Source organism: Neotamlana nanhaiensis (assembly GCF_000943555.1).
Taxonomy (GTDB): Bacteria; Bacteroidota; Bacteroidia; order Flavobacteriales; family Flavobacteriaceae; genus Neotamlana; species Neotamlana nanhaiensis.
The window spans coordinates 346029-403699 of the sequence record NZ_JTDV01000002.1 but is presented as its reverse complement, the minus strand read 5'-3'; the positions used below and the strand labels follow the sequence as shown (position 1 = coordinate 403699).

Sequence of the window (57671 nt, the reverse complement as noted above, 5' to 3'; positions counted from 1 at the left end):
ATCGGTGTTTTTTAACAAATAACTATAAGCTCCGTTTTTAGCGCAACTTGCTATATAATTACCTTCGTCGTGCATTGAAATAACAATAGGCTTAACCTGAGAATTTCTATTTTTTAAAGTATTTAAAACCTCAAAACCATCCATATTTGGCATGGTAATATCGAGCAAAACCATAGCAACATCAGTATGTTTTTCAAGCTCTTGAAATAACACATTACCATCTTCAACAAGGGCAACAACCTGCACATCGTCGTACTTTTTTAAAAGTTCGTTTAAACCATTTCTAAACAGTTCGTGGTCGTCGGCTATTATAAGTTTAATTGGAGTCATGATCGATGGGTAATTCAATTTCAAAAGTGGTACTTCCTGCTTGCGAATTTATGTTAACTTCGCCGTTACAAATATCAACACGTTCCTTAATATTTGAAATTCCAGAACCTAAAGTTACGTGGTTTAAGTTAAAACCTATACCATCATCAAAATAAAAAAGCGAGATAAAATCGTCAAATTCCGATAAGGTAATTCTAATGGTTTTAGCTGTAGCGTGTTTTAAGGTATTGTTTATTAATTCTTGAGTAATTCTAAAAATATTAATCTGCTGATTTTTAGTTATTTTACTATCCTTTTGTTTAGTTAAATCTTCGAAAACAATTTTGGTTTCGGTAGAATTTTTTATGCTTTCAATGAAGTTTAAAATGGCTGTACCAACACCAAAATCATCAATACTCGAAGGCATTAAAGCGTTAGACATCACCCGGATTTCTGCTATGGTTTCATCTAAAATGGTTTTCATATCAACACGCTGCGCTTCACTTTCAATTTTATTATCGATATAAAATTTTAATGAAGTTAATAACGGACCTAAACCATCGTGAAGTTCGCGCGCTAAACGGCGGCGTTGGTTTTCTAAACCATCAACCAACTGGCGTTTGGTGTTTAATCTGTTTTTGTTTTCGTTATTACGGAATTCAATAAGTTTATCGCGCATTTTTACCAAACTTTTACCCAAAACATCGTTGGTACTTTTTGGTGTGTATTGTGCATTTAAATTCATTTTTCCTATGTCTTCCGAAAAACTTACAGCACCTTGCAACGACTTTTTCAATTGCCCAAGTGCATCAAACATTTCACTTATTTCGGTGGAATTTTTATGAAACTGCTCAGTCCCTGAATAATCGCCATTCGCCATAATTTTTAAGCTACTTTTCATGTTCTCGACAGGCTTCGTGATAATCCGCGTTAAAAACAGCGACAGAATTATAGCCAAAACCGTAACCAAAACAATTAAACCAAAAAGCCGTAAGCGCAAATCTTTTAATGGCGCATTCACTTCGCTTTCGTCAATCTCGGATACTATGGCGAGTTTTAAATTTTCAACCTCTATAACATCGTAAACGCCATACACGTCAATACCGCGATAATCGGGATAAATGCCTCTACCCGACTTTCCTAAAAACGCTTGTGTTACGCCAACTGTTTTTGCTAAAATAGATGCAGGTATTTTTTGGGTTAAAAAGCGCGATTGCGAACGTAAATGAAAGTCTTGACCAACCAAATATGACTCGCCAGATTCACCCATTCCGGTGCGTTCTAAAAGGATGTTTTTAATCTTATTATAATCAATAACTTTCATTTTTGTTTGATTGCTATCGCGCAAAACCAAAGCTATTGATGTTTTTTTACCTGAATGAAATTTGGTTAAATCGTAAACTCCCGAGGATGAAAAGATCTGTTTTGAATTTACAATTTTTAAGCTGTCGCTGAAGGGTGCCGTTTCCGGATTGTTTTTAAAATTTTCCCATTCGGAAGCTATTAAACGCTCAATTTGTATTTGTTTAAGCGTTTTAATCGAGTTAAGCTGAAGCAGAATTCTATCGTCTAAAACCTTTGAAAACTGATTGTAAAACGTAATAGACAGCAATACAATTACCAAAAACACAAGGCTATTTATAATAATTAGTATTAGCGATCGTAAGCTCATTTTGGTAGTTGGTTTGCTTTGTAAATATCGTGAATTTTTAATTCTTGGTAAGAACTAATTCTTGTTTTTAAATGATTCTCGATATAATTCTTCGTGCCTTAGAATCACTCGAATTGACAGTAGATTTTAAAAACAACTAGTAGCAATTCTGAAAAACGGTTCGTTACTTCGCGTGGATTTGCGAAGCGCAACGGAGCAAATTTGTATCGAGAACTAATTAAAACTTACATTTTAAACGGATGCCGTTCTTCCCAATCTTGCTTAGGATTCATCAACTTGAAAATAGGATTCAACAAGGCATTAATCAAAACATTGGTATGTTTCATGTACACCAACATAGGTTTTGCCTTTGCACCAACCGAACTCTTTATAGCCATAGCGGTACGGGCATAAACCACGGTTTTAAACTGATGTTCGATACCAAATTTTAGCATGTCGTAAAGCATGTTTAAATACAACTTATTTATGTATTGATGTTCCACGTGGTAGCCTAAAAAATAGGTTTCTAAACTATCATTATTTAAAATTAACGTGTAAAAACCAACCAATTCGTCCTTTAAAAAATAGCCAAAAACCTTAAAGTTTTCTTGTAAGGCTTCTTTTAAATTATAAAAATGATTTTCAGGTAAAATAAAGGTGTTAAACTTCGCATTGTTCGATACATTTAAGTAATAACTATGTAAGGTGTTTTGATGCTCTTGAATAGCTTCAAGCGTTAATTCTCTAGTTTGAATGCCGTTTAACTTCTTACGAGCACGCTTATACCTATCGCGATATTTCTTGGTAAGATCTGCAATGTAATCATCGAATTGATGCCAATGCTTTGGTACCGAAAGCAACATATTGGGCTGTACTTTTACTTGATATAAATTCGCTTTTTTAAAAACAGCAGTCTCTTTATGAATTGGGTTAGTTTCAAAAAAATCTTTGAGCATAACCGCTCTTATTTTCTTGTGGTCTGTTTTTTTAATGGACACTTTAATAGCATCAACCGCCTTTAAAAGTGTTTTTAAAAAGGCCGAATAAGTTAATTCCCTTTCATCAAAATACATGGCATGCTGACCTGTTTGCATTAAATTACCAACTACTAAAATATTTCCTCTTAATATTTTAGCAATCCAATCTTGAAACAGTGTTTTTAAGCAGCGGTCTTTTTCATCACGAAAAATATCTTTTAAATACAACTCCACACGCTGCGTTACAGCCACTCCAACCAAAGTCTCATTTTTAAATACCCCTACAAAAAACCAACTAATATTTTCTGGCGAAGCCTTTTTAATAGCTTTAAAATAAGCGCTTTGTAAAAACGCATCATGAGCTACAAAACTATCCCATAATTTGGGAAGTTCGTTTGGGGAAGTATAGATTTTAAAGTGTATCAATTACGCTGAAATAAAAAAGACTGAAAAATACAATTCTCAGTCTCTATTTATGTTAAATCCTTACAAAAATTCTTAATTCCAACCGCAAATAATAGCACCCATAACACCGAGTGTTACAATCCAATATCCTGCATTTATAAAAATGTATTTAGCACTTTTTCGTTCAAATAAGGCATTAGTTCCTATAATTGGTAATGCAATAAAAATACCTGAAAGCACACCGTGAAAAGCGCCATGTTTAAAGGTTCTAAAGGCACTTCCGTAGTCGCTCATAATGGCTTCGTACGATGGTAACGCATTTGCAGGATCGCCTCCAACCAAGCTAAAAACGCCCATTTGGTGTACCACAATACCTGGTAAAGCACTTGCTAAAAGAAAAGCAAATAACAACGCTAAACCAAAAATTTTGGCCATGTTACCTCCTTTAATTTTTTCGTCGGTCATGTCGGCAGCTTTCATCCAAGCGGTACCAAAAACCTTAGGGTTATACCAAATAAATCCGATAACCAAAGCCGAAACTGCTGCAACTACAATTGCAAAAGGGTTTATAAAATCCATAATGTTAATTAGTTAATGTTAGTATTTAAAGATAACTAAAAAATGAATATTACATAAAAAAAAGTTCCTGCTCGAACTATTCTCGATACAATTCCTCGTGCCTCGGAATCACTCGAATTGACGGTGGATTTTAAAAAACAACTAATAGCTATTCCGAATAACGTTTTGTCACTTCGAGTAGATTTGCGAAGCGCAACGGAGCAAATCTGTATCGAGAAGGTTTTGAAACTTTACGCTAAAAAATTCTCGATACAATGCTTCGTAATCTCAGAATTACTCGAATTGACAAAAAAAATTAAGCTATCTCTTTTGCTTCAGCTACTAGCAATTCGCTTTTATCATCCAGAGCCTTTTCAATAAAACTATTAATAGCTTCGTTACGCTCTTGACCTTCACTTAATTTGACTTGCAACACCAACATAGCTGCTATACGTGTTCCTACTTTTTTAACTGCGGTGTTAAAAAGAGGTTCTAACTCGTCGTAGCTAACATCTTTGGCAAGTTCTAATATTTCAGCTTTAACTTTTTCTTGCTTTTCTGGCGGATAATTGGTGTATTTTTTACCCAATTGTTGCACCACATTTATAGCCTTGCGTTGTTGCTGTGGCTTGTTTTGTTGCGGTTGTGGCGCGTTATTTTGCTTCGGCGCTTGTTTTGCCCAACTATCGCGTAAACCAACAGTTTTATTAAAAACTAACGCTTCTGGTTTAGAATCGTCATCTACATTAAAATAACCTAAACGTTGAAACTGAAACTGCTCGCCTATTTTAGCTTCAGCTAAACTTGGCTCTACAAAAGCTTCAATAACTTTTAAAGAATTTGGATTTAAAAACGCCATAAAATCTTTTCCGTCGTGGCTATCTGGTGCTTCATCCATAAACAAACGATCGTATTCTCTAACTTCGGCTTTTACAGCATGTTTAATAGATACCCAATGCAAGGTACCTTTCACTTTTTTAGAGGTATCGGTATCGTAAGTACAATGCACTTCAGTTATGTTTCCGTTGGCATCTTTAATCACGTTTTCAGCTTTTATAATATAGGCATTTTTCAACCTCACTTCTCCACCTAATTTTAGTCTGAAGAATTTACTACTTGCCTCCTCTTTAAAATCGGTTTGCTCGATGTAAATTTCTTTTGAAAACGGTACTTTTCTTGATCCTGCACTTTCATCCTCTGGATTATTTTCCGCGTCAAGCCACTCCTCTTTTCCGTCAGGATAATTGGTTATAACAACTTTTAACGGATTTAAAACCGCCATAACGCGCGGAGCTGTTTTGTTTAAATCTTCACGAACGCAGAATTCTAAAAGCGCTACATCAATCACATTTTCGCGTTTAGCCACACCAACGGTATCAACAAATTTTCGCAACGATGCTGGTGTGTAACCACGACGACGCAACCCAGAAATGGTTGGCATACGCGGGTCGTCCCATCCAGAAACCACCTTATCTTCAACCAATTTTAGTAGCTTTCGCTTACTCATTATAGTATAACTTAGGTTTAAACGAGCAAACTCACGTTGCTTTGGTAACATGGGGTATTCGGCTTTCGAGTAATCGTAAACCTGCTCTTTAAACCAATCGTAAAGCTCGCGGTGTGGTTTAAATTCTAATGAACATAAACTGTGTGAAATTTGCTCTATGTAATCACTCTCACCATGCGTCCAATCGTACATTGGGTATATACACCAATCGTTTCCTGTACGGTGATGATGCTTTTTAATAACCCGATACATAATAGGGTCGCGCATAAGCATGTTGGTATGTTGCATGTCTATTTTGGCACGCAAAATATGTTCACCTTCTTCAAACTCACCATTTTTCATGCGTGTAAAAAGGTCTAAGTTTTCTTCAACCGTTCTGTTTCTGTAAGGACCATCTACACCGGGTTGTGTTGGTGTGCCTTTTTGTTCTGCCATAGCTTCACTCGATTGCGAATCTACATAGGCTTTACCATCTTTTATTAACTGAACCGCCCAATCGTACAATTGCTGGAAATAATCTGAAGAGTATAATTCGTTTTCCCATTGGTAACCTAACCAAGCGATATCCTTTTTAATAGCATCGACATATTCCTGTTCTTCTTTTGCAGGATTAGTGTCGTCGAACCTTAAATTTACAGGCGCGTTGTACTTTAATCCTAAGCCAAAACTAATACCAATAGCCTTGGTGTGCCCAATGTGTAAATAGCCGTTTGGCTCTGGCGGAAAACGAAAACGTAGTTTATCTTTAGCTAATCCGTTAGCTAAATCTTCTTCAATAATATGCTCGATAAAGTTGAGCGATTTTGTTTCTTCAGACATATATAAACTGTACTTAAAATAGGGTATAAAATTAATGAAATTCGTAACAAAACGCAGAAAGATTGTACTAATAGTGTGTAAATATTAATTTAAACCTTTTTTGAAATGAATTACAGCTGTCCGAAATGCGGAAATACCACTTACGAACTTGATGAAATGCGTGCTACTGGCGGAAGGTTCTCGAAAATTTTTGACGTACAAAACAAAAAATTCTCTTCGGTTACTTGTAAACGCTGTACGTATACCGAGTTTTACAAATCGAAAACCAGTGCTTTGGGTAATATTTTCGACTTTTTTACAAACTAACTTCTTGATACAAATTTCTTGTAGAAATCCACTCGAAGTGACAAATCCTGTATTATTTTTGTAGTATGGGAATTATAAAAGTTGAAAATATTCGTGTGTTTGCCTACCACGGATGTTTAAAAGAAGAAACTAAAATTGGTAGCGATTACCGCGTAGATTTAGAAGTTGAAGCGAATTTACAACCATCGGCAAAAACCGATAATTTAGCCGATACCGTAGATTATGTTTTTTTAAATAGAATTATAAAAGAAGAAATGGCAAAAGCGTCGCATCTGCTTGAAACCGTAGCACGCCGCATTTTAGACCGCATTTTTAAAGAAGATAAATTAGTTACAAAAGCAACGGTTTGGGTAAGCAAATTAAACCCTCCAATTGGTGGTGATGTAGCTAAAGTGACCATAAAAATGACTGATAAGCGTAAAAAATAAAACTAAGATGTAATAAACTCTTATTTTTTTTTACATTTGCAGTCCGATTACGGCGTCTTGACCGAGTGGCTAGGTAGAGGTCTGCAAAACCTTGTACAGCGGTTCGAATCCGCTAGACGCCTCAAAACAAAAAGCTTCCAGAGTTTCTGGGAGCTTTTTTTATAGTGTAAATTTTATTTTTTGATGCTATTGCTATCCACCAATTGGGTTAATTTGCTCGAACTTTTCTTTAATAAGTTCCTTTTCTTTTGGGAAAAACCCTTGAACCAACAATAAAATACCAAACCCTAAAATAACCAATGCTATTATTTTTTTAGTTTTAAAAATAGCTCGCGGGGTAAGCTTATTTTTTAGCTTTTTAGCAATTACTATTTTTATTAAATCGACTAATAAATACACGATTAAAATGGTTGAAAGAAACACAACCACGCCGTTTTTAGAACTTGTTAAACTGTTTGCTAATACAATAAAAGCCACCCAACCTAACAACACACCAATATTTATAAAATTAAGCAGAAAACCTTTTAAAAATAGCTTACCATAGCCCTTTTTAATTTCTACTTTATGATACTCTCTAACAATTTCTCTAAACGATTTTGAAGTTTTTATAAACGTAATAATACCATAGGCTGTAAGTAAAACACCTCCAAATACTAAAAAATTAGGATCGTCTTTTATTTTATCTAAAAGTTTATTGGTACTAAAAAAAGCTACAAAAATAAAGATGATATCGGCAAGAATAACCCCAGAATCGAAAATTAAAGCACTCTTAATACCCTTTGTGGCGCTGGTTTCGAGTAGAACAAAAAATACAGGTCCAATAGTAAACGATAAAATTATACCAAAAGGAATTGCCGCTAAAATATCATCAAACATAAATGCTGTGGTGGTTTCTCTACAAAATAACGCTTTTTTTTAATTTTTAAGAAGGTATTTAGCTTTCATTTTGTAAAACAAAGCGAGGTTGCCATAAAATAACAACCTCGCATAACAACCACAAACAAACTTAACTAAATAAATTTTATGCTATTAAAAAATGGCTTAGGGTTTATTTGTAAACCTTTATATAATCTATAATATACTGCTGCGGAAACACTGTGTCATCTACCTCTGGACCTCCAAAATTGCCACCAATAGCTAAATTTACTAGGATGTAAAACGGTTGGTTAAAAGGCCAAATCGTTTCATCGTTTAACGCTTCTGGGGCGAACGTGTACAGTAATTTATCATCTATAAAAAATTCAATTTTTGTCTCTGTCCAATGCGCTTTATACACATGAAAACCGTCTTCTATACCTTCAATTTTTGTCTTTTTAGTATTGATAGTTTCTCCGTGACTGTCTTGCGTGTGTAGTGAAGTAAACACCATACTTGGTTCTTTACCAACATATTCTAAAATATCTATTTCGCCACATTTAGGCCATCCAACGGTATCAATATTGCTACCTAACATCCAAAAAGCAGGCCACAAACCTTGACCAACGGGTAATTTCGCTCGGGCTTCTATAGTGCCATATTTAAACTGAAATTTATTCTTGGTCGTAATTCGAGTTGATGTATACACCGAATCTTTCAAGTTCGCCGTAATGGTTAGCATACCATTTTCTAACTTATGATTGGTTTTTGTATATATTTGGCGTTCGTTATTACCCCAACCACAAAGGTTAGGGCAACCATTACCGAGCTCGAAATTCCAGTGGGCTTCATTGAGTGCGTTACCATCAAAATTTTCTTCCCAAATGAGTTTTTTGCCTTCTTCTTTACAAGAAAAAAACAACAACACAAGCCATAAAAAAACAGTCGGTTTCATAAACTATAATTTAAATTTTTTTTCTAAAACAGTATTCGAACTTCCGCCAACAAAAACCATGAAATCACCTGGTTCTACAACAAACTCACCAGTATTATTGTAAAATCCTAATTCATCTTCCGTTAAGGTTATGGTAATTTGTTTGGTCTCTCCAGATTCTAACGCCACTAACTCAAAACCTTTTAGTTCTTTCACAGGACGTGTGACACTCGCAAACAAATCGCGGATATAAAGCTGTGCAACCTCTTTTCCTTTTGCGCTTCCTGTATTTTTTAAGCTGAAAGAGACCTCAACGGTATTCGTATTTACAACATTTACATGTAAATTAGAATATTGGAAAGTTGTGTAACTTAACCCATGACCAAACGGATACAGCGGTGTATTACTTTCGTCGGTATAATGCGACCAAAACACACTATTCGGTTCGTTGGCTGATGGTCTTCCTGTATTTTTAAAATTGTAATAAATAGGAAGTTGTCCTACGCTTCTTGGAAACGTCATAGGTAATTTTCCACTTGGGTTATAATCACCATACAACACTTGCGCAATGGCATTACCGCTTTGTGTGCCTAAATGCCACGCTTCAACAATAGCAGGAATATGTGCATCTGCCCACGGAATAGTTAACGGACGACCATTATTCAATACCAAAACAATGTTTTTATTTACGGCGTAAACGGCTTCTAACAATTCTTGCTGAACACCTGGTAAACCTAATAGCGCTCTACTTCTAGCCTCACCACTTTGAAATGCGTGTTCCCCTAGAACCATAACTACAACATCGGCATTTTTTGCAGTGTTTATGGCTTTAGAAAATTCCGATTTATCGTTTGTATTGATATTTAATTCAAACGGAAAAGACGCACCACCAGTAATCACATTCGCGCCTTTTGCAAAGGTTAATTGATTGTTCTTGTATTGTTGCATGCCTTCTAAAACCGAAATGGCTGTACCATCTTCCGCACCAATACGCCAGCTTCCTAACGGACTCGTTTTATCGTCTGCCAATGCGCCTATTAAAGCTATTTTTTGTCCTTCTTTTTTAAGCGGAAGTGTATTGTTTTCATTTTTTAAAAGCACAATAGATTTTTTTGCCATTTCTAAAACGGCATCATGAATTTCTTGACTTCCTGTAACTTCTTTTTCGCGAGAAGCATCGCAGTATTTATAGGGATCGTCGAATAATCCTAACTCAAATTTTACGCGTAAAATACGCTTAACGGCATCGTTAATGTGTGCTTCGGAAACTTTGCCTTCGTTTACTAAATTTGCTAATTCTGCAACATAAGCATAGGATTCCATATCCATATCCGATCCAGCATTTGCCGATAATTCTGCGGCATGCTTTTTATTTTCGGCGTAACCATGAGCAATCATTTCTGACATTGAACCCCAATCAGACACCACAAAACCATCAAATTCCCAACTCCCTTTTAAAACATAGCGTTGTAAATAAGCATTTCCTGTAGCAGGAATACCATTGAGTTCGTTAAACGAATTCATAAACGTGCGCACGCCAGCATCAACCGTTGCTTTAAACGGCGGAAAAATGATGTTATTTAAAGTTGATGTACCCACATCTACGGTGTTGTAATCTTTACCAGATTCGGCAAAACCATAACCAGCCCAATGTTTAGCGCAAGCCGCTATAGTGTTGTGTGTGCTTAAATCGTCGCCTTGAAAACCTTCAACTCTTGCCACAGCGATTTTAGAACCTAAGAACGTATCTTCGCCAGCACCTTCCATTACACGTCCCCAACGGGCATCACGAGAAATATCCACCATCGGTGCAAACGTCCAATTTATACCTGCCGCTGAGGCTTCTAAGGCAGCAACTTCAGCAGATTTTTTAATAGCTTGTAAATCCCAACTTGCTGCTTCTGCCAGTGGTATTGGACTCAACGTTTTATAGCCATGAATAACATCGAAACCGATAATTAACGGAATACCTAAACGCGTTTCTTCAACGGCAATTTTTTGTACTGTGCGTACATTTTCTACACCTGTAACATTAAGCATGGAACCCACATAGCCTTTGCGTAAATGTTCATATTTCTTGGCTGCATCCCCATTTTCTGGGGTTGGTCCAGTAACGTCCCAAAACCCGTTATACTGGTTCATTTGCCCAATTTTTTCTTCAAGCGTCATTATAGAAAGTAAGGAATCAACCTTATTTTCTATGCTTATATCCTCTGAAATATTTGTAGGGTTTGCTTGGTCTTGCTGCTTGCAACCCAAGGTAACAAGCAGCAAAACTAGCCCTATTAGTTTTGCTGTTTTCATGTTTTACTGATAAACTCTTACATATTCAATTTCCATAGTATCTTGAATAAATGCAGGATCGATTGTTCCTCCTAATGTTCCGCCCATAGCGACATTTAAAATTATAAAGAAATCGGCATTAAAGGCTGTATCTGGCGTGTTCGCCCAACTTAAAAATACCGTATCGTCAACCAAAATTTTAATAGCGGTTGACGTCCACTCTACTGAATAATTATGAAATTCGGAAGTCGAGGTCGCATTTGGTGTTTCATTAAAAATGGCATCACCACCAGAATTACCAGGCATATGTAAAGCTGCCGATGTTATAGATTTATCCCAACCTGTTTGCTCCATAATATCTATTTCTCCACAAGCTGGCCAGTCTACAACATCAAAATTGGCACCAAGCATCCAAATTGCAGGCCATGTACCTTGTGCAGATGGTAACTTAGCTCGCACCTCAACACGACCGTAAGTGAACTCTTGTAAATCTTGAGATTTTAATCGCGCCGATGTATAACCTCCAGAACCATCTGCCACAGCTGTAATTTTTAACATGCCATCTTCAACAATAACATTTTCGGCATTATTGGTATAGGTTTGTACTTCGTTATTTCCCCAGCCGCCTGCACCTAAATCATAGGTCCATTTTGCAGCGTCTGGAGCTCCTGGAGTATCAAACTCATCAGACCATACTAAGGTGTTAAATACACTTTGGAAAGTATCTTCGGCCGGACTTGTTTGGAATTTTAAATACCATGCTAATCCTGGATCGTTTCCATCTAAGGTACGTACATGTAATTCGGTATCGGTGATGGAAATAATTTCGTAAGTTGATGAACCAATGTAATAGCTCATAAAAGCATCGTTTGAAAAATTCATAACTGTACCACGTACCTCAAAATCTGGATCTGGTAATAAAGACCAATCGGTTGATGTTGGTGCTAATGACACAATACTTGTTCCTGAAGTATCGAAAGCAAAACAAGCATCTTCTCCGGCATTTTCACCAATTACAGATTGATGTCCGGCATTGAAAAAAGTGAATCCGTTGTTGTTTAACTCGTAAGTTAATTGACCATTTGCATCTAAATTAAACGTAAGCTCATCATCACAAAAACAAGCACTAATTTCTACACCACATTTCTCAAAAGGTTGTGCCGCATACCATTTTGGATACCAATAGCCTTCTGCATCGATACTTGCATTTCCTGGACCAACACCTAAATGCTCACTATCGGCAGCCGCTAAATACCATGTTCTGCTAGAACCACCGCTTAATAATTGTTTTGCTTCAGGATCATCAAAATCACTTCTAACGGTTACTTCAATAGCCGTACTAGACGATAAACCACCTGTACCAACAGCGTTTACCACCACGGTATAAGTGTTTACACCAACTTTTGTAAAACGATGCATTACCTCGCCCGAAGGAGCTACTTCGCTTAAACCATCACCAAAATCGAATTTATAACTTACCGCATTATTTGCGGTAGCAATTAAGTTTACAAATCCGCTACCATCACCATCTGGATTATCAGTATCTGCACCAACAATTTCAGCCGAAATTTCAACCGTATTTGGCGCTATAATTTCTCCAATTGTAGCATCATCTTCTTGACAACTTAAAACTAGTAATACCAATGAAAGGATGATTGCTATATTATATTTTAAATATTTCATTTTTCTTAGATTTTTAAATTCTTACTAGTTTGTATTGCCAGAACACGCCATCGCCAGCTTCTACATAAACCGACATCGTATTATTATCTATAAACATGACGTTATAAGTAATTGCAGCAGGTGTATCAGCTGGATTACTTAGTTCGCTGCCATTAACCGCTTTCGCTAAGCCAATAAATGAACCTGTACCATTTACAGTTAGGGTGCCTGCAGCAGCATCGTACGTATACGTTGCAGGATTAGAACCATCATGTGGTGCTATTGGTGTACCACAAGAATCTCCACCACCTTGCCAACCTTCTGTCCAAGTTTCGCTACCTAAATTATTTGCAAATGAACCATCGGTACCAAAAACGTAAGTATCGTCGTAATAACATGCTCTTAAACCAACACAATCGGCATCACAATTCCACCAACTTGTGTCTCCAACGGCAGGACCAACACCTAAAGCTCCAGCTTCTTCGGCAAGTTTCCAAGTACCAGCTACTGGAGAAACTACAGCGCCATCTCTAACCAGTTTGTACTGCCAGAATACGCCATCGCCAGCTTCTACATAAACCGAAATGGTATTAGGATCTATAAAATTGATATTATAAGTTACCGAAGCAGGTGTATCGGCAGGATTACTTAATTCGCTACCATTAACGGCTTTTGAAAGACCTATATATGCACCTGTACCGTTTAAGGTTACTGTACCAGCAGCTTCATCGTACACATAAGTTGCCGCGTTAGAACCATCGTGCGGTGCTATTGGCGTACCACAAGAATCGCCGCCACCTTGCCAACCTTCTGTCCAAGTTTCACCACCTAAATTGTTTGTGAATGAACCATCGGTACCAAACACATAGGTATCATCGTAATAACATGCTCTTAAATCGACACAATCGGCATCGCAATTCCACCAACTAATATCTCCAACGGCAGGACCAACACCTAAAGCTCCAACTTCTTGTGCCAGTTTCCAAGTACCAGCTAATCCTGTTGAAGGATTTGAAGGCGCTTTATAGAAATAAATATTATCTATAAACACTGTACCTGAAGCCCAAGGATCGCCTACGAATTTTAATTGGAAAATTTCGGTAACGGTAAGTCCTTGATCGGTATAATCTGAAATTGGGATTTCAATGCTTGTCCACTCGCCTGCTGTTAATGCTGAAACTACAGGAGCTTCGGTAACTGTACCACCGGCATTGTTAATAAGTGAGGTTTCGATAGTGTTTATACCTTCGGCCATCCAAACATCAAGATGAAGATATTCCATACCTGAAACATCAACTGAAGTACCATCTGCTAATGCAATACCTTGGTAACTTAAATTAATGTATTGTAACATGGTATCGCCATTTAAATCGAATTCTGCCCATCCGCTACCTTGTCCTGCTTGTCCCCAATCTGGGAAATAGTTAGTACCTTCAACATTCGTGTATGCACCGCTGTAAATTGAAATAACATCTTCAGGATTACGCGACATTGGCGTTGGTGCTGCATTTAAAGGCTGAAGAATTGCGGTAACCTCAAATTCCTCAGAATACTCTGTAGTTGCAATAGCAGCACTCATTGATACCACACGAATGGTATACGTTCCTGCTTCTTGATAGGTGTAAGATACTGTATCTCCATTGTTTCCAGCAACTGGCTCATCGTTACCTGGTTCGCCAAAATACACTTCGTAAGACAATGCATAATCGGCACTTGCTTTTACGTTAACTTGTTTAGAAACCGCAGCATCATTTTCAATAGTAACTAATAAATTTTCAGGCGCTTTAAACGACACTAAAATAGGTTGTGTTGCCGTTGTTTTAAGTCCGTTTAAACCTGTTGCTGTAATGGTAGCATCATAACTACCTTCGCTGTACGTATGTTGCGTGCTTTGTCCTGGTTTTATAGCTTCTGATTCTCCAGAACCATCGCCATAATTAATTGTAAAAGTAACCGCACCTTCACCAAGAGGTGTAATAGTTACAAGTCCCGTATTATCTTGTGTAACACTAACAGCTGCCGAAATGTTTGATGGTGCAGCGATACTATCTACAAAATCGGTATTATCGTCTTCCTGTACACAACTCACTACGAATAATGCAATCAGACAAAATTTTAATATATGTTTTAATGAATTCATAGTCTTATTTTTTAGTAGTTTGGATTTTGTTCCCAGTTGCCATTTGAAAACTGAATTTCTTCAAAAGGAATAGGGAATACTTCATTTTTACCAGCGGTAAACCCATCAATTTCTTGTGCAGCTTTACCCGTTCTAACTAAATCGAAAAAACGATGCCCCTCGCCTACTAATTCTACACGACGTTCGTTAGCAATAGCATCGGTTAAGGCTACTCCCGTTGAAGTAACATTGTGATTTGTATCACCAAAAGCTCTGGCACGAACACGATTTAAAAATTGTTGTGCTTTAGTATCGTCAATATTGCCGCGGTTATAAGCTTCGGCTGCCATTAACAATACATCGGCAAAACGAATTGACCTATAATTATTTGGATTTGTAAGGTTTTGATCTCCAGTATTTAAATCGCCTTTACGCGCAATATATTTTCTGTTGTAATACCCTGTGTGTTCATAACCTGTACCAAAAGTAGCACCATTTAAAGCAGCCCAATTTTCAATATCTAAAATGGCTACATCTTTACGTAAATCATCAGCTTCAAAAGCATCAACGACTTCTTGAGTAGGAACATTAAAGCTGAATCCAGAATCGAATAATGGTCCATTATAGTTACGAATACCGTTAAAACCGACTGCCACATTACCTTCGCTACATTGTAAACATTCAAAACCAGCACCTTCAGCATCAGAATATTGTACTTCAAATACAGATTCTATGTTGTTTTCATTGTCATTTTCAAAAATAGTATCGTAATCGCTTACCAAATCGTAAGGGCCGTTTACAATTAAATTGTTTAAAACCGTAGCTGCTTCAGAAAATTTATCTTGGTATAAATAGGCTTTTCCTAAAAGCGCTTGTGCGGCACCTTTGGTAACACGCCCAACTTCTGGTGCCGTATAATTTAAATTATCGACTGCATATTTTAAATCGGCTTCAATTAAAGCATACACATCGCTTACCGAAGCACGTGGTAAACTGGTTTCATCACCTAACTGAAAACGCGTTTCCTTTAATGGAATTGGTCCAAACCATTTTACTAACTCGAAATAATAATACGCTCTTAAAAAACGGGCTTCACCAATAATAATTTCTCTACCTTCAAAATCGGTTTTATCTTGAAATTCAAGAATAAAATTAGCACGATTTACACCGGCGTACATCCAATCCCAAAGTTTTCTAAGTTCACTATTTACGGGTGTATGAATCATATCATCAACTTGTTGCCAGCCAACTACATCGGTTGCACTTTCGCCACCGCATAAGGTATTATCGGAAGCTATTTCACCTAAAATAACATTAACATAGGTTGCTTGTAACAAATCGTAAGCCCCAATAAGCGCTTGGTAATAATCGTCTTCGGAATTAAAATAATTTTCGGAATCTATACTGTACCGATCAACATCTTCTAAATAAGAATCGCCGCAAGAATTAGCACCAAAAAGCACTAAAACAACAAGTATACTTTTAACTGTTTTATTTATATATTTTTTCATGATGCTTGTATTAAATTGATAAGTTTAAACCTAAAATAAACTGTCTGGAAATAGGATAAAACCCATAATCGATACTACCACCAATTGCATTGCCATTGGTTGCAGCAGGATCGTAACCATTGTATTTTGTAAATGTGAATGCGTTGTTTACTGAAGCGTAAAAACGACATTTGCTCATACCTAATTTTTCGATTACAGCATTAGGTAACGAATAGCCTAATTGAATGTTTTGAATTCTTAAGAATGAAGAATCTTCAACATAAAAATCGGAAAATAACTTATTTGAAGTACCTGCAGTTGTAGCACGAGGTACAGTATTGCTTGTGCCCTCGCCTGTCCATCTATTTAAATACAGATTTAAACGATTTACATTAGGCTGATCGCGCTCGTAGTTACGCACGGTTTCTTTACCTAATTCGGCATACATATAAGCACCAAAATCGAGGTTTTTATAATTGAAACTTAAGTTAAGTCCCATAATGTAATCAGCTATGGGTTTACCTAAATAGGTTCTATCGTCGATAGTAATTTCGCCATCGCCATTAACGTCAACAAAACGAATATCGCCAGGAGCAGCATCGGCACCTAAACCAGATTGAGAAGGATGTGCATCCACTTCAGCTTGATTTTGAAAAATACCATAGGTTTTTAAACCGTAGAAATAGCCTATCGGTTGGCCAATTTCCATTCTAGCAATAGCAGGTTGCCCAACACTAAACGAGCCACCTTCTGGAATATTACCACCATTTATTGCAGTAACTTCACTCTCTATTTTTGTTACATTATAACTGATGTTAAACGAAACATCGTCTGCAATAAATTGTTTATAATTTAAAAATAACTCGATACCTTTATTTCTGGTTGTACCAGCATTAACCGTAGGTAACCCAGCACCAGGAGCACCGGCACCTATAATTCCTGAGATTGGAAAACCACTAATTAATAAGTCGTTTCTATCTTCAACAAAATAATCGGCTACAATTTCAAATTTATTATCAAATAAGTTTAAATCTAAACCAATATCTAACTTTTCTGCTGTTTCCCATTTAGCATCGGGATTAGGAATTCTACCATTTGCTGTTCCAGTAACCAAAGCACCATTTAAAACATAAGTAGCTTCACCACTTAATAAGGCACGGTATAAATCTTGACCTACATTATTTCCTAAAGTACCGTAGCTAGCTCTAAGTTTTAAAAAGTTTATAACGTTTGAATCTTTTAAAAAGTTTTCATCGGAAATTTTCCAACCTGCAGTAGCTGAATAGAAATAATCGATTCGGTTTTCAGGCGCAAAGTCAGACGAACCATCGCGACGAATCATTGCAGAAAGTAAATATTTGCTATTGTAGTCGTACTGTAGCCTTCCAAAGTATGACGATAAACGCGTATCGTAAATATATGAACTTGTAGATTTTGCTTCGCTTAAACCATTGGCCAAAGAAATATCGGCAAATTCCCAAGAATTATTAGGCACATCAAAACCAGTAGCTTGTAAATTATCGCCCCAAGCACGTTGCGCACTCGTACCCAATGTAAATGAGGTATTGTGATTTTCGTCAAATACTTTATTGTATGTAGCAAAAGTATCCCAAGTATAGGAATTGTTCGTGTTTTTAGTTTGTGTTACACTACTTCTATCGGTATTAAACACTTTACCCGAACCGTAATTTACAATAGGTGCAAAAGTTTTACCAGTATCGTTATAGGCTTTTAAACCAATACGTGATGTAATGGTTAGTCCTTCAATAGGTTTGTAATCGGCTTGAAAAGTACCTTCAATTGAGCTTCCTTTATAATCGTTAAAGGTATTCGCTATTTGCGATAATGGATTTACCACTTCGTTACCTAAAAAACCACTAGTATCTTCTTGATTTAAACTATAAGTTGGTGCATAATTTAAAGCGTTGAATAATGGTGTTCCTAAGGCATTTTCGCCTATAGTTCCACGATTGTTAACAAAATAGTTGGCCGAAGTTGTAAATTTTAATTTCTCAGAAACATCAAAACTTAATTTAATCTTGGCATTAGCACGTTGAAAGTTTGATTTTTCACTCGCAATAATACCATCTTGTTCTAAAATAGAACCACCAAAATAATAGGTGCTTTTTTCGCCTCCACCAGTAACCGATAAACTATGGTTTGTAATTGGTGCGGTTTCAAAAAGTTGGTCTTGCCAATCTATTCCAGCTCCCAAACCACTAACATTTGGGAATGGTAATGCTTGCCCGTTGGCCGCGTAGCTTTCGTTTAAAATTAAAGCATATTCGGTGGCATTTAAATAAGGTAATTTTCTGGTGGTTTGTTGCATACCAGTATAACCTGTGTAATTAATTTTTGCTTTGGCATTATTTCTACCCGATTTTGTAGTAACTAATACCACGCCATTGGCTCCTTGAATACCATAAATAGCCGCTTGAGCATCTTTTAAAATGGTAAAAGTCTCAATATCGCTTGGGTTGATAGAGTTTAACTCACCTTTATACCCATCAATAATTACCAATGGTTCATTATTAAGGTTAGAACTAACGCCGCGAATTAATATATTAAAATTACCACCTGGAGAACCCGAAGGTGCTGTAACCGAAACCCCGGCAGAGGTACCTTGTAAGGCTTGCGCTGCATCTATTGGGCGTAAATCTTCAAGTGTTTCGGCCGATACTGTAGATACCGCTCCCGTAACATCTTTTTTCTTTTGTGTACCATAACCAACTACAACCACTTCGTCGAGTTGCGATACATCTTCTTGTAATGTAATAGTTAGGTTTTGGTTTGAAGTAATAACCACATCTTTTGTTATATAACCTATATAACTTACGGTTATGGTTGCACCAGTATTAACCTTATTTAGCGTAAAGTTACCATCAAAATCGGTGGTCGTTCCAGTGGTTGTTCCTTTAATAATAACATTGGCACCTGGAATAGGAAATCCAGTTTCATCTTGAACAATACCACTTACACTAGTAGTTTGTGCATGCGACCATATACATAAGAATAAGGCTAAACATTTAATTAGCGTGTGTCTCATAAAATTTAGTTTTAGTTTGAAATAAAATTACAAAACACAATTAAAGTATTTTTATAAAACACCTCAACAAAAAACATACATCGTAAAAAAAATATATTTTTATTAATGATTCTATAATTTTAGTTGATTATATGCCGAAAACAAAGGCTTTAAACTAAACCTTTAAATATGGTTAAAAATAGCTTTGTTGTGGTGTTGTATAGGTATAAATTCACTATGTATAGTAACTATACACTTAAAATATAATCGGTTAAACTGGCTTCGTGCTTTAAATTCATCTTTTTTCGCAATCGGTAACGTTTTACTTCGACACTTCGAGGAGAAATATTTAAAAGTGGAGCAATTTCTTTTGAAGCTAAATTTAAACGTAAATAGGCACATAAACGTAAATCGTTTGAAGTAAGCTCTGGATGCAGTTGCTTTATTTTTTTTAGGAAGTCTTTATCGGCATTATTAAATGCTTCTTCAAAGAGATGCCAATCGTCGGTATTATTAATATTCTTATCAATAATATTTATGACACGTTTAATAGATTTAACATCGTTTACGTTTTGTAATTCCTTTTTCAAATTATTTAAAAACTCATTTTTCTTAATTAAGTTCATGGTAGAAATACCCAACTCTCGGTTTTTATTTTCGATGTCTTGACGCAACTTATCATTATTAAACCGCGTTAATTGCGCTTTATTTTCGAGCTCTTTTAACTCTAATTCACGTTGCTTTTTAATAATAAGTTTCTTTTGTTGCTTTTTAAAACTTCGTTTATACTGATTATGCATAAACACAGAAAATAACAGTACCATCAAGCCATAACAACCCATCATAGCATTTGAAATATACCAAGGTCGTTTAATACTAAAACTAAAGGTTTCGGTATTTGTAGACAAAGTACTTCCTATTTTGGCACGTACTTTAAAAGTATAATTACCATGTGGTAAATTCTCAAAAAATTCTTCAGGTTTTTTAGTCCAATTACTCCAAGTGTTTTGAATCCCTTCTAATTGGTATTGGTACTCGGCTAGTGCAAATTTTTGATATTCGGGCACACTAAAGGTGAACCTAATATTATTATTAGCATAATCGAAGGTTTCATTTTTAAGGGTATTTACATAAATTAAAGCATGATTTGTATTTTTAAATGCACTATTAACAACCTGATTTAAATGTACTTTAAATGGCTTTTGTTTAACCTGCTGTAAATTAAAAATAATGTAACCTGTAGAATTTCCATAAAGAAATTTATTACCCTCTAAATGCGCTATATTTTCGTAACCAGCCACATCGTTTCTTGACAAACTTGGTAAAGCAATATGTGTAAATTTTGGCGTATTACTAAGCTTACTGGTAGCCATGTAAGTTAAACCAGAAACCGATGTTGCCCATAGTTTATTGGTTTGGCTATCTACAATTAATTTTCCTGAAATATATTCGTTTTTATTAAAAAGCTGACTAAAAACAGAATCGCGATCAAAAGTTTTATTAGCTTTATTATACTTATAAACACCACTTATTTGCGAATAATAAATATTGTTTTTGTACTTAATTAAGCTGGTTTTTAATCCGGTTTCAATGGCTTCTTGCGTAATAGCTACCGCTTCGGTTAATTCCTTATTTAAACTAATATTAAAAACACCTTTATACTCGTGGCTTACAAAAACGTTATTGTTATTTAACACTTCGAAATAGCGGCTAGAAATATTAAAACCTTTTATTTTATTTCGAAGTTTCCAGGAATTGTTAGTTTTTTCTAACAGGTAAAGTCCTGTATAATTTCCTTGTAAAAGTAAACGATCGTTAAGTTTTTTTATATTCCAAGTACCTTGAACATTTGCTACCAACTTAGCTTTATTATTATTCACCAAAAACGTACCAGAATTATGCCCGCAAAATAACTCATTATCAATTTTATTTAAACACCAAACTGCACCTTGAGTTCCCGATATAAATTTAAACTCGTCCTTACTATTATAAGCTTTATAAAATAAGCCTTGATTGGTACCAATATATAAATTGCCCTCATGTAATACCGAAGTATTTACGGCTCCAATATGGCCTTCGGTATCGTTATAAATACTAAACGGCGATTTAATATTTATGCAGTTAATGCCATTTTCTAAACCCAACCAAATGTTATTATCTACATCTTCAAAAACCGCTAAAACTGTGTTATTGCTTATTCCAGATTTCTGATTAATTTTATAAACAATATCGCCTTTAGCAGATAATAGTAAAATACCATCGGAAATACTTCCTAAAACAAAACTACCATCCTGCAATTGCTTACTGCTATAAATACGTAAATTATCTAGTGAAGTATTTGCTGGAATTTCCCATTTATCGAGCTGATTATTTTGTAAACTATAAAAACCATTATCCTCGGTTAAAAGCAAAAGTTTATTATGTTGAATAAATATATTTACAACTAAATTTTGTTGAATAATAGGATGATTTGATACTAAACGCGCTTTACCATTTACAATTTCGAACAAACCATTTGTTAATTTTTGAAAATAAATGGAATCGTTTACCTTAAACAAACGATAAATAGTTTCGGTTGAATTTATTATGGAATACGTTTCGGTTTTAGTATTGTAAATGTAAATTCGATTAAGCGATTGAAACAGAATATAATCGTCTATTCCAATAATATTCCATAATTCTTCATCTTCTAAAAAAGGAATATTTAATTGCTGCGATAACGATGTATAATTTAAATTCCCAATATTATCGCGTTGCCAAACACCAAATTCTCGAAAACTACCTGTATAAATCTTATTTTTTATAACTGCTACCGAGCGCAAAATAGTTTTATTTGGAGAGGCATAAACCCGCCATTTTGCGCCATTAAACTCTAAAAGTCCTTTATTATTAGCAATAAAAATAGACTTGTTTTCACCTTGGGAGATACCCCAATTTTGATTTTCGGCACCATACTGCGACGGTGTAAAAATTTGAATGGGTGGACGTTCTTGTGCTGTAACTATTAAAACACAATATATTACAGCAACAAAACTTAACAGTTTATTTAGCTTCAAGGTAAAATTTAGTTTGTTGTATAGCTAAATATAGTAAAAATAACCTTTACAAGCCCTTTTGTATAGGCTATGTAAAGCTTAAAAATTAATCTATACGCTTTATACTACCACCAAAAATTTTACTTTCGTTAACTTTATCTGGGTTACCATAAATAAAAATTTCACCTCCAGCTCTAACCTTAGCATCAACGGTTTTTGATGCCTTTACATAAGCAGAACCTGCCGCATTAATAGAAACTTTAGCTTTTTCTGAATCTAATTCTTTACCATGATATTCGCCACCTGTTAATAACGAAATATCTTGACTTTTTGAGGTTCCTAAAACTTCAATTACACCACCAGTTACTGCTTTTACATTGGTAAACGAAACATCTACGGGTATTTTAATTATTCCACCTTCTTGAGCATTTAAATCTATTTCAAACTGTTTTATGGTATCGTTTGAGGTTACAGTTGACCCTTCGTTTACATCAATAACATCTACTTTGGTGTAATACAATGTTACTTTAGTTTGGTTACCTTCAAACGATTCGCCTAGCTTCATTTTAATTTTTAAAGTACCATTTTTATTAACAATTACAACATCATCTTTATTATCGCCTGTAATTTCAACTTTATCTTCGCTCGCTTTAATAAGCTCTACATTAATTAAATCGTAAACTTTAAGTTCTTTAAATTCACCAACCGTTTTTTCAATAGTATTTTGCGAAAATAAGCTTGCAGTTATAAATAAAACAAGGGTTTTAACTAAGGTCTTCATTTTTAAATTTTATAATTTTTAATTGTACTTTTTATAATTTACGTAAAAGAATCAATAATTGTTCCAATACTTAAAAACTTTAGCAAAACATTATAAATTATTCAACCTTAACCGCAGTACCCGTAACCGAAATAAAAAAATAAGCTCCTCCTTCGGTTTCCATATCTACATTTATACCCACAACCGCGTTTGCTTTTAATTGGTTTGCGTTTGCTTTTAGTTTTTGAAAAGCTTCTTCTTTGGCTTTATTAATAGCTTCAGAAATAATATGCATTGTCTTTTCGGTTTTAAACGAAAACGACGTTTTAATATTGCTCGATACTCCTGTAACTATGCCTAAATAATCGGTAATTTTATGGCCTTCAATATTGTGTGTGGTCGTTAAAATCATAATTATATTTTTTGTTTCAACTAAATTAAAAAATTCACTGATTTTATGTATTTATTTTTTATAATTAAATCTATAAAACCTTAATTATGAACAACAATCACAAAGGTTGGCAACGCGTATTACTTATACTTATTCCGTATTTTATTATCGTTAGCATTTTTCAATTAATTGGATACTTACTGGCCGGATTTCATATAAAAGACATTGCTGCAGGCCAATATAACCCAAATACATATCAACAAATGATTATTACGCTTTGCGGACTATTTGGTACATTGATAGTTGTATGGATTTTTTTAAAATTTTTAGATAAAGAAACCTTTTTACAAATAGGCCTTAACTTAAAAAACCGATTAAAAGATTTAATAGTTGGTCTATTTTTAGGAAGCCTTATTATGATTCTCGCCTACTTTTTATTAATTACTTTAAACGAAATAGTCTTTATTAAAACGCTTTTCAAATTTAAAGAACTCTTGTACTCAACAGTAATTTTTAGTGCAGTTGCCATAGCCGAAGAAGTATTATTTCGAGGCTATATTTTAAAAAATTTAATGATTTCGTTTAACAAGTATTTCGCTTTGCTGCTCTCGTCATTATTATTTTCATTATTTCATGGTGCCAACCAAAACATTGATGCTTTTGCATTACTAAACCTATTATTTGCCGGAATATTACTCGGTATTTCGTACATACACACCAAAAACTTATGGTTTCCCATAGCGTTTCATTTAAGTTGGAATTTAAGCCAAACTTTAGTTGGATTTAATGTAAGCGGGAAAGATTTTTACTCCATAATAAATTTTGAAATTTTAAAAAACAACACCATAAATGGTGGAAATTTTGGTTTTGAAGGCTCCTTTTTTGCATTAATTACCATGATTATTTTAATTGTAATTATTGATGTATACTATAGAAGAAAATCAGCTTTAAATAAAAACATATAAATAAACCCGAATGTTTACCAATGGATTTTACAGGTCGCCCCATGAAAGGTTATATTTTTGTAACTCCAGAAGGTTTCGATTTAGATAGTGATTTAGAATATTGGATACAATTAACCTTAAATTTTAATCCGATTGCAAAGTCTAGTAAAAAGAAAAATTAATTAACATTTGTTAAGAAAAGTAAAATTTTATATGTATTTCATTTCTTTCAAATAACTAAAAATCAGTCGTTTTTAGTTGAAACGTTTTAAGTATATCCTTATTTTATGTAAATTACGCAGTTGATTTTTTTCATAAACTAAACATAAAAACACATGATACGGGACTTTTGGAAGGAAGAATGGAAGAATATAATTTTTGATGATGCTATTGCAGAAAACGAAAAATTTAAAATATCGAATTATGGTCGTATTATAAATTGTAAAGGTGAAAAAGAATTTTTAGTGAAAGAGTCATTTATAAACGGTTACAGAAACTTACCATTAAAACAAAGACTAAACGGAAAATCTACCAGTAGATATATTCACAAACTAGTTGCGCAGCATTTTTTAGAACAAAATGATGGCATTTACGTCATTCATTTAAATTACGATAAAACCGACAACCGTGTTGAAAATTTAAAATGGGCTACAAAACGCGAAAAAGAGGTGCATCAGTTTAGTAATCCAGAATATAAAAATAAACCTAGAAAACGTACTTACGCAAAACTTACCGAAAATAAAGTAAAACTTATTAAACGTAAAATTAACGACCCAAATAGAAGAACCCGTTTAAAAATGATTGCAAAACAATTTGGTATCTCCGAAATGCAATTATATCGCATAAAATCTGGTGAAAATTGGAGTTCGGTAACCGAATATTAATTTATTAAAACTAAAAAAATCCTAGAAATTAAATTCTAGGATTTTTTTATAAATTAACTTTTTTTGTCTGGTTGAGCGTAGTCGAAAGGCAAATGTCACTGTATCATCATTTAGCTTTTGATTATTATTTCATAATTTTCATATTGAACTAAGGTTAATTTATACTATTTAAAAACTTAAGCGGTAACAACGGAGGCATCTACTACTTTTTGTAAATCTTCTATACGCTTTTGTTCGTCTTTTGCAGCTTGCTCCTCTTGAGGTGAAAACTTTACGAGTAAACCAAGAAATCCAACAGCGGCTACCACAAAACCAAAGGCAAAGAATGCTTCTTGTAAACTAGAACCACTACGTAGTAAATACTGTGCATAAAGCACTGCACCTACATTACCACCAGCACCAACTATACCAGAAACTGCACCTAAAGCTTTACGATTAATAAACGGTACAACAGAATAAGTTGCACCTTCTGCCATTTGTACAAATAAGGAGAAGAACACCATACTTGCAACGGCAAATCCTAAAACATTCATTTGAGAGAATAACAATAAAGCTGCACCTTCAGCAATAACAACATAAACCAATATTTTTACACGACCATTAAGACCCGAATTTTTTCCAAATTTATCGGCAATCCAACCACCTGTTGAACGTGCAAACAAATTCATAGCTCCAAAGAAAAGCACTATAAAACCTGCCGATTCTTGACTTAAACCAAACTTTTCTTGATAATACGTAGATGCTTTCCCTGTAACAAACAATTCCATACCAAAACAACCCGCATACATTAAAAATAAAATCCAAACACGCTTATCTGAAGCTGCAGTTAAAAACAATCCTTTTTCTCCTTTCTTAACTTGTGGTCTTTCTTCTGGTAAATCGGTATAATTTCCTTTCGGACAATCTGTAGTGTATTTCCAATATAAAAAGGCTACAACCAACATAATTACTGCAGGAACATACATAGCAATTCGCCATTGCGTATTCGCTTCAGCTAAACCTAAAGCTAAAACACCTGAGGCAATTAACGGCATTACTGCATTTGTAACACCACCACCTAAATTACCCCAACCGGCTGTTGTTGCATTTGCAATACCAATAACATTAGGAGCAAACATCACCGAAGTGTGATATTGTGTAATTACAAACGAAGCACCTATAACACCTATGGCCAATCTTGAAATTAAATAGGTTTCCCAAGTATGTGCAAACGACGAACCTGCCACAGCAAACGCTCCAAATACTAATAAGTAAACATAACTTTTTCGAGGTCCTATTTTATCGCACAACGAACCAATTAACAAACGTGCAAAAATGGTAACACCAACCGATGCTATAAAGGCTAAAGTGGTTTGCGCTTTAGTTAATTCTAAATCTAATGCTATAGTTGATTTCATTAATGGTGCGTGAGAAAACCAACCAAAAAAGCATAAAAAGAAAGCAATCCAACTTAAATGAAATGTACGCATTTGTACAGTTTTAAAATCGGTAAGCTTAATTTTTGTGGCTTTACTTGTACTTAAATGATCCATGATAATAATGCGATTAAATTAAAATAATTAAGTAATAATACTTAGAAAATACTTATATATCGCAAACATACATGTTTTTTATCAATATAAAAACTGCATTAATACATATTTAAAATTTTTACAAATACCTTAAAATTAATGGATTTAAATGATTTTATATAAAATTTGAGTACACTTACTAAGTAAATAACTAAGTATTAATAAAAAATAATACTTAATTATTTACGTAAAATATTACTAAAGAAGTTGAAATTATAATATGGCTTAATAATTTATCTTATTCAACCTTTCCTATTAAAGTAAAATCGAGGTGTTTTTTAACTAAATCAGTGTTTTTAACTTTTACAACAACTTCGTCACCAAGCTGATAGATAATTTTATTACTACGACCAACCATAGCGTAAAGTTCTTGATCGAATGCATAATGATCGTCGGTCATATCACGCACACTTACCATACCTTCGCATTTATTCGAAATAATTTCAACATAAATTCCCCAATCGGTTACACCAGAAATAACACCTACAAAGTCTTCGTCTTTATGATCTTCCATAAAACGAATTTGCATGTATTTAATAGAATCGCGTTCGGCTTTTGTGGCTAAGTTTTCCATATCGCTAGAATGCTTACATTTTTCTTCGTACGCATCTTCATTAGCGCTTTTTCCGCCATCTAAATACCATTGAAGTAATCGATGTGCCATGACATCGGGATAACGGCGTATAGGCGATGTAAAGTGGCTGTAATAATCGAAAGCTAAACCATAATGCCCAATGTTTTGCGTAGAATATTCGGCCTTACTCATACTTCGTATCGCTAAAGTATCGACTAAATTTTGCTCTTTTTTACCAACAACCTCTTTTAATAAATTATTTAATGAAGCTGAAGTAGATTTTCTATCTTTAAAATCGAGTTTATAACCAAAACGTTTTACAACACCTTGTAAACTAGCTAGTTTACTTTCGTCTGGCTCGTCGTGAACACGATACACAAATGTTTTTTTAGGAGACTGTTTTCCAATAAATTCCGATACTTTTCGGTTTGCTAACAGCATAAATTCTTCAATAAGCTTATTAGCATCTTTACTGGTTTTAAAGAATACACCAACCGGATCGTTGTTTTCATCTAAATTGAATTTTACTTCAACTTTATCGAACGAAATAGCTCCCGAACGCATGCGAACACTACGCATTTTTTTAGCCAATTTATCGAGTACTAAAACCGCTTCGGCAATTTCGGGTTGTGTTTGATATGTTTTTCCTGTTAAAGAAACTTCTTCTGGAATTTCGGTATTTATTTTAGACGCTTCTACTGCGCTCAGCGCAACATTGCAATTATTTTCAATAATAGCTTGGGCTTCTTCGTAAGCAAAACGAGCATCACTGTAAGTTACAGTTCTACCAAACCATTGGTCTTTAATTTCGGCTTTTTCATTCAATGTAAACACTGCCGAAAAAGTATATTTTTCTTCATGTGGACGCAACGAACAAGCATTGTTAGACAATACTTCAGGAAGCATGGGCACTACTCTATCTACTAAATACACCGATGTAGCACGTTCGTAAGCTTCATCGTCTAAAACAGTACCTTCTTTAACGTAATGAGATACATCGGCAATGTGAATACCAACCTCAAATAAACCATTTTCAAGTTTTTTAAAAGATAAAGCATCATCAAAATCTTTAGCGTCTTTAGGATCTATTGTAAAGGTTAAATCCTTACGCATATCACGACGTTTAGCTATTTCGGCTTCAGTTATAGAGGTATCGAGCTCGTTAGCATAGTTTTCAACAGCTTCGGGAAACTCGTTCGGTAAACCATAATCGGCTAAAATAGCATGAATTTCGGTGTTATGTTCACCTGGTTTACCAAGTACTTTAATTACTTTTCCGTAAGGCGAATCGGCTTTTTCTGGCCAGTCTTCAAGCTTTACTAAAACTTTATCGCCATCTTCGGCATTAAAAGTTTTGTTAATAGGTACAAAAATATCTTTGTACATTTTTGTGCTATCGGCAATTACAAATGCATAATTACTATGTAACTGAATAACACCAACATACTCACTTTTATCACGTTTTAAAACTTGAGTAATTTCACCTTCCATTTTACCACGCTTACGGCGTTTGTACAGATAAAATTCTACTTCGTCACCATTTAATGCACGATTAATATTGTTTGAAGCAACAAAAATATCTTCTTCAAATTCGTCACAAATAATATATCCAGATCCACGAGAAGATAAATCTAAAATACCGGTATAATATTCGGTGTTAATAACAGCTTTAAATTTACCACGATCTACTTCTTGTATTTCTTGTTTCGCAGCAAGTTTAGCTAAGGTTTTTATAATTTGATTACGGCTACTGGCATCATTTACACCAAGTTTAGCCGCTATTTGTTTGTAGTTAAACGCCTGATTACGTTCTTTTTTTAAAATGCTTAAAATTGTATTTGTAAGGTTGGAAATACCGTTTTTTCTGGATTTTCCTTTTCTTTTTCTGCTCATATAATTTGAGTAATCTTTTAATTCCTAATAAAATAACAGTTAGGAAACCTGTTATAAAAATAGCTTAAAAAGGCGAAGTAATAGCTATTTGTTTACACAAAGCTACAATAATAAAATTTAAAACGATTTAATTAATGTTAAATTGAAGTTATCCACACTATATATTATAATATCTTTTTCTTTTAAAAATTTTAAAAAAATATTGATGATGATTATTGTTTGTTAATAGCGGTATAACTTTTTGAGGTTTTATTTTGAAAATTATGTTATTTAAAACTATTGATAGTTAATTAACAATTATAAACATGCGTAACTTATTAATTTTAAAGCTTTTTTAATTTGCTATTAACAGCTGTTAATAACAAAACTAACAGTTAATTTTTAATAAAATATTTAGTTAACATAGCTTATAACTGCACATTTTAGTGCTTATAAGTTAACTAAAAATTTACATTAACTTATTTGTATGTTACGTAAATGTTACGGATTGTAATTTTTTAGATAAAAACCAAATAAATGTTTTATAAACATATCAACAGTTATTAACAGGTAATGAAAAACTAATACACAGCTTTTGTAAAAAACATGAGGTTATTAACATGTTGAAATAAATGATAAGTTTTTTTATTGAATAGTTATCTAAATCCTAATTCGTTACCTTTGTAACTATATATTAAAGTATAAAAAAATGACAATTTCTATAGGAAACGACCACGCTGGTACCGATTATAAATATGCTATTGTAAAATATCTTGAAGATAAAGGTTATACTGTTATTAATCATGGTACCGATAATAAAGATAGTGTAGATTATGCCGATTTTGTACATCCTGTTGCTACCGATGTTGAAAATAAAACAGCCACTTATGGCATTTTAATTTGTGGTAGTGCTAATGGTGTGGCTATTACAGCTAATAAACATCAAGGTATTCGTGCAGGTTTAAGTTGGACCAAAGAAATTGTAGAACTTATTCGTGGTCATAATAATGCCAATGTAATTTGTATTCCAGCGCGTTTTACAGCTATTGAACAAGCGGTTGAAATGGTAGAAACCTTTTTAAATACCGAGTTTGAAGGTGGTCGTCACCAACGTCGCATCGATAAAATTCCATTATCTTGTTAATATGAATGGGACACAATCATTCGCATAACCATTCGCACCAACACCCCGATTTAAATGGGCGAAATTTGTTAATATCTATATTATTAAATGTAGTTATTACAGTAGCTCAAGTTATTGGCGGTTTAGTTTCTGGAAGCTTATCGTTATTAAGTGATGCTTTGCATAATTTTAGCGATGTTATATCGCTAGTAGTTAGTTATATCGCTAATAAATTAGCAAAAAAGGAAGCTTCGGAGCATCGAACTTTTGGTTACAAACGAGCAGAAATTTTAGCAGCTTTTATAAATGCATCTACCTTAATAATAGTTGCTGTTATTTTAATTAAAGAAGCTTTCGAGCGTTTTAAAAATCCGCAAACTATTGAATCTAATTTAGTTATTATTCTGGCTATTGTAGCTATTTTAGGTAATGGCTTTAGCGTGTATTTACTTAAAAAGCAATCGGGAAATAATATTAATATAAAATCGGCTTACATACACTTATTAACCGATATGTTAGCAAGTATTGCCGTTTTAGTTGGTGGCTTGCTTATGAAATATTTTCAGCTATTTTGGGTAGATAGTTTACTTACCTTTTTAATAGCCTTATATTTAATTTGGGTAGGATATTTTTTATTGAAATCTTCTACTAAAATGATTATGTTATTCACGCCCGAACATATTGATATTAAAGAAGTTGTAAATGAAGTTAACAAACTACCAAAAGTTAAAAAATTACATCATGTACACATCTGGAATTTAAGTGATGAAGAATTGCATTTAGAAGCACATTTAGATTTGAATGAAGATGTTAACATCACAGAATTTGATGCAATTTTAGTTACTATTGAAGCTTTGTTGCATGAAAAATTTGATATAAACCACGTGACCATTCAACCAGAATTTAACAAAGACGATATAAAAGATATTATAGTTCAGGATTGATTTAGTTTAACACGCCGGAACATTACTTTTAATGTCAGGTTGAGCGCAGTCGAAACCTTATTCTTTTTTTAAAACCTTTCGACTACGCTCAAGGTGACAATCATTAATTTTTAATAAAACTCATAGATGCTAACCATACAAACTAAAACCTTTAACCAACTTACTACCAGCGAACTTTATAATTTGCTTCAATTACGAAGCGAAGCATTTGTTGTAGAGCAAGATTGTGTGTACCAAGACATAGATTATAAAGACCAAAAAGCCATTCATATTTTAGGAATTAAAAATGAAAAAATAGTGGCTTATACACGCATTTTTAAACCTGGTGATTATTTTGAAAAAGCTAGCATTGGTAGGGTAGTAGTGGCACAAAACGAACGTAAACATAAATACGGTTACGATATAATGAAAGCTTCAATAGCTACTGTTAGTAATTATTTTAACGAAACTGAAATTAAAATTTCGGCACAATGTTATTTAAAAAAGTTCTATAATAATTTAGGATTCAACGAAATAGGAGAGGAGTACTTAGAAGATGGAATTCCGCATGTGGCGATGTTAAAAAACTAACGCTTCAATGAAAAATGCCCTCGTAACACTTCACCAGAATTAAAAACAAGTACAAACCAATAATCGTCGGTTGGTAAATAGTTACCATTAAAAGTGCCATCCCATTGTAAATTACCGGGAAGTAAGTGTTTTAAAAGCTTACCATATTTATTGTAAATACTAATGTTGTTAATGCTATTGGTATTATCTAAAATCTCCCATAAATCGTGATTACCATCGTTATTTGGGGTAAAATATTTAGGGATGTAATAATCGGCATCGGTAATTAAAACATTAAAATACGATTCGTTACTATCGCAAATCGTTTCGTTGTAAATATAAATTATTTGCGATGCTGTAATTGTTTCACCTGCAGTTAAAGGATTTCCTGCACCTCCAGATAAAGTAAAATAATTGCCATTAGTTAAATTGGGTAAGGTGAAACTTTTTCCAATAAAATTGTCGAGTTTATCAACAGGAACAAAAACACTGCAATCATCAACAGTGTTGGTATAGTTTGTAAAATTATTGGGTTGCCAATGGCTAAAATCGGCATTTTCATTATCTACAACAACGCAATTAATAAAATTGTTATCGCTAAAATTCAGGTATGTTATTGCCGAATTATTACCGTTTTTAAGGTTTAATGTACACAATGCATTAGATTGTACATCTACATAAGACAGACTATTATTAATAGAAAAATCTAGGGTTTTAAAGTTATTATTATTGCAAATTACAGTTTTTAATGCTGTGTTTTGGCTAGCATCGAGCGTTGTTAATTGGTTATTTTCGCAGGCTAAATAACTTAAATTAGTATTGTTTAATAGGTTTAAATTGTTTAATAAGTTGTTACCACATTGCAAGCGGTTTAAAGCTGAATTTTGAGAAATATCAAGATTTGTAAGATTATTTTCTTCGCAAACTAAAACGGTTAAAGCGGTATTATTGCTAACATTTAAGGTGGTTAAATTATTATTCCAACATACCAGCGAAATTAAGTTGGGATTATTATTTACTTGTAATTGATTTATATTATTACTGAAGCACCAAAATATTTTTAAAGCTGCTAAAGCAGAAACATCAATTGTGGTTAATTGATTGTCGTTTATGTATAATTCGGTTAAAAGTGTGTTTGCTGAAAGGTTTAAACTTGTAATTTGGTTTAACGAGCAATCTAAATTGGTTAAGTTTATAAAATCTTCAATACCTGTTAAATCGCTTATATTTTTTTCGGCAATATCTAAATTGGTAATACTGCTAATGTTTGCTGTTAGTACAAAGCTGTCTAAGGGCAACGTATCGTAACCTAAATCAATTAAAGCTTGTTCAAAATTAGGATCTGGAATATAAGTTTGCGCATAAATTTTTAACTGGAAACCAATTAAAATAAGGGTAAAATATAGAGTTTTTAAGCGCATAACATTTAGTTAGCGTTATCAACGTAGTTAATAACAATTTCAACACGACGGTCGAATTGAGGATCGCCACCTAGCGGAAATTTTCTGCGCATTCCCAAATGCCTCATACGTTTTTTATCGACGCCTTTTTTAGCAAAATAATCGTAAACATATTTAGCTCTAGCTTCCGATAGATTACGAAGTTTTGTTTTTCTATCAATAGCATCGCGCGAATATTTTGTACAACATACATGCCCTTGAATGGTAAAATAAATATCTGGTCTGCTTGCTAGGGCTTCAGCAATAGCGGTTAGGTTTTTTTTGGTTCCAGGAGTAACGGTTGCATATCCTGTTTTAAATAAAATGTCTTTAAAAATTATTTTATCGCCTTTTGCGCTTTCGTTTATCTTATCTATTACTGTTTTTTCTTTTGGTTTTTCAACCTTTTCAACCACTTTAACAACAGGTTTAGGCGGTTTAGGTTTAACAATAATTTCAACTTTTCTATTTAACCCACGAATTTTTAATAGGTTTTTTTCTTCAACTATTTTTAATAGAATTTCGCCTTTACCATCAACATTTGTAATTAACGATTCGCTAATTTCATTTTCTGAAAATATAGTTTTAATAGCATTGGCACGTTGTTGCGAGAGTCTTAAATTGTAAGTATCGGCACCTCTATCGTCGCAAAATCCAAAAATTGAAATCGATTCAATATTTACATCAGTTAATTTTGAAATAAATAAAAGTAGTCTATTTGTTTCTGTATTTGGTACAACATATTCATCGGTTTCAAAATACACTTCGTGCTTTAAATTTTCTTGCGAAAAACCTAAAGTAGCACCAAAAACAAATAGTATGTAGATTAAAAATTTATTCATATCAACCTTGGGATAAATATAATATTTTTAATTGAAAGCTTGATATTGTTACTATTACAACGTATTACAAAGGTATTTTAGTTTAAAAAGCTAGAATAGGTACTTAAGTTACTAAGTATTTCGGTGGCTTTTTTAATGTCTTTATCGTGTATTTTATAATACTCGTATAAACCTTCTCGGTAAGCATATTGCTTTACTATTTCTTCAGTAAGTTTATTAAGTAAATAGTCTTTATTCTCATCGATAACCGTTGATTTCGATTTGTTTAAGTTTGAAATTAAGGTATTATAATCGTTGTTTATATTATCGTTTAATTCTTCTTTTTTAGCAATTTCGAAGGCTTTTTTAAGTGCTTTTTCGGTATCGGTTTCAAATGAAAAATGATTTGCTTTTAAATAGTTTTTAAAATCTTTAAAATCGGTATCGTTAAGTTTTAAATTATTAATATCGTTTATTTTGTGTTTGTAATGGTAGTTTGTAGCATAGTTAAATAGTAAATCGTTATTAACAATGGCAGTGGTAATAGGAGATGTTTTATAACTTCCCATAGGAACATCGGGAAAAACACCACCGCCATCAAACACTTTACGGCCATTTTTGGTTTTGAATTCGTTATAATTTTCTTGTTTAACACGAACGGCTTCTCCATTTTCGTTTCTATGCCAATAATCTAAGGCTTGAATACAACGACCAGATGGGGTGTAATAACGCGAAATAGTAATTTTTACTTGGGTGCCATAAGTAAGCTCTTTTGGGCGTTGCACAAGGCCTTTACCAAAGCTACGTGTGCCAACAATTACGGCACGATCTAAATCTTGCAACGATCCTGAAACAATTTCGCTAGCCGAAGCACTTTTACCATCAATTAAAATAACTAATGGAATTTCGGTATCAATAGGATCGGTTTGTGTATAGTAAGTACGATTGTATTTTTTTACCTTCGATTTTGTGGTAACAACCAACTGCCCTTTTGGTACAAATAAATTAACAATTTTTATGGCTTCGTTTACCAATCCGCCAGGGTTTCCGCGTAAATCAAGAATAATACGTTTAGCGCCTTGGGCTTTTAAATCGCGCAATGCATAATTGGTTTCGGTATGAGCTTTACGGCTAAATGCGCTTAAAACAATATAACCTGTGGTCGTATTTATCATTGAAAAATGAGGTACTGCTTTAATTTCAACTTCTGCACGTTTAATGGTTGTTGTTTGGGTTTTTCCTTGGCGGTTATAAGTTACTTCTACTTGCGATCCTGCCGTACCTGTAAGTAAATTTCCGGCATCGTCTTTATAATCTTTAACTGTAATATCACCTACTTTAATAATTTCGTCGCCCGCTTTAAGTCCTGCTTTATCGGCCGGATAATCTTTGTAAGGTTCTATAATTAATAGTTTATCTTTTAAAGTTTTAACTTTCGCGCCTATGCCCGTATAATCGCCAGTGTTGTTAATTCTAGCGGCTTCAACATCTTGTTCGTTCATAAAGTTGGTGTACGGATCTAAATCGGCAAGCATACTTTTTATGGCCGTATCCATGAGTTCACCAGGATTGGTATCATCAACATAATTCATGTTAATTTCCTTAAACAAAGTGGTGAAAATTTCAATTTGTTTAGCGATTTCAAAAAAGTCGTTTTTAAAAGCGGTTGTTGATATAAATATCACACAAAGTAACACGGGAATAATTACTTTTCTTTTTAATATTTTTTTCATGGACGATTTTTTTTAGGCTTCATTTTTATTCGAAAATTTATCGAATAATTGCTTCATTTTTTTATCAATTAAGGCGTAATCTGGTTTGTCTTTACCAATGTACAAAATCATAAACGCATGGGGCGTTGTTAAATTGTTAAAAATATTGGGTTTATTTAATCGGTAAGCTTCACGCATTAAGCGTTTTATACGGTTTCTGGCGACCGCAGTTTTAAAATTACGTTTACTTACCGAAACACCAGTTTTAGCCTTAACATTATCTTTAAAGCTGGTTGATAAATATACCAAACGCAAAGGATATGCCGAAACCGATTTACCCTGAGTAAATAGGTCGTCTATAAGAGTTTTGCTTTTTAATTTTTCGTTTTTAGGGTAGGTAAGCCGCAATTTTTATATTTTTTTCAAAGGTATGTAAAATATAAAAATGAGGATTATCTATTTGTTTATAAAACAAAACCCTTCTGTTTATACAAAAGGGTTTATTAAATTAAAGTAGGTTTTTTCTACTTTTTATTATTTTCTGGGTTAATATCTGCCATTAAACCGCTAGGATCTATTTGTATATTTTTAACCGCTTTTTCGGTATTAAAAGTATAGGTTGGGTATGCCCAAGCCCAATCTTTAATAATGGTTGCAGTGGTTGGTTTTTCGCCATGCATCATTTGTAATGGTATGTAATAATCTTGGGTGGTGCCATCGGTGTAAGTTACTGTAACATCTATAGGCATTGGCATTAAGCCGATGCGCTCTAAAGTTATGGTTTTGTCGTCAACAGATTTAATACCATAATCTATAGTATTAGTAGTTTGTCCAAAATCTATTAAATACCAGTCGAGCTCTAAACCAGACACTCTTTCGGCAGTGCGAACAATATCTAAAGGCTTTGGGTGCTTAAACGAAAAATCAGTAAAGTATTTTTTAATGGTTTTCTTTAAGTTATCTTCTCCAATAACATACCCTAATTGGGCTAAAAATACTTCACCTTTACTGTAAGCCGAAATACTATAAGCTTGGTTGTAATTGTATCTATCAGCATGTGTAGTAAGCGGTTGCTCTTTACCCGATTTTGCTAAGTAAATATAGTTTCTGTATGCGCCAGCAGTTGGGTTGTCGCTTTTAGAATCCATAATGTCATTCATCGCTAAATCGCTAATATAACTGGTAAAACCTTCATCCATCCACTCGTGCTTCGCTTCGTTACTTGCTAATAAAAACTGAAACCATGTATGCGCCATTTCGTGTGCGGTAACACCAACTAAGCTACCAAAACTGCGTTTACCAGTAATTAAAGTACACATGGCGTATTCCATACCACCATCGCCACCTTGAATTACCGAGTATTGCTCGTAAGGATATTTACCAACATGTTCTGAATAATATTCAATTAAAGCAGCAGCCTTGGGCTGAAATTCTTTCCAGAATTTTAAGTTTTCTTCAGGAAGTGTTTTTTTGTAATAAAAGTTAAGCAACGGTCCGTTTGGTACTTGAAGTGTATCATGAATATATTCAGGATCGGCAGCCCAAGTAAAATCGTGTACGTTAGGTGCTTTAAAATGCATGGTTTTTTTACCACCGCTTACTTTTGGTTCGCCTTGTAAATAACCAGAACCACCTACAACATAGTCTTTATCGATAGTTAAGGTCACATCAAAATCACCCCAAACACCGTGAAATTCACGACCAATATAAGGGTCGGCGTGCCAACCTTCAAAATCGTATTCGGCTAATTTTGGGTACCATTGCGTCATAGAAAGCGCCACACCTTCTTTGTTATTTCTACCTGAACGGCGAATTTGTACAGGTACTTGCGCATCAAAAACCATATCGAAAGTTACTTTTTCTCCTGGTTGTATAGGTTTTGCTAATTCAACCTCTAAAACGGTACCAACAGTTTCGTGTTTTAAAACGGTACCATTTTGTTTAAGCGAGCTTACATTTATATAACCAATTTCGTTTGGTTTAAGCTTGCTAATTCTATCTTCAACACGACGATCGGGATCGGCAATGGTGCGTGAGCGCACATCCATTTCGCTTCCTGGTTGAAAGGCATTAAAGTATAAATGATAAAATACCTTATTTAAAACATCGGGTGAATTATTTGTGTAAATCAGTTGTTGTTTACCTTGATATTGATAAGATTTAACGTCCATATCAATATCCATTTTGTAATCGACATGTTGTTGCCAATAACCAGGGTTTACAGTTGAAACTTGAGGTGTTTCGGGTGTATTTGGAGGTGTTGGCGTAATAGAAGCAGATCCTTTACTACTACCACATGATAATAAAAAGGAAAGGCTTAAAATTGATACAAAATAACGTTTCATGTAATTATTTGTTTTTATTGAGCGGCTACTTTTGAAGCCATGATTAATGCATTATAAGCATTTACTATTTTTCCTGATTTTGATAATTCGGCAAACGGACGAATATCGTTACTATCACCACCAACAATTACTCGTGGTTTAAGTGCTAAACCAGAATCCATAATAATTTGTTTTACTTGCGACGCTTTTAAACTTGGATAATATGAGCGAATTAAAGCTGCTACACCAGCAACTGCTGGAGCCGCCATTGAGGTGCCACCTTTGGTATCGTATTCGTTTTCTGGAGTAGTAGAATAAACGCTTGCTCCTGGTGCAAATACATCAACGTTTTTCTTACCGTAGTTAGAAAAACCAGCCACCATATTAGAGCCATATTTTGGAGCTAATGCGCCCACGCGAATGTATGTGTTCGATACTTCTTCGCCGTTAATATTATCATCTGGAAAGTTAGGTTCGGTATCTACATTTTTACTATCGTTACCAGCAGCGTGAACAAAAATCACATCTTTTTCGCTAGCGTATGCAATAGCATCGCGTACCCAATCGCTGTGTGGTGAAAAGCTTTTTCCAAAACTACCATTAATAATAGAAGCACCATTATCTACAGCGTAACGGATACCTAAGGCAACGTCTTTATCGTACTCATCGCCGTTAGGTACTACTCTAATACTCATAATTTCTACGTTGTTTGCTACACCATTGGCACCTAAACCATTGTTACGTTCGGCTGCAATAATTCCGGCAACATGGGTACCGTGGCTTTCGGTTTTTACAACTGGTTTTACATTGCCATCGCCATAGAATTTAGTAGATAAATCGTCTGGATTATCACCATTTACACGACCAGTAAACGATTTATTTAAATTATAATTTAAACGCTCGTTAATTTGATCTAAACCAGATTTTAATTCTTCTTTAGCTTCATCCATCGATTCCATACCATTGCTAAACATGTATTGCGCCATTTGTTTAGCTTGGTTTACTTTTTCATCGTTGCTTGTAATGGCATTTACATCGTCTTTGGTATATTTTTCTTTTCCAGTAGCTTTAGCTAAAATTTGGTCAGCAGCTAAAATTTGCTGATAAATTTGATCGTATTGCGTTTTACGGCCTAACCACGTTTGGTATTGTGAATCGTATTCGGCTTTTGCAGCAGCGTAATCAGGATTACTTGTGTCTCCTTTTGCTAAAATTCTAACATATTCTAATTGTTCGTTATAGCCTTCACCTAAAAAATTCCAACCATGAACATCATCAACGTAACCGTTATTATCGTCGTCTTTTCCGTTGTTAGGAATTTCATCTTTATTAGTCCAAATAATATCATTTAAATCTTCGTGATCGATATCGATACCAGAATCAATAACTGCTACAATAACCTTTTTTCCTTTTTTGTTCTTAATAATTTCAGCGTAAGCTTTATCTACACTCATACCAGGAATGGTATCGGCAATCATGTCTAAATGTCCCCAATTGTGTTTTTCGGCTTCAGTTAAATCTGAAACTTTAAGTGGCGAGGTATCAATATTTTCGGGAGGTGTAGATATGATACTTGCTCCGGTACCGCAGCCAAATAATACTGCTGAAAATAAAGCAGAAGTGAATAAGGGTTTAATAATTTTCATTGTATAATATTGAGTTAATTTTAATATTTAGTTAAAGATATCTGTAGTTGAAAATGTGTTGTTTAATCGAACACCTTTTTCGGTATGTTTTACTGTAATTATTTCGTTATGAGCGTCGTGTTCTAAAAATAGGTAATAATTATTATCTGCCGCTATGTTTAAAAACTTTTCTTTTTCGCTTAGTGTTAATAGTGGGCGGGTATCGTAACCCATAACGTAGGGTAGCGGTAAATGTCCAACTGTTGGTAATAAATCGGCCATAAAAGCTATGGTTTTACCTTGGTAATGAATTAAGGGAATCATTTGCTTATCGGTATGCCCATTTGCGAAAAAAATATCGAAACCAAGTGCCGAATTTTTAAGTAAATCGCCCTCTGGAATGTTGGTAAATTTTAGTTGACCGCTTTCTTGCATAGGCAAAATGTTTTCTTTTAAAAACGATGCTTTTTCGCGAGCGTTGGGTTGTGTTGCCCATTCCCAATGGTTTGCGTTGCTCCAAAAATGAGCATTTTTAAAGGCGGTTTCGTAACCCGTTTTGTCTTTGTTCCATTGTATGCTTCCGCCACAGTGGTCGAAGTGTAAATGGGTCATAAATACATCGGTAACATCATCACGATGAAATCCGTAGTGTTTTAACGAGCTATCTAAACTAAAATCGCCCCATTGGTGGTAATAACCAAAAAATTTATCAGATTGTTTATTACCCATACCATTATCAATTAAAATAAGGCGATTGCCTTCTTCAATAAGTAAACAACGTGCTGTTAAATCAATCATGTTATTAGCATCGGCAGGATTGGTACGTTGCCATAACGATTTTGGTACTACACCAAACATGGCACCACCATCGAGCTTAAAATTACCAGCATTAATAGGAAATAAATTCATAAGGATGTAAAATTAAGAAATCTACGACGATTGCATAAAAACCTTAAGAATTTATTAAGATATATAGCTTTTGAAGCCAATAAAAAATTAAAAAAGTATAACAAAGTATAATTAAAAACTTAAACTTATAAGATTTTTTTAAATTAGTGTTTTATAACATTAACATATGGTTGAATTAGGAGGTATTATTATTTTAGGAATATTAGCACAATGGGTAGCGTGGAAATTTAAAATTCCAGCCATTTTACCTTTAATTTTAATAGGCCTTTTGGTTGGGCCGTTTGCAGCCGAATATTTATCGTATGACGGTACTAAATGGATTGAACCCATTTGGAATGGTAAAGAAGGTTTATTTCCTGGTGAAAGTTTATTTTACTTTGTATCGTTGGCTATTAGTATTATACTTTTTGAAGGTGGCTTAACATTAAAATTTAACGAAATTAAAAATGTTGGTCCTATAATTACTAAGCTTATAACCTTAGGATCGGTGGTTACATTTTTTGGAGCAGCTGTTGCAGCACATTATGTGTTTTATTTAAACTGGGATGTATCATTTTTGTTTTCGGCTTTAATAATAGTAACCGGACCAACGGTAATTACACCTATTTTACGAAATATTCCATTAAAAAAAGATGTATCGGCAGTGTTAAAATGGGAAGGTATTTTAATAGATCCCATTGGGGCGCTGGTTGCAGTATTGGTATTTGAATTTATTAGTGTTGGTGCTGGTGGTGAGTTTACTAAAACTGCTTTAATTGAGTTTGGTAAAATTGTTTTATTTGGTTCAACCTTTGGTTTTACTTTTGCACATGCGTTAAATTTTGCAATTAATAAAAAATTAGTACCGCATTATTTACTTAATGTTTTTGCTTTAGCTGCAGTTTTAGGTGTTTTTATTTTATCTGATGTTTTTGCTCACGAGTCTGGTTTACTAGCAGTTGTAGTTATGGGTATGGTTTTGGGTAATTCTAAATCGCCCTATTTAAAAGAGCTACTTTACTTTAAGGAATCATTGAGTGTATTATTGATTTCAATTCTGTTTATTTTACTAGCTGCTAATATAAATTTTGAAGATTTACTACTTATTTACAACTGGAATGCTGTAATACTTTTTGCTTTGGTAGTGTTTATAATTCGTCCGTTAGGGGTGTTTTTAAGTACACAAGGCAGTAAATTACGTCTTAAAGAAAAATTGTTTATTAGTTGGGTTGGTCCACGTGGTATTGTAGCTGCTGGTATTGCCTCGTTATTTGGTTTAACACTTGCCGATAAAGGTGTTGCTGATGCTAAATACATAACGCCTTTGGTGTTTATGATTGTATTAGGAACCGTTTTACTTAACGCTACTACGGCGCGTTTATTTGCTAAATTGGTGGGTGTTTTTCTTGAAAAATCTGGAGGTATATTAATAGTTGGTGCCTCGAAAGTATCGCGATTACTCGGACATTACTTAGAAACTAATGGTCGCCATGTGGTTTTAATTGATAGTAATGAGCGTAATATTGAAAAAGCTCGAGAGCTAGGACTTGAAGCCATAACCACCAATATTTATTCGGATACGCTTATGGACAATATCGAGCTTAGTGATGTTGGGTATTTAATGGCTTTAACAGGAAATTCTGATATTAATAAGTATGCAATTGAAAAATTTGGAGGCCAATTTGGAGAAAATGGTTCGTTTAGATTAATTACTACGCAAGAAATGCTTGATCAAGATTTTAGTAATCACCCAAAAGAAGGGTTGTTTTCGCACCGCGACGATTTTAGTTCACTTTTAGAGCTTTCACGTCGTCACCCAAGCATACAAGAAATAGATTTAACCGATAAAGCGCATTACGAAAGCCTGATAGAAATTACGAATAACGACGACGATATAATCCCTTTATTTATAAAGGATTTAGAAGGCGAATTACACATTATTTCATCGTTTGGATTGGATATTGTTGAAAAAATAAAAGAAGGTTTTCAGTTGGTTTACCTTGGAAAACCTTTTGATGTTGAAAAAGTACCAACGGTTGAAAATAACTCGTTAGGGAAGGAGTAAATTATAACTCTAAAAAAATGGTATTGTCATCTTTAGCCCAATCGAAACTTAAGTTTAGATCTTTCGACTGGGCTAAAGATGACAATAGACGTTTCTTTATTTAACAACAAAAGCACATTTAGCACACTATTTTTCTGCAGTAATATTAAATTTCGATATTAAAAAGGACTCAATATTATGAGCTTCAAAACTGTCGTTGTAAACGGTTTCACCATCTTTATCTACTAATACATCATGAACCGAAGTGTTAAACTTAAAAAGTTGTCTTAAATAATTATAATCGTCTTGAGATATGCCAATAGCATTTGTAAATCCGTTTTCTTTTACACTCTCGTCATGTTTTTTCTTTGAAGTCCTGTTTCTATTAGCAATATTTAAAAATACGATGTCGTTATTGTTTTTATAATAGTTACGTCGTTCTTTTATTCTTTTTAGGTTTTCTCGTTTGTAATAGGAGTATGGATTCCAAAACTGAACAATAACTATTTTGCCCTTGTATGGTGCCATAAGCTTTTTAAAAATTTGCGCTCCTTTATCGTTTTCTGGTAATTTATAATGTTCGGGTTTGTTTAATTCTCTTTTATACAAATCGTCTCCAAGGGTTTTTAAATGCGGACTTTTAATATCGTTTTTAAGTTGCGACCAATACCAAGCTTTATCGGTATAAATACTAGATTCCATAATAAATTTTAATGTTCTAGATTTTATAATCTCATAAATTAAATTGTTTTTAACCCCTAAATTACTAGCTAGAGAATCTCTAATATGCCATGTTTTTTTAAAACTTTGTTTAGCTTGATCTTGAGATTTTTCTTTTTCAAGATTTAAATATTCCTTAAAATATGATTGGTGTTTTGTGTTAAATTCACCTATCTTTTTTAGAATATCTGGAGAGGTCTTTTCTTTATTTTTTAAAAATATTTCAGCAGTTTCTTTTTCTGCTTTACTCACTTTTATGTTTTTTCTTTCCAAAAATTTTATAAAATTTTCTTGTGAAAATCCATAAGTACGAATTGTTTTTTCTTTGTATTTTAAGGGGTCAGCATATTCTAATCGATTTATAAAACTAGAAAATTGACTGCTCACTAATAAAGATTGTTTGTGCAGTGGTAAATCTTTTATAAAGTCATAATAATCATTAGGAACAGTATCATTAATCTTATTTTCTTTGCGTTGTCCTGAACCGTAATATCCAAAAGAGTAATAATCAAAAAGAAAGTAATAGGCGGCAAGTATAATTTCGTTTTTTAATAATTCGCCTGTTTTTTTGTCTATATCGCCACTTTGTAAGTAAGCATTTATTTTATTTAAATGAAGGTCTTTAAATTCTAATACATCTTTTTTAAAAGGTGCGGGCTGCATGGTTGCTTCTTTTTTTTGGAAATCGCCATGCGAATAGTCTGGTTTATAATACAGTAAATCTCTATTTATATTCGATAAAGCACCTTGGTAAACCACATTTTTTAAAGGATAAGAAATGCGATTTGATTGTTTAATATCTTCCCAGTTTAGTATTACTGATAGATTTTGTCCTGGTTCTAAGTAAAAACTAATAACCTGTTTGTTTATTACAAAACAATCTTGTGTTGGGTATGCTAATGGTAGTTCTAACTCAAAGCGACCATCGGAATGAATTTCTATAACACGCGGGTTGTTTTCTCGTGTTAATTGATTATCGTAGTAGAATATACCTGTTTTTGCACCAACGGTTTTGTCGTAACCTTTTATATAACCAATTACTTTGGCTGTTTTGCTGGTGTAAAATTCAGGACTCTCGAAGTCTTCAAGTACTTTTGTGGTGGTATTTGCTAGTTCTTTGTCTAACCACTTTTGTACCTCTTTAGGTATCTCGCTATCATTAACTTTTGTTGTTATATTTAAGTTGTTAGCATTCCCTGTAAAGGTGATAACAGCTATAAATAACATAATTACAAGGTTTTTCATGATTTAGTTTTTTACGGATTAATGAATGATTTAATATTGTTTTTATAACTTCTTCCTGAAGTAATTATAGTTTTTTTACTATTATTTAAGTTTATAATATATCGGTTGTTAAAATACTTTTGAAAGTCTTTAACGTAATGTGTGTTAATTAAATAACTGCGGTGAACGCGTAAAAAATGTGATGGTAATTTGTTTTCTAATTGGGTTAACGATTGTTCTATAAGTTCGCAACCACTATTTGTAAATAGCGTAACATACTTTTCTGTGGCCTTAAAGTGGCTGATGTCTTCTAGTTTTACAAATACAATTTTATCGCCCTTTTTTACTGCTATTGAAGCTATGGTATTGTCTTTCTTTTTTAAAGCAATATTGCTTAGTGCTGTTAATACGTTTTCTTTCGAGAAGTTATCTTTTAACTGTTGTAATTTTAAAACGGTTTGTTCTAAACGTTTTTCTTTTACAGGTTTTATTAAATAGTCTATACTATTGCTTTCAAAAGCTTTTAGTGAGTAATCTTCAAAAGCTGTACAGAAAATAATTAATGGTATATGGTTTAGTTTTTTTAATAGCTCGAAACCTGTTAAACCTGGCATTTCTATATCTAAAAAAATAAGGTCTGGTTTTATATCGTCAATTAATTTTAAAGCCTCAATACCGTTTTTAGCTTCACCAACAAGAGTAAATGCTTCAGTAAATTTTTCAACAAGTTTTTTAAGGCGTAACCTTGCTAAGTGCTCGTCGTCAATTATTAAAACGGTGTATGGTTTATTCATTTTTATATGGTTGTAGGCATTATAATTGTAATTTGTTTAGGCGCGTTGGTCCAGTTTATTGAAGCTTTATTACCATAACTTAATCGTAATAAATCGTAAACAGACTGTAAGCCATAGCCGCCATATAAATCTGTTGGAAAATCGGCACCGTTATCATTAATTGTAATGACTAAATTGTTGCTACGTTGTTGTATTGTTAAGTTTATTTCTCCTGGCGTTTCTAATTTATTAATACCATGTTTTACTGCATTTTCAATTAATGGTTGCAAAATGTACATGGGTATTTGCTTTTCTAGCAGGTTTTCATCGACATTGAAAGTGAATTTTAAACGATCTCCAAACCTAATTTTTTCAATCCTTAAATAGTTTTCTACCATTAAAACTTCGTCTTCAATGGTGCTCATTTTTTTACCTTTTCTGTTTATAGAATAGCGAAATAGATCAGATAACGATATAATCATATCTTCGGCTTTATTCACGCTTTCATGCATTAAACTAGCAATGGAATTTAAGGCATTGTATAAAAAATGTGGGTCTATATGCGCATGAAGCGATTTTAGCTCATTTTTGGCATTTAAAGCTTTTAGCTGACTTAATTCTAAGTCTTTTTGTTGTATTAAAGTCTTCGAAAAATGGTTTAGATACATCAATAAACCGCGGCCAAGCGTTAAAACAATAGATATAAAAAATAGAGGAGTATAATTGGAAATAAATACATCTAATTGAAGGTTATTAATAAAAAAACCAATAATTATAGGTAATTGAATTATAGTAAAAGTAAATAATAGCTTTAAAAGAAATTGGTATGAAAAACTTAAAGAAATTATTTTTAGTTTTCTTTCAATAACAAATAAAATTGAAGCATTTACAAATGAAAATCCTAAGATATAAACAATGAGTAATACTATATTTTGAGTTGAAATACCTGGTTTTTCTATATCTACGAAGTAGTTGTAGTAACCGTTAATTATTATTAATCCTAAAAAAATGATAGTTAGTGCAAAGAAGTATCCCAAAAATGACGTGTCGTTTTTACCAAAGAAATTAAATGCTAATGTAAAAAGTACAATACAAAACAAACCTATGCATGTAAAAGTTAGTAGTTGTGTTTTTCTGGGATTAAGGTAAATGTTAGCATATCTCCAAGGATAAGTACTGTAGATGTAATTGGAAAATTCATCTTGAAAGTTATTTGAATACAATTTATTAACTAAAAATTTATCAATTGCTGTAAATTCCTTATTTAAAACGTTGTAAGTTGGTTCGTTAAATAGGGCGTCGGTAGGATATTTTAGATTTAGAAATAAGTTTTCATCTGGTTTTTTGTGTAAAAAACAGATTGTTTTTAGAATTTCAGATTGTAAATATTTTGTTCGTTCTTTTGTTGATGTGGTGTTCTTAAAACTAAAGTATAAGTCTAGTGTTTCGTAGCTGGAACCTTTTTTGTTAATGTAATCGTCTGTGTAAAAATTTAATTTTAAAGTAGACGAGATAATATTATGCCTTGAATAACCATTTAATTCTGTTTTTGTTGGGTTTGCGATAAACTCGGAAAAAGAAGTTTTGGTGTAGCTTTTAAAATAGTCAATCGTTTTATTTGGTATTACTTCTTTTAATTCTAATAGTATTTCGGTTAAGGCTAAACTATCGTTTTTGCTCGCGTTGTTAAGAGTAAATAGAATAGGACCATTAATTTTTCTAGCCACCGTTTTTCGAGTGATTAACTGGTTTCCAAAAACATTATCTTTTATGTATTCCCAATTTAAGTTTGTGTTTTGGTTATAAAGTGAATCATTTTCAACGTTTGTAACTAATGATTCTGATGAAGTATTTACAACTAGTAAACCTAGTGGTGCTAGAATAATTAATATGAGTAAGATTTTTTTCATCAGGAAATAGTTCTGGTACAAATAAAATTTAAAGCCTTGATTTTTAAAATGTTTTTCCGATGAACAGCATTTTTTAAAGTAATTAAGATAGATAGAAATAAAAAAAAGCTTCAAATTTTTGGTTTGAAGCTTTTAACCTTTTTGGTTTTAATATTTTATTTAAAATTTAAGCCATAATATGAAGCTCTGTAAATTCTTTATCTAAAACTAAAGTATTGCTTGTTGAAATTAAGTTTTTAATAGGTATTTCAACATTATCTACTTCAATTTTTTTAATTTTAAATGGTAACCCATGTAAATTAAGTTTAAATGTTTTATAGGTAGTAATGTATTTACCTGTTTTAAATTGTTGTATAATAAGCTCGTCTTCTTTACCAGTAAGTTTAAAGTCTCTTAGGCTGTAACGGCCTTTTATATAATCGTAGCCATCGCCAGCATCTTCGAAAACTTGCGAAGCTTCTTTACCTAATTTATAGTAAACATCTAACGTAAGTTCTTCAATTGTTTTTTCGCCAACGTATTGTTGTATTGGGTACTTTGGTATAATGGCGCCTTCGCTAACAAAAATAGGCATACTATCTAAATCGGCATCAACCCACATTTCTTGGCCACCAGTAACAATTTCGTCGGTCCATAAATTATACCATCTTCCATAAGGAAAATACATGCGTCGTCCTTTTTGGTTAGGAGCGTTTACAGGGCAAACTAGTATTTTTTCACCAAAAATAAATTCGTCGTTTCTATAATGGGTTTGGGTATCTTCTTGATCGTACAATACCAACGACTTTAAAATAGGAATACCATCGCTTACATGGCGCCAAAACGCGGTGTATAAGTAAGGTAATAATTGATAGCGTAGCTCAATAAATTTTTTAACCACGTTGGTTATAGTATCGCCAAAAGCCCAAGGTTCTTGGTCGCCATGATCGCCCGAAGAGTGCGTGCGGCAAAACGGATGAAAAATACCTAATTGTATCCATCTGGCATAAAGTTCGCCGTTTGGTTGTTCGGCAAAACCACCAATATCCGATCCTACAAACGAAAATCCAGACATGGCCATGCGCTGTGCTTGTAGGTTGGCAATATTTAAATGATCCCAAGTGGCTATATTATCGCCCGTCCAACTCGAAGTATAACGTTGTGTGCCCGAATAAGCGGCTCTGGTAATTACAAACGGACGTTTAGGATATGAGAATTTTTTTAAACCTTGGTAGGTGGCACGTGCCATTTGCATACCGTAAACGTTATGCGCTTTACGGTGGCTACAGTAGTTGCCATCGTAATTGTGTCTTACATCGTCGGGAAACGATTTTCCAGGAACATCCATTACGGCAGGTTCGTTCATATCGTTCCAAACGCCTTTTACACCAATATCTTCAATAAGTTCTTGAAATAAATCGGACCACCAATCGCGTACTTCTGGGTTGGTAAAATCTGGGAAATAACATTCTCCTGGCCAAACTTTACCTTTCATGTATGGGCCATCGGCACGTTTACAAAAATAATCATTGTCTAATCCTTCTTTAAACACCGAATAATCCATGTCTATTTTAATTCCAGGGTCAATAATTACAATGGTTTTAAAGCCATCGTCGGCGAGTTCTTTAACCATGCGTTTTGGGTCTGGAAAGTACTCTTTACTCCAAGTAAAGCATCGGAAACCTTCCATATAATCGATATCTAAATAAATAGCATCACAAGGTATTTCGAGTGCTCTAAATTTTGAGGTGATTTCTTTTACTTTCGATTCTGGATAGTAACTCCATTTGCATTGGTGATAACCTAATGCCCAAAGCGCTGGCATTTCGTGTGGTTTTCCTGTTAAATCGGTGTAGTTTGTAACAACTTCCGACATTTCTGGACCGTAAATAAAGTAATAATTCATTTCGCCACCATGAGCCCAAAAACTAGTTATGTTACGACGTTCGTGACAAAAATCGAAATATGAACGAAACGAATTATCGAAAAATATACCGTACGATTTTTTATTGTGCAGTGCCGTATAAAATGGTATCGATTTGTAGATAGGATCGGTATCACGGCCATAAGCATACGAATCGGTTACCCAGTTTTCAAAACGTTTGCCTTTTAGGTTATTATCAACTGGTTTATCGCCCAAACCATAGTAACATTCGCCAGCTTGCGCGGTTTTAGACATTTTTACTACATTACCACCATTGGCATAATTTTCTTCCCAATGGAAACCAAGTTCGTCTTCGCAAATTAATGTATTATCAATAGCATCGTAAAGCGAAATACGCATATCTACTTTTGCTACTTTACAAATTAATTTGGAGGTGGTAATTATGTAAGCATCGGTTTCTTCTTCAACTTCTAAATGATTATAACCTCTACTTGCATATTTGGTTATGGCATACGAAAAGTCGTTTTCAAAAATACCAGTAGTTGTATATCTAAAGCGAAGTATACTGTCTCTACGAACTGTAATTTGCATAACAACCCCATTATCGGCTGTAAAAGAAAGTACATTAATGTTTTTTTCGTAGTTTATTATCTTGGAAGGAAACAAGTTTCCTTTATATTCTAATTCTGTATTAAGTATCATAGCTTATACTTTATAAGGTTAAGTATCTAATTTAATAAAATAAAAAAACCTCTTGCGTTTCTTTTCGCTAAAAAAACACCTAATAAATTAATAAAGATTAAAAATTTAGGTGTTTAATTTTGCAATAACGCAAGAAGTTGAAAATATAAGCGTTTTTATACTTTTTATAAAAGTTTATTTGCAATTTCTTTTATAAAAATTCAAAAATTATAACCGATAATGGTGGTAAAGTTACTTTAGCAGAAAAGGACTTACCATTCCAAGGTTTTTTTACGGCTTTTATTGGTTTTTTGTTTGAAACACCACTACCTCCAAACTCGGTTGAATCGCTGTTAAAAACTTCGTTTATTTTACCATATACTGGCAATCCAATTCTATAATCTTCTCTTAAACTTGGGGTTAAATTACAAATTACAACTACGTTTTGTTCGGCATTATCGCCTTTACGGATATATGAGATGACACTATTTTCATGGTCGTCGTAACTTATCCATTCAAAACCTTCACCTTCAAAGGGTTTTTCATATAAAGCTGGTGTGTTTCTATAAAAAGTATTTAAAGCTTTATAGTATTTTTTTAAGTTTTGATGCGGAATAAAATCGAGTAAATTCCAGTCTAAGCTTTCTTGAAAATCCCATTCGTTGTACTGCCCAAATTCACTACCCATAAACAATAATTTGGTTCCTGGATGCGTGAACATGTAGCCATATAACAAACGTAAGTTCGCAAAACGTTGCCACTCATCACCAGGCATACGGCCTAAAATGGAGTTTTTACCGTAAACGACTTCATCATGTGATAGCGGAAGCATAAAATTTTCGGTAAAAGCGTAAGCTAAACTAAATGTTATTTCATTATGATGGTATTTTCTGTAAACAGGATCTTTTTGAAAGTATTCTAAAGTATCATGCATCCAGCCCATCATCCATTTCATGCCAAAACCTAAGCCGCCAATATCGGTTGGTTTCGATACCATTGGGAAAGCTGTAGACTCTTCGGCAATAGTTTGCACATCGGGGAACGAAGCGTAAACTTCTTTATTCAATTCTTTTAAAAAGCTAATTACAGCAAGGTTTTCGCGACCACCGTATATGTTTGGTTCCCACTCGCCATCTTCTCTCGAATAGTCTAAAAATAGCATGGATGCAACAGCGTCTACGCGTAAGCCATCGGCATGGTATTGGTCTAGCCAAAAAATGGCGTTACTTATTAAAAATGAACGTACTTCGTTGCGTTCGTAATTAAAAATTAGGCTTTTCCAGTCTTGGTGATAGCCTTTACGTTTATCGGGGTGTTCGTATAAATGCGATCCATCAAAAAAGCCTAAACCGTGGGCATCTTCGGGGAAATGCGAAGGCACCCAATCTAGAATAATACCAATATCGTTTTGGTGTAACTTATCGACTAAATATTTAAATTCTTCGGGATAACCATAGCGCGATGTTGGTGCAAAATATCCTGTTAATTGATAGCCCCACGAGGGGTCGAAAGGATATTCCATAATTGGCATAAGCTCAACATGGGTAAAATTCATGTCTTTTACGTATGTTACTAACTCGTCGGCAAGCTCGAAATACGACATAAAACGGTTTTCTTCAACCTTTTTTTTCCAGGAACCTAAGTGAACTTCGTAAACTGAATATGGTGCGTTTAAAGCATTGTGTTTTTTACGTTTTTTCATCCAATCGGTATCCTTCCAACCGTAATTGTCTTCCCAAACAATTGATGCTGTACTTGGCGGATGCTCACACCGGCGTGCATACGGATCGGATTTTTCGGTAACTACACCATGGTGATGGCTTACAATTTTGTATTTGTACAAATTGCCTTTACCAACAAAAGGTATAAAACCCTCCCAAATACCGCTAGAGTCCCAACGTACATTAAGTTGGTGTTCGTCACCAGTCCAATAATTAAAATCACCCACCACCGAAACTTCTTTAGCACTAGGCGCCCAAACTGCAAAGTAGGTGCCCTCTATACCATCGAGAGTAATAATGTGCGATCCAAATTTTTCGTATAGCCTAAAGTGTTTTCCGGCTTTAAAAAGATTTATATCAAATTCTGTAAATAAACTGTGTGCTTTAACGTGTGCCATATATTATAACTTGAAGCCTGACGGAATTGTGGCTCCTTTTTTTATTACTACTATGCCTTCTTTTATGGCGTACGTATCGGTTTCTGTATTTTCTAAATGAGGACCTCCTTCAATAGTTACGTCATCACCAATACGGCAATTTTTATCGAGAATGGCATTTTTTATAAAACAACGTTCGCCAATACCTTTTAAAATTTTAATTTGTTTTTCTTCAATTTCTAATAGCGTTTCATAAGCGTCTGTACCCATCATGTAGGTATTGCTAACCACAGACTCCTTACCAATTCTAGAACGAATACCAATTACTGAGCGCTCTATTTTTGAAGCTGAAATAATACAACCTTCAGATATCACCGCTTTGTCCAACTGAGTACCGGCAATTTTTGTTGTTGGTAGCATTCTGGCTCTGGTGTAAATGCGCTTTTTCTTATCGTAAAGATTAAATTTTGGAATATCGTCGGTTAAACCAATGTTTGCTTCAAAAAAGGAATCGATATTACCAATATCGGTCCAATAGCCTTCATACTGGTAACTTAACGTTATGTGTTCTGTTATGGTTTGTGGAATAATTTCTTTTCCAAAATCAATGGTTGTTTCATCTTCCATTAATTTAATTAACAGGTCTCTATTAAAAATATAAATACCCATTGAGGCAAGATAATTTCTGCCTTCGTTTTTCATTTCTTCACTAACTTCCGAAGTCCAATCTGGTAATAAACTAGCGTCTGGTTTTTCTATAAACGAGGTAACTACATTTTCATCGTTGGCTTTCATAATACCAAATGAGGTGGCATCTTTAGCGTTTACCGGAATGGTGGCAATAGAAATTTCGGCATTAGCAGCTTCGTGTGCAGCGATCATTTTATCGTAATCCATTTGATATAATTGATCGCCCGAAAGAATTAGTGCATATTCAAAATCATGACGCACAAAATGGTGCATACTTTGGCGAACTGCATCAGCTGTACCTTGAAACCATCCTTTGTTTTTAGGGGTTTGTTCTGCAGCTAAAACATCAACAAAAGCGCTACTAAAAAAGCTAAAATGATAGGTGTTTTTTATATGCCTATTTAATGAGGCTGAGTTAAATTGTGTTAACACAAAAATGCGTTTAATATCGGAATTTATACAGTTTGATATAGGAATATCTACCAAACGGTATTTCCCAGCAATAGGAACTGCTGGTTTAGAGCGTTCTTCGGTTAAAGGATGTAATCGAGAGCCTTGACCACCGCCAAGAATAATGGATAGCACTTTATTATTAATCATTTTTACTTAGTTTATAGAATTATATAGGTTGATGTATTGTTGTGCAGAGGCGTGCCATGAATGGTCAATTGTCATAATTTGTGTTCTTAATTTTTTGTATTTTGATGGTGTTGAATAAAGTTTAACTGCACGATTAATAGTTTCATTAATTTCTGCAACATTGGTGGTATCGTGACAAAAACCAAAACCATTGGTTTCTTCAATATCGATAACCGTATCTTTTAGACCGCCAATTTTAGTAACAATGGGTATGGTACCATACCGCAGAGAGTACATTTGGTTTAGTCCGCAAGGTTCTACTCGCGAAGGCATTAAAAGAAAATCGGCGCCAGCATAAATAATATGCGATAGTTTTTCGTCGTAGCCGATGTAGGTGTTATAATTACCTTCAAATTCTGTTTTTAAAGCGTTAAGGCTATCTTCTAAATAAGGATCGCCAGAGCCTAAAAGTAGAATGTTAAGATCGTTATTTTTAAGGGCATTTTTAAAAATTTCTGGAAACAAATCGGTGCCTTTTTGATGTACTAATCGACCAATAAAAGCGAAAAGCGGTTTGTTTTCGTCTAAATTAAAAGCATCACAAAGGTGTTTTTTATTTGCTTTAGCTCCTTTATTAACCGTATTTATGGTATAATTTTCAATAAGAAACTCATCGGTTTCTGGATTCCAAACATCGGTATCGATGCCATTTAAAATCCCAGAGCATTTTGCGCCTTCGGCGCTTAATAAACTTTCTAAACCATTGGCATTTTTTTTCAATTCTTCCATGTAGGTTGGCGAAACGGTGCTAACACGCCATGCGCATTTTATAGCTGCAGCTAATGGGTTTATGGTTCCGCCCCAATCTAAAAGGCCAACATTGTCGAAATTAAATGCTGGAATTAGGTGCACCTTATCGTGTGGAAACCAACCTTGATATTGCGCATTATGTATGGTTAAAATACTTGGTATATGCCTAAAATCTTCATATTTAAAACTCTCTTGAAGCATAAACGGAATTAACCCAGTATGATGATCGTGACAATGAATTACATCTGGATAATCGTGCCATGTTAATAACCAATCTAAAGTTGCTATTTGAAAGGCTAAAAAGCGTTCGGTATCTTCATAAGAATACACGTAATCTTTAAAAAGTAAATCCGGAATATCAACAAAAAACACATCAAAATCTAATGTTGAATCTTGAAGTACTAAAATATTAAATTTATAAGTGGTTTCACCTAAAAAAACTTCGGAAGAATAAATAGTATCAAAGTGGTTAGTTTTGGTAAATTTATTATCGTAAAAAGGCATAAAAACCTGTGAGTAAACTCCAGAATTATTAAGGTATTTAGGTAAAGCACCAACTACATCTGCAAGCCCTCCAACTTTAGCAACGGGATAGCATTCTGCACTAATGTGTATAATTTTCATTATTTATTTTTGGTTCTGTATAAACTTACAAAAATAAACGACAAAAATTAAAAACATTTTTTGTTTTTAAAGAAATTAATGCATTATTAATAATTTAAAAATGAATTAATAACAATAAGATATTTTTAAGCTTTAAAATTAATGATTTTCTAATCGTTAAGTTTTAAAACAGCCATAAATGCTTGCTGAGGTATTTCGACATTTCCTACTTGTCTCATACGCTTCTTACCCTTTTTCTGTTTTTCTAGCAGTTTACGCTTACGCGAGATGTCTCCGCCGTAACATTTTGCAGTTACATCTTTACGTAAAGCTTTTACGGTTTCACGAGCAATAATTTTGGCTCCAATGGCTGCTTGAATAGGAATATCGAATTGCTGACGCGGTATTAACTCCTTCAATTTCTCACACATTTTTTTACCAATGTTATGTGCGTTATCGGCGTGAATTAAAGCCGAAAGTGCATCAACCGATTGGGCGTTTAATAACACATCTAAACGAACCAATTTAGACTGCTTCATACCAATAGGATGATAATCGAACGACGCATAACCTTTAGAAACCGTTTTTAATCTATCGTAAAAATCGAAAACTATTTCCGCTAATGGCATATCAAAATTAAGCTCAACACGCTCGGTGGTTAAATAGGTTTGGTTTGTTATTTGTCCGCGTTTTTCAATACACAAGCTCATAACGTTACCAACAAAATCGGATTTGGTAATTATGGTTGCTTTAATGTATGGTTCTTCAACACGGTTTAATGTTGAAGGTTCTGGTAAGTCAGACGGGTTATTAACAATAATAACTTCGTCTGGATTTTTATTTGTAAAAGCGTGGTAGCTTACGTTGGGAACGGTTGTAATAACCGTCATATTAAACTCACGCTCTAAACGTTCTTGAATAATTTCCATATGAAGCATGCCTAAAAACCCACAACGGAAACCAAAACCTAGCGCTGCAGAACTTTCTGGAGCAAATACTAACGAGGCATCGTTAAGTTGCAGTTTTTCCATAGAGGCACGAAGTTCTTCGTAATCTTCGGTATCAACAGGATAAATACCTGCAAAAACCATGGGTTTAACATCTTCGAAACCACCAATGGCATTTTTTGTTGGGTTGGCCGAATCGGTAATAGTATCACCAACTTTTACCTCTTTAGCTTCTTTTATACCTGTAATAACGTAGCCAACATCGCCCGCTTTAATTTCTTGCTTTGGCTGTTGCTTTAATTTTAGGGTACCAACTTCGTCGGCACCATAAGTTTTACCAGTGGCAATAAATTTTATTTGCTGATTTTTTTTAATAGAACCATTTATAACTCTAAAGTAGGTTTCTACACCACGAAATGGGTTGTAAACCGAGTCGAAAATTAAGGCTTGTAGCGGTTCGTTAGGTTCACCAACAGGAGCAGGAATACGCTCAATAATGGCTTTTAAAATATTATCTACACCAAAACCAGTTTTTCCGCTGGCATGAATTACCTCTTCGGGGTCGCAACCTAATAAATCAACAATATCATCGGTTACTTCTTCTGGATTGGCACTAGGTAAATCTACTTTGTTTAAAACTGGAATGATTTCTAAATCGTTTTCTAAAGCTAAATACAGGTTAGAAATGGTTTGCGCCTGTATGCTTTGAGCGGCATCAACAATTAATAGCGCCCCTTCGCAGGCAGCGATTGATCGTGATACTTCGTAACTAAAATCTACGTGTCCAGGTGTGTCAATTAGGTTAAGCACATACTTTTCGCCTTCAAAAACATAATCCATTTGTATGGCGTGCGATTTAATGGTAATACCGCGTTCGCGCTCCAAATCCATGTTATCTAAAAGTTGGTCTTGTTTTTCACGTTCGGTTACCGAACCGGTGTAGTCTAATAAACGATCGGCAAGGGTACTTTTACCATGGTCAATATGTGCAATAATGCAAAAGTTTCTAATATTCTTCATATAGCTAACCTAAAAATAGATTTAGTTTGCAAATATATGTGTTTTTGCATGAGCTTAAAACATCGTAAGTGGCTAAAATTTGTATCGACTTTGTATAAAAGCTTCATTTTTTTTAAAATGTTGAAAAATTTAACTGAAAATTAAACCTTTCCACTTGGTTATAGTCTTACATTTATTGCTTATATCAACTAATAAACCACATGCTTCATCCATCAAAAAAAATTAAAAAACAGTATATAATTTATATGTTGTTAATGCTGTTTTTTGCCTTTAATCTTAGCGCTCAAAATCAAAAAAAGGTCCCCGATATTGAAAAAATTTATTTGCATACCGATCGGGATGCATATATGTTAGGCGAATCGCTTTGGTATAAGGCCTATGTGGTTTATGCATACAATAATTTACTGTTTGATAAAAGTAGCGTGTTGTATGTTGATTTAATTTCTGAAGATAACAAGGTTGTTTTAAGCAACAAAACCCGATTGGAGCAAGGTTTAGGAAATGGCGATTTTATTTTAACGGATTCTTTGGGGGTGCAAAAACCAGGTAAATATCAATTAAGAGCTTATACGAATTGGAACAGAAATTTTGAAGAATCTTTAATTTTTAAAAAGAATATTGAAATTCTAGATGTTTTTAATTACAACATGGTAGATAATGATAAGTCTAAAAAATCAGCTAAAAACAAATCAAGAAATAGTATTGAAAATTCTTATAGCGTTAATTTTTTTCCTGAAGGTGGTTCGCTGTTAGAAAATGTTGCGAGTGTTGTAGCTTTTAAAGCCGAAGATGCCTTTGGAAACCCAATAAAAGTACAAGGAGAACTGTTTGATGAAGCCGATAATTTAGTAACCTTATTTGTTAGTTTACACGATGGTATGGGTAAATTTCAGTTTAAACCTTTGCCTAATAAAACCTATTACG

The 57671-nt window shown here is 33.8% G+C and carries 42 protein-coding genes and 1 tRNA gene (2 of these 43 cut by a window edge); 11 read left to right on the top strand and 32 right to left on the bottom strand.

Annotation, left to right across the window (positions count from 1 at the left end; translation table 11 throughout):
• The 5 genes from PK35_RS04910 to PK35_RS04890 form a co-directional block, all read right to left on the bottom strand.
• Positions 1-330 carry the 5' portion of a response regulator gene (locus PK35_RS04910; protein ID WP_044625563.1) on the bottom strand. It extends 303 nt beyond the left edge of the window, so 330 of the gene's 633 nt are visible here — the first part of the coding sequence; the start codon lies at positions 328-330; its stop codon lies off the left edge, out of view.
• A complete protein-coding gene (locus PK35_RS04905) occupies positions 317-1981 on the bottom strand; it encodes a sensor histidine kinase (protein WP_044625562.1) in 1665 nt (554 codons plus the stop codon). Before PK35_RS04905 ends, PK35_RS04910 begins: the two co-directional genes overlap by 14 nt.
• 224 nt (positions 1982-2205) lie before the next feature.
• Positions 2206-3363, bottom strand: coding sequence for a GNAT family N-acetyltransferase (locus PK35_RS04900; protein ID WP_044625561.1), 1158 nt, complete (start codon positions 3361-3363; stop codon positions 2206-2208).
• Positions 3364-3435: 72 nt separating this feature from the next.
• Complete coding sequence (locus tag PK35_RS04895; RefSeq protein WP_044625560.1) at positions 3436-3921, bottom strand: DUF1761 domain-containing protein; 486 nt, start codon at positions 3919-3921, stop codon at positions 3436-3438.
• Between the two features lie 295 nt (positions 3922-4216).
• The gene (locus PK35_RS04890; RefSeq protein WP_044625559.1) at positions 4217-6226 is read right to left on the bottom strand and encodes a glutamine--tRNA ligase/YqeY domain fusion protein; all 2010 of its coding nucleotides are present in this window, start codon (positions 6224-6226) and stop codon (positions 4217-4219) included.
• A 105-nt stretch (positions 6227-6331) separates the two neighbouring features.
• Between PK35_RS04890 and PK35_RS04885 the strand changes: the two genes are divergently transcribed.
• The 3 genes from PK35_RS04885 to PK35_RS04875 all read left to right on the top strand — a co-directional run bounded on the left by PK35_RS04885 (position 6332) and on the right by PK35_RS04875 (position 7082).
• Positions 6332-6532 carry a zinc ribbon domain-containing protein gene (locus PK35_RS04885; protein WP_044625558.1) on the top strand — a complete coding sequence of 67 codons (201 nt, stop codon included), beginning with the start codon at positions 6332-6334 and terminating at the stop codon, positions 6530-6532.
• A 65-nt stretch (positions 6533-6597) separates the two neighbouring features.
• Positions 6598-6960 (top strand): dihydroneopterin aldolase, encoded by a 363-nt coding sequence (gene folB, locus PK35_RS04880; protein ID WP_044625557.1) that lies wholly within the window; start codon positions 6598-6600, stop codon positions 6958-6960.
• 51 nt (positions 6961-7011) lie between these two features.
• Positions 7012-7082, top strand: a tRNA-Cys gene (locus PK35_RS04875).
• Between the two features lie 70 nt (positions 7083-7152).
• On the opposite strand, the gene PK35_RS04870 is transcribed toward PK35_RS04875, so the two are convergent.
• The 10 genes from PK35_RS04870 to PK35_RS04820 all read right to left on the bottom strand — a co-directional run bounded on the left by PK35_RS04870 (position 7153) and on the right by PK35_RS04820 (position 23535).
• Positions 7153-7836 carry a LysE family translocator gene (locus PK35_RS04870; protein ID WP_044625556.1) on the bottom strand — a complete coding sequence of 228 codons (684 nt, stop codon included), beginning with the start codon at positions 7834-7836 and terminating at the stop codon, positions 7153-7155.
• 172 nt (positions 7837-8008) lie between these two features.
• The gene (locus PK35_RS04865; RefSeq protein ID WP_044625555.1) at positions 8009-8770 is read right to left on the bottom strand and encodes a glycoside hydrolase family 16 protein; all 762 of its coding nucleotides are present in this window, start codon (positions 8768-8770) and stop codon (positions 8009-8011) included.
• Between the two features lie 3 nt (positions 8771-8773).
• Positions 8774-11053, bottom strand: coding sequence for a beta-glucosidase BglX (gene bglX, locus PK35_RS04860; RefSeq protein ID WP_044625554.1), 2280 nt, complete (start codon positions 11051-11053; stop codon positions 8774-8776).
• Positions 11054-11056: 3 nt separating this feature from the next.
• A complete protein-coding gene (locus tag PK35_RS04855; protein ID WP_044625553.1) occupies positions 11057-12715 on the bottom strand; it encodes a family 16 glycosylhydrolase in 1659 nt (552 codons plus the stop codon).
• Between the two features lie 13 nt (positions 12716-12728).
• On the bottom strand, positions 12729-14834 hold the full coding sequence (locus PK35_RS17115; RefSeq protein WP_131474394.1) for a PKD domain-containing protein: 2106 nt from the start codon (positions 14832-14834) through the stop codon (positions 12729-12731).
• A gap of 11 nt (positions 14835-14845) precedes the next feature.
• Positions 14846-16324, bottom strand: a complete 1479-nt coding sequence (locus tag PK35_RS04840) for a RagB/SusD family nutrient uptake outer membrane protein (RefSeq protein ID WP_044625552.1) — start codon at positions 16322-16324, stop codon at positions 14846-14848.
• 10 nt (positions 16325-16334) lie between these two features.
• Positions 16335-19349, bottom strand: a complete 3015-nt coding sequence (locus tag PK35_RS04835) for a SusC/RagA family TonB-linked outer membrane protein (RefSeq protein ID WP_044625551.1) — start codon at positions 19347-19349, stop codon at positions 16335-16337.
• Between the two features lie 227 nt (positions 19350-19576).
• Positions 19577-22384, bottom strand: coding sequence for a triple tyrosine motif-containing protein (locus PK35_RS04830; RefSeq protein WP_044625550.1), 2808 nt, complete (start codon positions 22382-22384; stop codon positions 19577-19579).
• 85 nt (positions 22385-22469) lie between these two features.
• On the bottom strand, positions 22470-23144 hold the full coding sequence (locus PK35_RS04825; RefSeq protein ID WP_044625549.1) for a head GIN domain-containing protein: 675 nt from the start codon (positions 23142-23144) through the stop codon (positions 22470-22472).
• A gap of 97 nt (positions 23145-23241) precedes the next feature.
• A complete protein-coding gene (locus PK35_RS04820) occupies positions 23242-23535 on the bottom strand; it encodes a YbjQ family protein (RefSeq protein WP_044625548.1) in 294 nt (97 codons plus the stop codon).
• Positions 23536-23621: 86 nt separating this feature from the next.
• Between PK35_RS04820 and PK35_RS04815 the strand changes: the two genes are divergently transcribed.
• The 3 genes from PK35_RS04815 (at position 23622) to PK35_RS04805 (ending at position 25342) form a co-directional block, all read left to right on the top strand.
• Complete coding sequence (locus PK35_RS04815) at positions 23622-24479, top strand: CPBP family intramembrane glutamic endopeptidase (protein WP_044625547.1); 858 nt, start codon at positions 23622-23624, stop codon at positions 24477-24479.
• A gap of 20 nt (positions 24480-24499) precedes the next feature.
• Entirely contained in the window at positions 24500-24640 is a 141-nt protein-coding gene (locus PK35_RS17495) for a hypothetical protein (protein ID WP_202903812.1), read from the top strand.
• 153 nt (positions 24641-24793) lie between these two features.
• Positions 24794-25342, top strand: a complete 549-nt coding sequence (locus tag PK35_RS04805; RefSeq protein ID WP_044625546.1) for an HNH endonuclease — start codon at positions 24794-24796, stop codon at positions 25340-25342.
• Between the two features lie 176 nt (positions 25343-25518).
• On the opposite strand, the gene PK35_RS04800 is transcribed toward PK35_RS04805, so the two are convergent.
• Both PK35_RS04800 and PK35_RS04795 read right to left on the bottom strand, forming a co-directional pair.
• Positions 25519-26874 carry an MFS transporter gene (locus PK35_RS04800; protein WP_044625545.1) on the bottom strand — a complete coding sequence of 452 codons (1356 nt, stop codon included), beginning with the start codon at positions 26872-26874 and terminating at the stop codon, positions 25519-25521.
• Between the two features lie 277 nt (positions 26875-27151).
• Entirely contained in the window at positions 27152-29380 is a 2229-nt protein-coding gene (locus tag PK35_RS04795; RefSeq protein WP_044625544.1) for a ribonuclease R family protein, read from the bottom strand.
• Positions 29381-30068: 688 nt separating this feature from the next.
• On the opposite strand from PK35_RS04795, the gene rpiB reads away from it, so the two are divergent.
• From rpiB to PK35_RS04780, 3 genes are all read left to right on the top strand, one after another.
• Positions 30069-30503: a ribose 5-phosphate isomerase B gene (gene rpiB / locus PK35_RS04790; RefSeq protein ID WP_044625543.1), complete on the top strand. Its 435-nt coding sequence runs from the start codon at positions 30069-30071 to the stop codon at positions 30501-30503.
• A gap of 5 nt (positions 30504-30508) precedes the next feature.
• Positions 30509-31426 carry a cation diffusion facilitator family transporter gene (locus PK35_RS04785; RefSeq protein ID WP_044625542.1) on the top strand — a complete coding sequence of 306 codons (918 nt, stop codon included), beginning with the start codon at positions 30509-30511 and terminating at the stop codon, positions 31424-31426.
• A gap of 126 nt (positions 31427-31552) precedes the next feature.
• Positions 31553-31996: a GNAT family N-acetyltransferase gene (locus PK35_RS04780; RefSeq protein WP_044625541.1), complete on the top strand. Its 444-nt coding sequence runs from the start codon at positions 31553-31555 to the stop codon at positions 31994-31996.
• Here the strand turns inward: PK35_RS04780 and PK35_RS17110 are convergent.
• The 7 genes from PK35_RS17110 to PK35_RS04745 form a co-directional block, all read right to left on the bottom strand.
• Complete coding sequence (locus PK35_RS17110; RefSeq protein ID WP_052825879.1) at positions 31993-33396, bottom strand: T9SS type B sorting domain-containing protein; 1404 nt, start codon at positions 33394-33396, stop codon at positions 31993-31995. The two genes, PK35_RS04780 and PK35_RS17110, sit on opposite strands and share 4 nt — an antisense overlap.
• 5 nt (positions 33397-33401) lie before the next feature.
• Positions 33402-34256 (bottom strand): OmpA family protein, encoded by an 855-nt coding sequence (locus tag PK35_RS04770; protein ID WP_044625540.1) that lies wholly within the window; start codon positions 34254-34256, stop codon positions 33402-33404.
• Between the two features lie 77 nt (positions 34257-34333).
• Entirely contained in the window at positions 34334-35968 is a 1635-nt protein-coding gene (locus PK35_RS04765; protein WP_044625539.1) for a S41 family peptidase, read from the bottom strand.
• A gap of 12 nt (positions 35969-35980) precedes the next feature.
• Positions 35981-36355, bottom strand: coding sequence for a ribonuclease P protein component (gene rnpA, locus PK35_RS04760; RefSeq protein WP_044625538.1), 375 nt, complete (start codon positions 36353-36355; stop codon positions 35981-35983).
• A 116-nt stretch (positions 36356-36471) separates the two neighbouring features.
• Positions 36472-38292, bottom strand: a complete 1821-nt coding sequence (locus PK35_RS04755) for a M1 family metallopeptidase (RefSeq protein ID WP_044625537.1) — start codon at positions 38290-38292, stop codon at positions 36472-36474.
• Positions 38293-38306: 14 nt separating this feature from the next.
• A complete protein-coding gene (locus tag PK35_RS04750; protein ID WP_044625536.1) occupies positions 38307-39917 on the bottom strand; it encodes a S8 family peptidase in 1611 nt (536 codons plus the stop codon).
• Positions 39918-39944: 27 nt separating this feature from the next.
• On the bottom strand, positions 39945-40805 hold the full coding sequence (locus PK35_RS04745) for an MBL fold metallo-hydrolase (RefSeq protein ID WP_044625535.1): 861 nt from the start codon (positions 40803-40805) through the stop codon (positions 39945-39947).
• 166 nt (positions 40806-40971) lie between these two features.
• On the opposite strand from PK35_RS04745, the gene PK35_RS04740 reads away from it, so the two are divergent.
• Positions 40972-42849, top strand: coding sequence for a cation:proton antiporter (locus tag PK35_RS04740; RefSeq protein ID WP_044625534.1), 1878 nt, complete (start codon positions 40972-40974; stop codon positions 42847-42849).
• A gap of 126 nt (positions 42850-42975) precedes the next feature.
• Here PK35_RS04740 and PK35_RS04735 read toward each other — a convergent pair whose 3' ends face one another.
• The 8 genes from PK35_RS04735 to lepA all read right to left on the bottom strand — a co-directional run bounded on the left by PK35_RS04735 (position 42976) and on the right by lepA (position 56747).
• The gene (locus PK35_RS04735; protein WP_044625533.1) at positions 42976-44793 is read right to left on the bottom strand and encodes a hypothetical protein; all 1818 of its coding nucleotides are present in this window, start codon (positions 44791-44793) and stop codon (positions 42976-42978) included.
• An 11-nt stretch (positions 44794-44804) separates the two neighbouring features.
• The gene (locus PK35_RS04730) at positions 44805-45566 is read right to left on the bottom strand and encodes a LytR/AlgR family response regulator transcription factor (protein ID WP_044625532.1); all 762 of its coding nucleotides are present in this window, start codon (positions 45564-45566) and stop codon (positions 44805-44807) included.
• 2 nt (positions 45567-45568) lie between these two features.
• Positions 45569-47455 carry a sensor histidine kinase gene (locus PK35_RS17105; protein ID WP_052825878.1) on the bottom strand — a complete coding sequence of 629 codons (1887 nt, stop codon included), beginning with the start codon at positions 47453-47455 and terminating at the stop codon, positions 45569-45571.
• Positions 47456-47621: 166 nt separating this feature from the next.
• Positions 47622-50021, bottom strand: coding sequence for a glycoside hydrolase family 31 protein (locus tag PK35_RS04720; protein WP_044625531.1), 2400 nt, complete (start codon positions 50019-50021; stop codon positions 47622-47624).
• Between the two features lie 190 nt (positions 50022-50211).
• Entirely contained in the window at positions 50212-52119 is a 1908-nt protein-coding gene (gene glgB / locus PK35_RS04715; protein ID WP_044625530.1) for a 1,4-alpha-glucan branching protein GlgB, read from the bottom strand.
• A 3-nt stretch (positions 52120-52122) separates the two neighbouring features.
• On the bottom strand, positions 52123-53388 hold the full coding sequence (locus tag PK35_RS04710) for a glucose-1-phosphate adenylyltransferase (RefSeq protein ID WP_044625529.1): 1266 nt from the start codon (positions 53386-53388) through the stop codon (positions 52123-52125).
• A 6-nt stretch (positions 53389-53394) separates the two neighbouring features.
• The gene (locus PK35_RS04705; RefSeq protein ID WP_044625528.1) at positions 53395-54801 is read right to left on the bottom strand and encodes a glycogen synthase; all 1407 of its coding nucleotides are present in this window, start codon (positions 54799-54801) and stop codon (positions 53395-53397) included.
• Positions 54802-54950: 149 nt separating this feature from the next.
• Entirely contained in the window at positions 54951-56747 is a 1797-nt protein-coding gene (lepA, locus tag PK35_RS04700; RefSeq protein WP_044625527.1) for a translation elongation factor 4, read from the bottom strand.
• 200 nt (positions 56748-56947) lie between these two features.
• Here lepA and PK35_RS04695 point away from each other — a divergent pair, with 200 nt between their 5' ends.
• On the top strand, positions 56948-57671 hold the 5' end (the start) of the coding sequence (locus tag PK35_RS04695) for a Plug domain-containing protein (protein WP_044625526.1). The gene runs 1697 nt beyond the window's last position; 724 of the gene's 2421 nt are visible here — the first part of the coding sequence; it begins with the start codon at positions 56948-56950; the stop codon falls past the right edge of the window.

Bases quoted from the DNA above. Each gene is read 5' to 3' on its own strand.
- PK35_RS04905 (WP_044625562.1), bottom strand. From the start codon at position 1,981: ATGAGCTTACGATCGCTAATACTAATTATTATAAATAGCCTTGTGTTT.
- PK35_RS04895 (WP_044625560.1), bottom strand. From the start codon at position 3,921: ATGGATTTTATAAACCCTTTTGCAATTGTAGTTGCAGCAGTTTCGGCT.
- PK35_RS04890 (WP_044625559.1), bottom strand. From the start codon at position 6,226: ATGTCTGAAGAAACAAAATCGCTCAACTTTATCGAGCATATTATTGAA.
- PK35_RS04885 (WP_044625558.1), top strand. From the start codon at position 6,332: ATGAATTACAGCTGTCCGAAATGCGGAAATACCACTTACGAACTTGAT.
- folB (WP_044625557.1), top strand. From the start codon at position 6,598: ATGGGAATTATAAAAGTTGAAAATATTCGTGTGTTTGCCTACCACGGA.
- PK35_RS04870 (WP_044625556.1), bottom strand. From the start codon at position 7,836: ATGTTTGATGATATTTTAGCGGCAATTCCTTTTGGTATAATTTTATCG.
- PK35_RS04865 (WP_044625555.1), bottom strand. From the start codon at position 8,770: ATGAAACCGACTGTTTTTTTATGGCTTGTGTTGTTGTTTTTTTCTTGT.
- bglX (WP_044625554.1), bottom strand. From the start codon at position 11,053: ATGAAAACAGCAAAACTAATAGGGCTAGTTTTGCTGCTTGTTACCTTG.
- PK35_RS04855 (WP_044625553.1), bottom strand. From the start codon at position 12,715: ATGAAATATTTAAAATATAATATAGCAATCATCCTTTCATTGGTATTA.
- PK35_RS17115 (WP_131474394.1), bottom strand. From the start codon at position 14,834: ATGAATTCATTAAAACATATATTAAAATTTTGTCTGATTGCATTATTC.
- PK35_RS04840 (WP_044625552.1), bottom strand. From the start codon at position 16,324: ATGAAAAAATATATAAATAAAACAGTTAAAAGTATACTTGTTGTTTTA.
- PK35_RS04835 (WP_044625551.1), bottom strand. From the start codon at position 19,349: ATGAGACACACGCTAATTAAATGTTTAGCCTTATTCTTATGTATATGG.
- PK35_RS04825 (WP_044625549.1), bottom strand. From the start codon at position 23,144: ATGAAGACCTTAGTTAAAACCCTTGTTTTATTTATAACTGCAAGCTTA.
- PK35_RS04820 (WP_044625548.1), bottom strand. From the start codon at position 23,535: ATGATTTTAACGACCACACACAATATTGAAGGCCATAAAATTACCGAT.
- PK35_RS04815 (WP_044625547.1), top strand. From the start codon at position 23,622: ATGAACAACAATCACAAAGGTTGGCAACGCGTATTACTTATACTTATT.
- PK35_RS17495 (WP_202903812.1), top strand. From the start codon at position 24,500: ATGGATTTTACAGGTCGCCCCATGAAAGGTTATATTTTTGTAACTCCA.
- PK35_RS04805 (WP_044625546.1), top strand. From the start codon at position 24,794: ATGATACGGGACTTTTGGAAGGAAGAATGGAAGAATATAATTTTTGAT.
- PK35_RS04800 (WP_044625545.1), bottom strand. From the start codon at position 26,874: ATGGATCATTTAAGTACAAGTAAAGCCACAAAAATTAAGCTTACCGAT.
- PK35_RS04795 (WP_044625544.1), bottom strand. From the start codon at position 29,380: ATGAGCAGAAAAAGAAAAGGAAAATCCAGAAAAAACGGTATTTCCAAC.
- rpiB (WP_044625543.1), top strand. From the start codon at position 30,069: ATGACAATTTCTATAGGAAACGACCACGCTGGTACCGATTATAAATAT.
- PK35_RS04785 (WP_044625542.1), top strand. From the start codon at position 30,509: ATGGGACACAATCATTCGCATAACCATTCGCACCAACACCCCGATTTA.
- PK35_RS04780 (WP_044625541.1), top strand. From the start codon at position 31,553: ATGCTAACCATACAAACTAAAACCTTTAACCAACTTACTACCAGCGAA.
- PK35_RS17110 (WP_052825879.1), bottom strand. From the start codon at position 33,396: ATGCGCTTAAAAACTCTATATTTTACCCTTATTTTAATTGGTTTCCAG.
- PK35_RS04770 (WP_044625540.1), bottom strand. From the start codon at position 34,256: ATGAATAAATTTTTAATCTACATACTATTTGTTTTTGGTGCTACTTTA.
- PK35_RS04765 (WP_044625539.1), bottom strand. From the start codon at position 35,968: ATGAAAAAAATATTAAAAAGAAAAGTAATTATTCCCGTGTTACTTTGT.
- PK35_RS04755 (WP_044625537.1), bottom strand. From the start codon at position 38,292: ATGAAACGTTATTTTGTATCAATTTTAAGCCTTTCCTTTTTATTATCA.
- PK35_RS04750 (WP_044625536.1), bottom strand. From the start codon at position 39,917: ATGAAAATTATTAAACCCTTATTCACTTCTGCTTTATTTTCAGCAGTA.
- PK35_RS04745 (WP_044625535.1), bottom strand. From the start codon at position 40,805: ATGAATTTATTTCCTATTAATGCTGGTAATTTTAAGCTCGATGGTGGT.
- PK35_RS04740 (WP_044625534.1), top strand. From the start codon at position 40,972: ATGGTTGAATTAGGAGGTATTATTATTTTAGGAATATTAGCACAATGG.
- PK35_RS04735 (WP_044625533.1), bottom strand. From the start codon at position 44,793: ATGAAAAACCTTGTAATTATGTTATTTATAGCTGTTATCACCTTTACA.
- PK35_RS04730 (WP_044625532.1), bottom strand. From the start codon at position 45,566: ATGAATAAACCATACACCGTTTTAATAATTGACGACGAGCACTTAGCA.
- PK35_RS17105 (WP_052825878.1), bottom strand. From the start codon at position 47,455: ATGAAAAAAATCTTACTCATATTAATTATTCTAGCACCACTAGGTTTA.
- PK35_RS04720 (WP_044625531.1), bottom strand. From the start codon at position 50,021: ATGATACTTAATACAGAATTAGAATATAAAGGAAACTTGTTTCCTTCC.
- glgB (WP_044625530.1), bottom strand. From the start codon at position 52,119: ATGGCACACGTTAAAGCACACAGTTTATTTACAGAATTTGATATAAAT.
- PK35_RS04710 (WP_044625529.1), bottom strand. From the start codon at position 53,388: ATGATTAATAATAAAGTGCTATCCATTATTCTTGGCGGTGGTCAAGGC.
- PK35_RS04705 (WP_044625528.1), bottom strand. From the start codon at position 54,801: ATGAAAATTATACACATTAGTGCAGAATGCTATCCCGTTGCTAAAGTT.
- lepA (WP_044625527.1), bottom strand. From the start codon at position 56,747: ATGAAGAATATTAGAAACTTTTGCATTATTGCACATATTGACCATGGT.